This is a genomic window from uncultured Amnibacterium sp., from assembly GCF_964250715.1.
Lineage (GTDB): Bacteria > Actinomycetota > Actinomycetes > Actinomycetales > Microbacteriaceae > Amnibacterium.
The window spans coordinates 1-57,671 of record NZ_CAXUGX010000004.1; the positions used below are offsets into that span (position 1 = coordinate 1).

The 57,671-nt window shown below is 68.9% G+C and carries 51 protein-coding genes and 1 tRNA gene (1 of these 52 running past the window's edge); 15 read left to right on the forward strand and 37 right to left on the reverse strand.

Annotation, left to right across the window (positions count from 1 at the left end):
• From ACFE7H_RS05260 to ACFE7H_RS05275, 4 genes are all read right to left on the reverse strand, one after another.
• The coding region (locus ACFE7H_RS05260) for a hypothetical protein (protein WP_375400171.1) at positions 1 to 271 on the reverse strand (271 nt) is incomplete at its 3' end.
• A gap of 67 nt (positions 272 to 338) precedes the next feature.
• A complete protein-coding gene (locus ACFE7H_RS05265) occupies positions 339 to 803 on the reverse strand; it encodes a hypothetical protein (RefSeq protein WP_375400172.1) in 465 nt (154 codons plus the stop codon).
• A 389-nt stretch (positions 804 to 1,192) separates the two neighbouring features.
• On the reverse strand, positions 1,193 to 1,594 hold the full coding sequence (locus tag ACFE7H_RS05270) for a hypothetical protein (protein WP_375400173.1): 402 nt from the start codon (positions 1,592 to 1,594) through the stop codon (positions 1,193 to 1,195).
• Positions 1,595 to 1,904: 310 nt separating this feature from the next.
• Positions 1,905 to 3,503, reverse strand: a complete 1,599-nt coding sequence (locus ACFE7H_RS05275) for an ABC-F family ATP-binding cassette domain-containing protein (RefSeq protein WP_375400174.1) — start codon at positions 3,501 to 3,503, stop codon at positions 1,905 to 1,907.
• A 102-nt stretch (positions 3,504 to 3,605) separates the two neighbouring features.
• Here ACFE7H_RS05275 and ACFE7H_RS05280 point away from each other — a divergent pair, with 102 nt between their 5' ends.
• Positions 3,606 to 4,199: a biotin transporter BioY gene (locus ACFE7H_RS05280; RefSeq protein WP_375400175.1), complete on the forward strand. Its 594-nt coding sequence runs from the start codon at positions 3,606 to 3,608 to the stop codon at positions 4,197 to 4,199.
• Positions 4,200 to 4,365: 166 nt separating this feature from the next.
• Here the strand turns inward: ACFE7H_RS05280 and ACFE7H_RS05285 are convergent, their stop codons facing one another.
• The 5 genes from ACFE7H_RS05285 to sufB are packed head-to-tail and all read right to left on the reverse strand — an operon-like array spanning position 4,366 to position 8,477.
• Positions 4,366 to 4,698, reverse strand: coding sequence for a metal-sulfur cluster assembly factor (locus ACFE7H_RS05285; protein WP_375400176.1), 333 nt, complete (start codon positions 4,696 to 4,698; stop codon positions 4,366 to 4,368).
• Complete coding sequence (sufC, locus tag ACFE7H_RS05290) at positions 4,698 to 5,462, reverse strand: Fe-S cluster assembly ATPase SufC (protein ID WP_375400177.1); 765 nt, start codon at positions 5,460 to 5,462, stop codon at positions 4,698 to 4,700. Before sufC ends, ACFE7H_RS05285 begins: the two co-directional genes overlap by 1 nt.
• A 17-nt stretch (positions 5,463 to 5,479) precedes the next feature.
• A complete protein-coding gene (locus tag ACFE7H_RS05295) occupies positions 5,480 to 5,815 on the reverse strand; it encodes a non-heme iron oxygenase ferredoxin subunit (RefSeq protein WP_375400178.1) in 336 nt (111 codons plus the stop codon).
• Positions 5,812 to 7,044 (reverse strand): Fe-S cluster assembly protein SufD, encoded by a 1,233-nt coding sequence (sufD, locus tag ACFE7H_RS05300; RefSeq protein WP_375400179.1) that lies wholly within the window; start codon positions 7,042 to 7,044, stop codon positions 5,812 to 5,814. The genes ACFE7H_RS05295 and sufD overlap by 4 nt, the downstream gene beginning before the upstream one ends.
• A gap of 14 nt (positions 7,045 to 7,058) precedes the next feature.
• Entirely contained in the window at positions 7,059 to 8,477 is a 1,419-nt protein-coding gene (gene sufB / locus ACFE7H_RS05305) for a Fe-S cluster assembly protein SufB (protein ID WP_375400180.1), read from the reverse strand.
• Between the two features lie 309 nt (positions 8,478 to 8,786).
• Here sufB and ACFE7H_RS05310 point away from each other — a divergent pair, with 309 nt between their 5' ends.
• Positions 8,787 to 9,713, forward strand: coding sequence for a heme A synthase (locus ACFE7H_RS05310; RefSeq protein WP_375400181.1), 927 nt, complete (start codon positions 8,787 to 8,789; stop codon positions 9,711 to 9,713).
• Between the two features lie 173 nt (positions 9,714 to 9,886).
• Here ACFE7H_RS05310 and ACFE7H_RS05315 read toward each other — a convergent pair whose 3' ends face one another.
• Positions 9,887 to 10,828 carry a heme o synthase gene (locus tag ACFE7H_RS05315; protein ID WP_375400182.1) on the reverse strand — a complete coding sequence of 314 codons (942 nt, stop codon included), beginning with the start codon at positions 10,826 to 10,828 and terminating at the stop codon, positions 9,887 to 9,889.
• Between the two features lie 146 nt (positions 10,829 to 10,974).
• Between ACFE7H_RS05315 and tkt the strand changes: the two genes are divergently transcribed.
• From tkt to pgl, 5 genes are all read left to right on the forward strand, one after another.
• Complete coding sequence (gene tkt, locus ACFE7H_RS05320) at positions 10,975 to 13,086, forward strand: transketolase (protein ID WP_375400183.1); 2,112 nt, start codon at positions 10,975 to 10,977, stop codon at positions 13,084 to 13,086.
• 9 nt (positions 13,087 to 13,095) lie between these two features.
• Entirely contained in the window at positions 13,096 to 14,226 is a 1,131-nt protein-coding gene (gene tal / locus ACFE7H_RS05325) for a transaldolase (RefSeq protein ID WP_375400184.1), read from the forward strand.
• Positions 14,227 to 14,317: 91 nt separating this feature from the next.
• Positions 14,318 to 15,859 carry a glucose-6-phosphate dehydrogenase gene (zwf, locus tag ACFE7H_RS05330; protein WP_375400185.1) on the forward strand — a complete coding sequence of 514 codons (1,542 nt, stop codon included), beginning with the start codon at positions 14,318 to 14,320 and terminating at the stop codon, positions 15,857 to 15,859.
• A complete protein-coding gene (locus tag ACFE7H_RS05335) occupies positions 15,856 to 16,821 on the forward strand; it encodes a glucose-6-phosphate dehydrogenase assembly protein OpcA (RefSeq protein WP_375400186.1) in 966 nt (321 codons plus the stop codon). Before zwf ends, ACFE7H_RS05335 begins: the two co-directional genes overlap by 4 nt.
• A gap of 36 nt (positions 16,822 to 16,857) precedes the next feature.
• Positions 16,858 to 17,628, forward strand: coding sequence for a 6-phosphogluconolactonase (gene pgl / locus ACFE7H_RS05340; RefSeq protein WP_375400187.1), 771 nt, complete (start codon positions 16,858 to 16,860; stop codon positions 17,626 to 17,628).
• A 146-nt stretch (positions 17,629 to 17,774) separates the two neighbouring features.
• Here pgl and ACFE7H_RS05345 read toward each other — a convergent pair whose 3' ends face one another.
• The 10 genes from ACFE7H_RS05345 to uvrA all read right to left on the reverse strand — a co-directional run bounded on the left by ACFE7H_RS05345 (position 17,775) and on the right by uvrA (position 29,369).
• Positions 17,775 to 18,143 (reverse strand): RNA polymerase-binding protein RbpA, encoded by a 369-nt coding sequence (locus tag ACFE7H_RS05345; protein WP_375400188.1) that lies wholly within the window; start codon positions 18,141 to 18,143, stop codon positions 17,775 to 17,777.
• Positions 18,144 to 18,235: 92 nt separating this feature from the next.
• Entirely contained in the window at positions 18,236 to 18,484 is a 249-nt protein-coding gene (secG, locus tag ACFE7H_RS05350) for a preprotein translocase subunit SecG (protein ID WP_375400189.1), read from the reverse strand.
• Positions 18,485 to 18,592: 108 nt separating this feature from the next.
• On the reverse strand, positions 18,593 to 19,417 hold the full coding sequence (gene tpiA / locus ACFE7H_RS05355) for a triose-phosphate isomerase (protein WP_375400190.1): 825 nt from the start codon (positions 19,415 to 19,417) through the stop codon (positions 18,593 to 18,595).
• A complete protein-coding gene (locus ACFE7H_RS05360; protein WP_375400191.1) occupies positions 19,414 to 20,613 on the reverse strand; it encodes a phosphoglycerate kinase in 1,200 nt (399 codons plus the stop codon). Before ACFE7H_RS05360 ends, tpiA begins: the two co-directional genes overlap by 4 nt.
• 37 nt (positions 20,614 to 20,650) lie before the next feature.
• Entirely contained in the window at positions 20,651 to 21,655 is a 1,005-nt protein-coding gene (gene gap, locus ACFE7H_RS05365) for a type I glyceraldehyde-3-phosphate dehydrogenase (RefSeq protein ID WP_375400192.1), read from the reverse strand.
• A gap of 75 nt (positions 21,656 to 21,730) precedes the next feature.
• Positions 21,731 to 22,348, reverse strand: a complete 618-nt coding sequence (locus ACFE7H_RS05370) for a superoxide dismutase (RefSeq protein WP_375400193.1) — start codon at positions 22,346 to 22,348, stop codon at positions 21,731 to 21,733.
• 114 nt (positions 22,349 to 22,462) lie between these two features.
• Positions 22,463 to 23,440, reverse strand: a complete 978-nt coding sequence (whiA, locus tag ACFE7H_RS05375; RefSeq protein WP_375400194.1) for a DNA-binding protein WhiA — start codon at positions 23,438 to 23,440, stop codon at positions 22,463 to 22,465.
• A gap of 104 nt (positions 23,441 to 23,544) precedes the next feature.
• Positions 23,545 to 24,486 (reverse strand): RNase adapter RapZ, encoded by a 942-nt coding sequence (rapZ, locus tag ACFE7H_RS05380; RefSeq protein WP_375400367.1) that lies wholly within the window; start codon positions 24,484 to 24,486, stop codon positions 23,545 to 23,547.
• Between the two features lie 35 nt (positions 24,487 to 24,521).
• Positions 24,522 to 26,444 (reverse strand): excinuclease ABC subunit UvrC, encoded by a 1,923-nt coding sequence (uvrC, locus tag ACFE7H_RS05385; RefSeq protein ID WP_375400195.1) that lies wholly within the window; start codon positions 26,442 to 26,444, stop codon positions 24,522 to 24,524.
• A gap of 42 nt (positions 26,445 to 26,486) precedes the next feature.
• A complete protein-coding gene (uvrA, locus tag ACFE7H_RS05390) occupies positions 26,487 to 29,369 on the reverse strand; it encodes an excinuclease ABC subunit UvrA (protein WP_375400196.1) in 2,883 nt (960 codons plus the stop codon).
• A gap of 289 nt (positions 29,370 to 29,658) precedes the next feature.
• Between uvrA and ACFE7H_RS05395 the strand changes: the two genes are divergently transcribed.
• On the forward strand, positions 29,659 to 31,524 hold the full coding sequence (locus tag ACFE7H_RS05395) for a CDP-glycerol glycerophosphotransferase family protein (RefSeq protein WP_375400197.1): 1,866 nt from the start codon (positions 29,659 to 29,661) through the stop codon (positions 31,522 to 31,524).
• Positions 31,525 to 31,632: 108 nt separating this feature from the next.
• Here the strand turns inward: ACFE7H_RS05395 and ACFE7H_RS05400 are convergent, their stop codons facing one another.
• On the reverse strand, positions 31,633 to 32,934 hold the full coding sequence (locus tag ACFE7H_RS05400) for a glycosyl transferase (RefSeq protein WP_375400198.1): 1,302 nt from the start codon (positions 32,932 to 32,934) through the stop codon (positions 31,633 to 31,635).
• A 45-nt stretch (positions 32,935 to 32,979) separates the two neighbouring features.
• On the reverse strand, positions 32,980 to 35,046 hold the full coding sequence (gene uvrB / locus ACFE7H_RS05405; RefSeq protein WP_375400199.1) for an excinuclease ABC subunit UvrB: 2,067 nt from the start codon (positions 35,044 to 35,046) through the stop codon (positions 32,980 to 32,982).
• Positions 35,047 to 35,115: 69 nt separating this feature from the next.
• Here uvrB and ACFE7H_RS05410 point away from each other — a divergent pair, with 69 nt between their 5' ends.
• Complete coding sequence (locus ACFE7H_RS05410; RefSeq protein ID WP_375400200.1) at positions 35,116 to 36,231, forward strand: hypothetical protein; 1,116 nt, start codon at positions 35,116 to 35,118, stop codon at positions 36,229 to 36,231.
• Between the two features lie 251 nt (positions 36,232 to 36,482).
• Here the strand turns inward: ACFE7H_RS05410 and ACFE7H_RS05415 are convergent, their stop codons facing one another.
• From ACFE7H_RS05415 to ACFE7H_RS05425, 3 genes are all read right to left on the reverse strand, one after another.
• Positions 36,483 to 37,409, reverse strand: coding sequence for a hypothetical protein (locus tag ACFE7H_RS05415; protein WP_375400201.1), 927 nt, complete (start codon positions 37,407 to 37,409; stop codon positions 36,483 to 36,485).
• A 21-nt stretch (positions 37,410 to 37,430) separates the two neighbouring features.
• Positions 37,431 to 38,039, reverse strand: coding sequence for a glycoside hydrolase domain-containing protein (locus ACFE7H_RS05420; RefSeq protein WP_375400202.1), 609 nt, complete (start codon positions 38,037 to 38,039; stop codon positions 37,431 to 37,433).
• 583 nt (positions 38,040 to 38,622) lie between these two features.
• The gene (locus tag ACFE7H_RS05425; protein ID WP_375400203.1) at positions 38,623 to 39,855 is read right to left on the reverse strand and encodes a hypothetical protein; all 1,233 of its coding nucleotides are present in this window, start codon (positions 39,853 to 39,855) and stop codon (positions 38,623 to 38,625) included.
• 149 nt (positions 39,856 to 40,004) lie between these two features.
• Here ACFE7H_RS05425 and ACFE7H_RS05430 point away from each other — a divergent pair, with 149 nt between their 5' ends.
• The 3 genes from ACFE7H_RS05430 to ACFE7H_RS05440 all read left to right on the forward strand — a co-directional run bounded on the left by ACFE7H_RS05430 (position 40,005) and on the right by ACFE7H_RS05440 (position 41,943).
• Complete coding sequence (locus ACFE7H_RS05430) at positions 40,005 to 40,403, forward strand: antitoxin Xre/MbcA/ParS toxin-binding domain-containing protein (protein ID WP_375400204.1); 399 nt, start codon at positions 40,005 to 40,007, stop codon at positions 40,401 to 40,403.
• Positions 40,404 to 40,406: 3 nt separating this feature from the next.
• Positions 40,407 to 40,988: an RES family NAD+ phosphorylase gene (locus ACFE7H_RS05435; RefSeq protein ID WP_375400205.1), complete on the forward strand. Its 582-nt coding sequence runs from the start codon at positions 40,407 to 40,409 to the stop codon at positions 40,986 to 40,988.
• Positions 40,989 to 41,535: 547 nt separating this feature from the next.
• Positions 41,536 to 41,943 (forward strand): CU044_2847 family protein, encoded by a 408-nt coding sequence (locus ACFE7H_RS05440; protein WP_375400206.1) that lies wholly within the window; start codon positions 41,536 to 41,538, stop codon positions 41,941 to 41,943.
• 224 nt (positions 41,944 to 42,167) lie between these two features.
• On the opposite strand, the gene ACFE7H_RS05445 is transcribed toward ACFE7H_RS05440, so the two are convergent.
• Positions 42,168 to 42,896, reverse strand: coding sequence for a hypothetical protein (locus ACFE7H_RS05445; protein WP_375400207.1), 729 nt, complete (start codon positions 42,894 to 42,896; stop codon positions 42,168 to 42,170).
• A 597-nt stretch (positions 42,897 to 43,493) separates the two neighbouring features.
• Here ACFE7H_RS05445 and ACFE7H_RS05450 point away from each other — a divergent pair.
• The gene (locus ACFE7H_RS05450) at positions 43,494 to 44,060 is read left to right on the forward strand and encodes a hypothetical protein (protein ID WP_375400208.1); all 567 of its coding nucleotides are present in this window, start codon (positions 43,494 to 43,496) and stop codon (positions 44,058 to 44,060) included.
• Here ACFE7H_RS05450 and ACFE7H_RS05455 read toward each other — a convergent pair.
• From ACFE7H_RS05455 to polA, 7 genes are all read right to left on the reverse strand, one after another.
• Positions 44,014 to 44,982: a ferritin-like domain-containing protein gene (locus tag ACFE7H_RS05455; RefSeq protein ID WP_375400209.1), complete on the reverse strand. Its 969-nt coding sequence runs from the start codon at positions 44,980 to 44,982 to the stop codon at positions 44,014 to 44,016. The two genes, ACFE7H_RS05450 and ACFE7H_RS05455, sit on opposite strands and share 47 nt — an antisense overlap.
• 153 nt (positions 44,983 to 45,135) lie before the next feature.
• Positions 45,136 to 45,744, reverse strand: coding sequence for a dephospho-CoA kinase (gene coaE, locus ACFE7H_RS05460; protein ID WP_375400210.1), 609 nt, complete (start codon positions 45,742 to 45,744; stop codon positions 45,136 to 45,138).
• 19 nt (positions 45,745 to 45,763) lie between these two features.
• Complete coding sequence (gene rpsA, locus ACFE7H_RS05465; RefSeq protein ID WP_375400211.1) at positions 45,764 to 47,209, reverse strand: 30S ribosomal protein S1; 1,446 nt, start codon at positions 47,207 to 47,209, stop codon at positions 45,764 to 45,766.
• Between the two features lie 270 nt (positions 47,210 to 47,479).
• A complete protein-coding gene (locus ACFE7H_RS05470) occupies positions 47,480 to 49,144 on the reverse strand; it encodes a DUF885 domain-containing protein (RefSeq protein WP_375400212.1) in 1,665 nt (554 codons plus the stop codon).
• Between the two features lie 41 nt (positions 49,145 to 49,185).
• Complete coding sequence (locus ACFE7H_RS05475) at positions 49,186 to 49,545, reverse strand: HPr family phosphocarrier protein (RefSeq protein WP_375400213.1); 360 nt, start codon at positions 49,543 to 49,545, stop codon at positions 49,186 to 49,188.
• Positions 49,542 to 49,997: a PTS sugar transporter subunit IIA gene (locus tag ACFE7H_RS05480; protein ID WP_375400214.1), complete on the reverse strand. Its 456-nt coding sequence runs from the start codon at positions 49,995 to 49,997 to the stop codon at positions 49,542 to 49,544. Before ACFE7H_RS05480 ends, ACFE7H_RS05475 begins: the two co-directional genes overlap by 4 nt.
• A 43-nt stretch (positions 49,998 to 50,040) precedes the next feature.
• Complete coding sequence (gene polA, locus ACFE7H_RS05485; protein ID WP_375400215.1) at positions 50,041 to 52,719, reverse strand: DNA polymerase I; 2,679 nt, start codon at positions 52,717 to 52,719, stop codon at positions 50,041 to 50,043.
• Positions 52,720 to 52,796: 77 nt separating this feature from the next.
• Between polA and ACFE7H_RS05490 the strand changes: the two genes are divergently transcribed.
• Entirely contained in the window at positions 52,797 to 53,219 is a 423-nt protein-coding gene (locus tag ACFE7H_RS05490; RefSeq protein ID WP_375400216.1) for a PaaI family thioesterase, read from the forward strand.
• Positions 53,220 to 53,377: 158 nt separating this feature from the next.
• On the opposite strand, the gene ACFE7H_RS05495 is transcribed toward ACFE7H_RS05490, so the two are convergent.
• Complete coding sequence (locus ACFE7H_RS05495) at positions 53,378 to 53,980, reverse strand: ANTAR domain-containing response regulator (RefSeq protein ID WP_375400217.1); 603 nt, start codon at positions 53,978 to 53,980, stop codon at positions 53,378 to 53,380.
• 50 nt (positions 53,981 to 54,030) lie between these two features.
• Between ACFE7H_RS05495 and ACFE7H_RS05500 the strand changes: the two genes are divergently transcribed.
• Positions 54,031 to 54,111 (forward strand) — tRNA-Leu (locus ACFE7H_RS05500).
• 51 nt (positions 54,112 to 54,162) lie between these two features.
• Here ACFE7H_RS05500 and pyk read toward each other — a convergent pair.
• The 3 genes from pyk to gltB form a co-directional block, all read right to left on the reverse strand.
• Positions 54,163 to 55,611: a pyruvate kinase gene (gene pyk / locus ACFE7H_RS05505; RefSeq protein ID WP_375400218.1), complete on the reverse strand. Its 1,449-nt coding sequence runs from the start codon at positions 55,609 to 55,611 to the stop codon at positions 54,163 to 54,165.
• Between the two features lie 178 nt (positions 55,612 to 55,789).
• Positions 55,790 to 57,250, reverse strand: coding sequence for a glutamate synthase subunit beta (locus ACFE7H_RS05510; protein WP_375400219.1), 1,461 nt, complete (start codon positions 57,248 to 57,250; stop codon positions 55,790 to 55,792).
• Positions 57,243 to 57,671, reverse strand: the final stretch of a protein-coding gene (gene gltB / locus ACFE7H_RS05515) for a glutamate synthase large subunit (protein ID WP_375400220.1). It continues 4,149 nt past the right edge of the window; only the last 429 of its 4,578 coding nucleotides appear in the window; its start codon lies off the right edge, out of view; the stop codon is at positions 57,243 to 57,245. The genes ACFE7H_RS05510 and gltB overlap by 8 nt, the downstream gene beginning before the upstream one ends.

Sequence of the window (57,671 nt, forward strand, 5' to 3'; positions counted from 1 at the left end):
CGTGGATGGCGTCCATCGACAGCAGCAGCGCCTCGAACCGGCGGGCCTCCGACACGTGACTCCACCGCGTGGTCTTGCGCAGCCGGATCAGGGCCTCATCCGTCGCCGCCGCGGTCCCGAGCTCGATCGGCGGATCCAGCAGATCGTCGTCCGGGTCCGGCGGATCCCACGCCTCCAGCGGGAGGGACTGCAGGAACTCGTCATCGACATCCGGATCGAACCACTCATCGGGTCCCCCCGACGCCATGGCATCGAACCAACTATCGAACATGGCACTACTCAACACCACACCACCGACACTCCCAATCGACAGTGTCTTCGAGGAAAATGAGGGTCGGTCAGGGCGCAGCGGTGAGGACGGTGGATTCGGTGACCAGCAGCATCGGTACCGGCGGTGCCGGAGCGATGACCTCGCCCTGCACCGCGACCCAGTCACCACCCTCAACCCGGTACTCGGCGGTGTAGCCGACCCGAACCGACACCGTCGCCTTCCCCCGCTGCGCATACACGTGGCCGGTCGGGGTCGCGGTCAACTCCTCCTGACCGAGCGACGCCCACGACGCCCCCGGCGTCTGGGTCTGGGCGACTTCACCGTCGCCGTACTCCCACAAGTACTCCGTTGGCGTAAACCGCACCTGCACCGGCGTATCGAACAAGCGTCCGTCGACGGTTGCTGGCGCGACCACCACCCAGAAGTTCGCCGGCACCCCGACCACAGCCCACCCACGGGGCTCGGAATGCAGCACCCCCTGCACCGGAAGGAACCGCTCCACATCGTTCGCCGTCACCACCCGCGGGGCCATCGCCGGCACGACCACCGGCCTCTGAGGAATAACCTCTGGCGGCAAGAGCGGCAACGCTCGATCCTGCTGAAACAGGTACGGCAACGGCACAGCCCCGTACTCGGCTTTCAGATATCCCCTCAAGGTCTTCGGCGCCGGCGCCGGCGCTGGCCTCGGACACGGCGGTGTCGCCCCGCACGCGACGGACCGCTTCACGCCACTCTTCCCCGCCGAAGTCCGCCCGCCTTCCGCCCGAGAACGGGAAGCATGAAGGTCGAGATGATCCCCCTTCACCGTCGCGTGCGTATCCCCGCTCAAAGCGGAATCCAGAGTGTCACCCAACCAGCCGTCTGCTGCTCCTTTCGCACCGGCGCTCGCCTGGATCCCGAAAACCAGGAGTATGCCGATCGTCAGCAAACGGAATTGCCCGACCATGTCTCGTTCCGATCGATGATGAGTCGCTGCCCCTCGCGACGGAACGTCACAAGGACGGTTCTCTCAGCAGTAACAGCTCTGCTTTGAACTGAGTTGCCATGAGCGTCGACGAAACCAGCGTTCGAGGAATCCAGGCAGACATACGCACGAAGTTCGCCGGAAGCTGCGTCGACCATCTGAGGCGTGAAGTTACGAGCCTCATATTTCCCAACGGCGCGATAGTGACGGTTTGCAATTCGTTTGGCGCCTGCCGCATCACCGATGTACTCGACTTTACTCAGATATGGGGTGAGGCGCTCTGGACTCTTCCCCCCATCCCGAGCCACTTCGCTACTAACGTCCGTGTAGTCGCGAAAGACGTCTTCGGCTTGTCGCACGAAAGCTTCTCGACTCGGAGGTGCAGAAGTGGAAGATGAGGGCTCACCTGGGTTGCGGGAAATAGGTGTCGCGGGCTCGACAGAACTGCAGGCCGTGAGCAGGGCCGCCACGGCCAGCCCCAGACCGAGAGCCGCGCTGCCCGTGATCCCCCGTCGCATGCAGCCACGGTAGGACAGGGCGCGCAGCCTCAGCGAAGTTTCTCCACAAGCGAGTTGCCCACAGCCGCCAGCCATTCCCGACAGCGGGAGCTCGGCCGTTCATTCGGCCGACCGGACCACCCACGACACGCGCCGCAGCAGCGGCGGCGCGTCAACTCACGCTGATCAGGTCGAAGTAGTCGGGGTTCCAGTGGTCCTCGGTGCCGTCCGGCATGATCAGCACGCGCTCGGGGTTCAGGGCTTCCACGGCGCCCTCGTCGTGGCTGACGAGCACGACGGCTCCGGCGTACTCGGCGAGAGCGCCGAGTATTTCGTCGCGGCTGGCGGGGTCCAGATTGTTGGTGGGCTCGTCCAGCAGCAGCACATTGGCGGCGGAGACCACGAGCATGGCGAGCGCCAGGCGGGTCTTCTCGCCGCCGGAGAGCACGCCTGCGGGTTTCGCGGAGTCGTCGCCAGTGAACAGGAACGAGCCAAGCACCCGCCGCGCTTCAGTGGCGGAGAGCGCCGGGGCGGCGGACAGCATGTTCTCCAGCACGCTGCGGGCCACGTCGATGGTCTCGTGCTCCTGGGCGTAGTAGCCGATTCGCAGGCCGTGGCCGGGTTCGATCGCTCCGGTGTCGGGGGCGTCCACGCCGGCGAGGATGCGCAGCAGCGTGGTCTTCCCCGCGCCGTTCAGCCCGAGGACCACGACCTTGGAGCCGCGGTCGATCGCCAGGTCGACGGCGGAGAAGATCTCGAGCGACCCGTACGACTTGCTGAGGTCCCGCGCCATCAGCGGGGTGCGGCCGGACGGTGCGGGATCGGGGAAGCGCAGCTTGGCCACGCGCTCCACCTGGCGCACCTCCTCCAGGCCGGCCATCATCCGCTCGGCTCGGCGCACCATGTTCTGGGCGGCGACCGCCTTGGTCGCCTTGGCACCCATCTTCGCGGCCTGCAGCTGCAGCGCTCCGGCTTTCTTCTCGGTGTTCGTGCGTTCACGCTTGCGGCGCTGCTCGTCGCTCTCGCGCTGCTTCAGGTACGCGCGCCAGCCCATGTTGTAGATGTCCAGCACCTGGCGGTTGGCGTCCAGGTAGAAGACGCGGTTCACGACGTCGCCGACCAGGTCGACGTCGTGGCTGATCACGATCACGCCGCCCTTGTAGGTCTTCAGAAAGTCGCGCAGCCAGACGACGGAGTCGGCGTCCAGGTGGTTCGTCGGTTCGTCCAGGATCAGCGTGGAGGCGTCCGAGAACAGAATGCGGGCCAACTCGATCCGCCGCCGCTGGCCGCCGGACAACGTGGAGAGGGGCTGCTCCAGGATTCGGTCAGGCAGGTTCAGATTACTGGCGATGGCGGCGGCTTCGGCTTCGGCCGCGTACCCGCCACGGGCCAGGAACTCCTCCTCGATCACCGGATATCGGTTCAGGGCCTTCTCGGCGACGGCCGGGTCGGGATCGGCCATCCGCTCGGTCACCTCGGTCAGCTGCAGCATCACGGTGCCGAGTCCTCGGGCGTCCAGGATGCGGGTGCGGGCCAGTTGCTCCGGGTCGCCGGCGCGCGGATCCTGCGGCAGGTAGCCGATCTCGCCGCTGCGTTCGATGCGGCCGCCGGTGGGTTGCGCCTGCCCGGCGAGCGCCTTCGTCAGCGTCGTCTTGCCGGCGCCGTTGCGGCCGACCAGGCCGACCTTGTCGCCCGCGCCGACCCGGAATTCGACGTCGGACATCAGCAGGCGGGCGCCGACGGAGATCTCGAGGTCGTGCACGGCGAGCACAACACACCTCGGGTTCCTGATCGACGGGACGGATGGAACTGCCGTGAAAGCAGCCCTCTAGTGTAGGTGCCGACCACACGACCGCATTCCGTAAGGAGCCCGGTGTCGACCGCAGCCCTACCCATTTCCGGTGCCGTCCTGGCCGACCGACTGCTGCCCCGCCGCCTCGCGGTCGACGCCGCCCTCGTCGTGGGGGGTGCGGCGCTGACAGCCGTGCTGGCGCAGGTCGAGATCCCGCTCTGGCCGGTCCCTATCACCGGCCAGACCCTGGCCGTGCTGCTGACCGGCGCGACGCTCGGTGCTACCCGTGGAGCGGCATCCATGCTGCTGTACGCGGTGGCAGGGCTGGTACTGCCGATCTACTCGGACCATGCGTCGGGCTTCGCCGTGCTGCTGGGGCCGACGGGCGGCTACATCGTCGGGTTCATCCTGGCCGCGGCCTTCACGGGCTGGCTCGCGCAGCGGCAGGTGGAGCGCAGGCTGGTGCGGGGCCTGCTCGCCTTCGTCGCGGGGTCGGTGGTGGTGTTCATCGTGGGCGTGCCGTGGCTGGCCGTCGTGCTCCACCTATCGGCGCCGGAGGCGATCGCGGCGGGCTTCACGCCCTTCATCGTGGGCGGCATCGTCAAGGCGGCGATCGCGGCGGGCGTCCTCAGAGGCGCCTGGGCGCTGGTGGCACGAGCCGACCGCACCCACTGACCGAGCTCCGGCCAACGCGGCCCGCCCGGTCAGCCGACCTGCAGAACCGGAGGTCGGTCGACTTGTTCGGCCGACCGGAGCACCCACGACGTCTTCGACGTGTGTACACGTCGAAGACCGATAAGCACGGTCTCTGAATTTGCGGGTCGCTCCGCGACTCGCAAACTCAGATCTGGAAGCCGATGCTCCGCATCATCTCGCGACCGTCGTCGGTCATCTTCTCGGGGCCCCACGGCGGCATCCAGACCCAGTTGATGCGGAACCGCTCCACGTGGCCGTCGAGCGCCTGCGCGGTCTCGTCCTCGATGACGTCGGTCAGGGGGCAACCGGCGGAGGTGAGGGTCATGCTGATGACGAGCGCGTCGGTCTCGTCGTCCCAGTTCAGGTCGTAGATGAGTCCCAGGTCGACGATGTTCACGCCGAGCTCGGGGTCGACGACGTCTTTCAGCGCCTCGGAGATCTCGTCGAAGCGCTCCGGCGCCAGCGTTGCGGTAGCCATCAGACCACCGTAGCCGGGGTCAGGAAGCGGTCGTAGCCCTCGTCCTCGAGCCGGTCGGCCAGCTCGGGCCCGCCTTCCTCGGCGACGCGGCCGGCGACGAACACGTGCACGAAGTCGGGGCGGATGTACCGCAGGATGCGGGTGTAGTGCGTGATCAGCAGGACGCCCAGGCCAGTTGCCGCCTTGGCGCGATTCACACCCTCCGACACGATCTTCAGCGCGTCCACGTCCAGTCCGGAGTCGGTCTCGTCGAGCACCGCGAACTTCGGTTTCAGCAGTTCCAGCTGCAGGATCTCGTGGCGCTTCTTCTCGCCGCCGGAGAAGCCCTCGTTCACGTTGCGCTCGGCGAACACCTGGTCCATGCGCAGGGCGGTCATCGAATCGCGGACCTCCTTGACCCAGCCGCGCAGCGCGGGAGCCTTGCCGTCGACGGCGGTCTTGGCGGTGCGCAGGAAGTTGGAGACGGTGACGCCGGGGATCTCGACCGGGTACTGCATCGCGAGGAAGAGTCCGGCGCGCGCCCGCTCGTCGACGGTCATCGCCAGCACATCCCGCCCGTCGAACGTGATGGATCCCGACTCGACCGTGTACTTGGGGTGACCGGCGATCGTGTAGGCGAGGGTGGACTTGCCGGACCCGTTGGGGCCCATGACCGCGTGGGTCTCGCCCTCGGCGATCGACAGGTCGACGCCGCGCAGGATCTGCTTGACGCCCTGGTCGGTGGTGACGCTGACGTGCAGGTCGGCGATCTGAAGGGTGGACATGTGGTTCCTTCCGCCCGCTACGCGGGCAGCTCCCCGTCGGGGACGGGGGTCGGGTCGATGTAGACGTCGCCGCCGGTGACGGTGACGCGGAAGACGGGGACCGGCTGGTAGGCCGGCAGGGTGAGGGGGCGGCCGGTCGCCAGCGAGAACTTGGAGCCGTGCGCCCAGCACTCGAGGGTGTCATCCTCGACGAAGCCCTCGGCCAGCGAGATGTCGCCATGGGTGCAGGTGTCGCCGATGGCGTGCACGGTGCCGGTGGAGTCACGGACCACGGCGACGGCGGTGCCGTCGAGCACGACCCGCAGTGCCTGGTCGACGATCAGCTCGTCGACCGCGCAGACGCGCTCGCTCATCGTGTCGACCCGTCGCCCGCCAGTTCGGCCTCGATCGCCTCGTGCAGCCGGGCCTCCAGCTCAGGGACGCCGATCTGCTGCACGATCGCGGCGAGGAAGCCGCGCACGACCAACCGCCGGGCCTGCGACTCCGGGATGCCCCGCGCCTGCAGGTAGAAGAGCTGCTCATCGTCGAAGCGGCCGGTGGCGGAGGCGTGCCCCGCGCCGGCGATGTCGCCGGTCTCGATCTCGAGGTTCGGCACGCTGTCTGCTCTGGTGCCCTCGGTCAGCACCAGGTTGCGGTTCTGCTCGTACGAGTCGGTGCCGGTCGCGTCCGGGCCGATGAGCACGTCACCGATCCAGACGGTGTGGGCGCCGTCGCCCTGCAGCGCACCGCGATAGTTGACGCGGCCGCGCGTGTGGTCGCCCTTGTGGAACAGGAACACCTGCTGCTCCAGATGCTGGCCCGCATCCGCGAAGTAGAGCCCGAGCAGATCACCGTCGGCGCCCGGACCGGCCAGCGTCACGGAGGGATTGACCCGCACGATGCCGCCGCCGAGCGAGACGACGACATGCTTCAGCCGCGCGTCCCGGCCGACCGTCGCGAAGTGGCTGGCGACGTGATGCGAGTCGTCGTCCCACTCCTGCACGCTGACGAAGGTGAGCTGCGCGTTGTCGCCGACCAGGATCTCGATGTTCTCGGCGAGATCGGCGTAGCCGGTGTTCCGCAGCACGATGACGGCGGAGGCGTTCGGCGCTACGTCCACGATGGTGTGGAGTGCCGTCGGCTCGGCGGACACGTTGCGGTCGAGTTGCACGTGCACGGGGGTGTCGCCGTCGATGCGCAGCACCATCGCCCGCTCAAACGAGGACCAGGCGTTCGCGGCGGCGCGGTCCTCGGGAATGCCGGCCAGCCCGATCCGCGGATCGTCCCGACCGACGAACGAGACGACCGAGCCGGGTTCGGCGCCGTCGATCGCGGCGCTCCACTCCAGGCCATCGCCGGTCAACCGACCGTCGATCAGCGACTTCAGGTCGGCGATCGGCGTCAGTTTCCAAACCGCCTCGCGGCCGGTGACCTTCGGGAACGCCGTGACGTCGGTGGAACTGAACCGCTCGTTGCGCGTCTGGATCGGTTGGGTGCCGTGGGAGGTGGTTGCGTCAGCAATGATGCCCGGCCGCGTGCCGGTGCCGGTCACCACCTCGGCGGTCCGCCCATCGGGCGTTGCGAGTGTCTCTGTCTCCTTCATCGGGTGCGCGGCGTCTAGCCGACGCTGCCTTCCATGCCCATCTCGATGAGCTTGTTCAGCTCGAGGGCGTACTCCATGGGCAGTTCGCGGGCGATCGGCTCGATGAAGCCACGCACGATCATGGCCATCGCCTCGTCCTCGGGCATGCCGCGACTCATCAGATAGAAGAGCTGCTCCTCGCTGACCTTGGAGACGGTCGCCTCGTGGCCGAGCTGCACGTCGTCGACGCGGATGTCGATGGCCGGGTAGGTGTCGGAGCGCGAGATGGTGTCGACCAGCAGGGCATCGCAGCGCACGGTGTTGGCGGAGTGGTGCGCGTTGGCGTCCACCCGCACCTCGCCGCGGTAGCCGGCCCGTCCGCCGCCGCGCGCGATCGATTTGGAGACGATCGACGATTGCGTGTACGGCGCCATGTGGATCATCTTGGCGCCGGCGTCCTGGTGCTGGCCGGGGCCTGCGAAGGCGACGGACAGGGTCTCGCCGCGAGCGTGCTCGCCCACCAGATAGATGGAGGGGTACTTCATCGTCACCTTGGAGCCGATGTTGCCGTCGATCCACTCCATGGTGGCGCCCTCGTGGGCGATCGCCCGCTTGGTGACCAGGTTGTAGACGTTGTTCGACCAGTTCTGGATGGTCGTGTACCGCACGCGGGCGTTCTTCTTCACGACGATCTCGACGACGGCCGAGTGCAGCGAGTCGCTCTTGTAGATCGGCGCGGTGCAGCCCTCGATGTAGTGCACGTACGAGCCCTCATCCGCGATGATCAGCGTCCGCTCGAACTGCCCCATGTTCTCGGTGTTGATGCGGAAGTATGCCTGCAGAGGAATGTCGACGTGCACCCCCGGCGGCACATAGACGAAGGAGCCGCCGCTCCAGACCGCCGTGTTCAGCGCGGCGAACTTGTTGTCGCCGGCCGGAATGACGGTACCGAAGTACTCGGTGAAGAACTCGGGGTGCTCCTTCAACGCCGTGTCGGTGTCCATGAAGATGACACCCTTCGCCTCCAACTCCTCGGCGATCTGGTGGTACACGACCTCGGACTCGTACTGCGCGGCGACGCCGCCGACCAGCCGCTGCCGCTCCGCCTCGGGGATGCCCAGGCGCTCGTAAGTGGCGCGGATGTCCTCGGGCAGGTCCTCCCACGTCTGCGCCTGACGCTCGGTGGACTTGACGAAGTACTTGATGTTGTCGAAGTCGATGCCGGTCAGGTCGGCACCCCAGGTGGGCATCGGCTTGCGGCCGAACAGGGCCAGACCCTTCAGCCGGTTCTTGATCATCCAGTCGGGCTCGTTCTTGCGCCGGGAGATGTCGGTGACGACCGCTTCGGACAGCCCGCGCCTGGCGGATGCTCCGGCGACGTCGGAGTCGGCCCAGCCGAACTCGTACTGGCCGAGGCCTGCGAGCTCGGGTCGATCGATCAGGACATCCGACATACGGGTTCCTCTACTTCCATCGCACTGCTTCGGTGGTACCGCCGCGAACGGCCGGCACTCCTTGATCAACCGGCGCCGCTGCCGAGGCATTCCGCGCGGGTCGTTGCGCCGCCCGGCCTACCATTTCAACTACAGGCCATTCCAAGTGGAAGGCCAGCCCACGTGCAAGGCCGCTGGCGCCGGTCGCCGCCGGCGGGTGCCCGGCACAACCGCCGCGGCCCGAATCGACCGATGCGTTTCGACCCGTGATGCAGGCCGAGGCCGCCCCATGATCCTAGCCGCGGATACCGACACCGTCAGGAGCAGCCGATGACCGCCACCCGCGAGCGTCCGGGGGCGGTCGTGCCCGGCCCACCGCCTGGTTCTGCTCCCGCGCTGGTGCGGGCCGCAGCCCGGGTCTCGCTCACTGCCGAGATCCTGCTGGTGGGGACCGGCGGGCTGGTGCGGCTGACCGACTCGGGCCTCGGCTGCCCCACCTGGCCGCGATGCGGCACGCAGCTGACGACGACGCCGGAACTCGGCATCCACGGCGTGATCGAGTTCGGCAACCGGCTGCTGACGGTCGCCCTGGTGCTGATCGCCCTCGCCGCGGTCGTGGTCGCCGTTCGCACCTGGCGGCAGCGCCGTGACCTGACGCTGCTCGCGGTGCTGCAACTGCTGAGCATCCCGGCGCAGGCGGTGCTCGGCGGCATCACGGTGCTGACCCACCTGAATCCGTGGGTCGTGGGTGCCCATTTCGTGTTCTCGATGGTGCTCGTCGTGCTGATGACGGCGTTCGTGGTGCGTGCCCGCAGCGCCCCGGGGCTCCGCCGGCTCGTCGTCCCGCCGTGGTTCGCCGCCGCAACCGCGCTGATGGCCGTGCTGGTCGCGGTGACCGTCGGCCTCGGCGTGGTCACCACCGGCTCAGGCCCGCACGCCGGCGCGCAGTCCGCCGACCACGGCCGCAACGGCCTGGACCCCGTGGTGCTACAAGAGCTGCACAGCTACCCGGCCTACGCGCTCGTGCTCGTCAGCATCGTGCTGCTGGTCGCCGCGCTGCGGCTCGGCCTCACCCGTCGGGTGGTGATCGCGCTCGTCGCCGTGGAGGTGGCGCAGATCGTCATCGGCATCGTGCAGGCCCGGAACGGCCTGCCGCCCTACCTGGTCGGCATCCACGAACTGCTCTCCGCCTGCCTGGTCGCCGCGGCCAGTGCGGTCACATTCACCCTGCGGCGCCCCGTCGTCATCAGCCGCTGACGCGTGCCGGCGGCCGTGCCGCCGTCCCGTCAGCAGGTCGACGTCTCGTCAGCAGGTTGCCTGTCGACAGGCGACCTGCCGTCGGGACCTGGTCCTGCTATCGCGCTGAGTGCTCGCGCGCCCGCGGTGGGGCGGAGTGGGGCGGCTCAGTAGGGAGGCTCGGCGGAAAAGGCTCAGTGGAAGAGGAGGGGGTCGATGGCGATCGCCAGGAACAGCAGCGACAGGTAGCCGATGGAGGCGTGGAACACCCGCATGGGTACCGGCTCTCGGCCGGCGATCGCGTCCGCGTACAGGCGGTGCGTCTCGACGATGAACCAGATGCCCGAACCGAGCGCGACGATGCCGTAGACCGGACCGACGTGCGCGACGGGGATCAGCAGCAGCGAGCAGGCGACGGTCGCCCAGGCGTAGAGCACCGTCTGCAGGCCGACCTGACCCCGGCTGCGCACGACCGCGAGCATCGGCACCTGTGCGGCGGCGTAGTCGTCGCGGTACCGCATCGACAGGGGCCAGTAGTGCGGCGGCGTCCACAGGAACACGACGCCGAACAGCACGAAGGCGGCCGGAGCCAGGGTGCCGGTCTGCGCCGCCCAGCCGATCAGCACCGGGAAGCAGCCGGCGATGCCGCCCCAGATGATGTTCTGCTCCGTGCGCCGCTTGAGCCACAGGGTGTAGACGAACACGTAGAAGGCGATCGCCGTGACCGACAGCGCGGCGGCGAGCCAGGTGGTCGTCAGCAGGATCAGCGTGGACACCAGGGTGAGTACCGAGGCGAACACCAGCGCCTGTCGGGTGGTCAAGGCTCCGGTGACCAACGGACGATTTCGCGTGCGATGCATGACCCGGTCGATGTCGCGGTCGATCACGCAGTTGAACGCGCTGGCGGCGCCGGCCGACAACGACCCGCCGATCAGCGTGGCGACGACCGCCCAGGGGTTCGGCAGGCCATGGGCGGCGAGGATCATGACCGGCAGCGTCTCGACCAGCAGCAGCTCGACGACGCGCGGCTTCGTCAGCGACAGATACGCGCGCGCACGCTCGCTCGCACGAGCCCTGCGGGGTCGCGCTGCCGCGGCGCGCGGAGGGGATTGTTCACCCTGGAGTGCTGGAGTCACCGGTGGCAATTGTATGTGAATCGCAGGCGGGGCCTTCCCGCCCGAGAGGCACCGACGACACGATGTCGAGTGTCAGCATTCCTATACTCGAGTGGCGGCTGACGTACGGGTCGCTCACAATTTCACCGGAAGGTCGGTCGTATCTCGTGCCAGCGCTGAACTGGGAATCCATCGACCAGAAGGCCGTGGACACCACGCGTGTCCTCGCCGCCGACGCCGTGCAAAAGACCGGCAACGGGCATCCCGGGACGGCGATCAGCCTCGCCCCGCTGGCCTACCTGCTCTTCCAGAAGGTCATGCGCCGCGACCCGAGCGACAGCACCTGGATCGGCCGCGACCGGTTCATCCTGTCGGCCGGTCACTCCTCGCTCACGCAGTACATCCAGTTCTACCTGGGCGGCTACGGACTCGAACTGACGGACCTGCAGCAGTTGCGCACCTGGGGCTCCAAGACCCCGGGACACCCGGAGTACGGGCACACCGACGGCGTGGAGATCACGACCGGCCCGCTCGGCCAGGGCCTCGCCTCCTCCGTCGGCTTCGCCTATGCGAGCCGGTTCGAGCGCGGCCTGTTCGACCCCGACGCGGCGCCGGGCACCAGTCCCTTCGACCACTTCATCTACGTCGTGGCCAGTGACGGCGACATCGAGGAGGGCATCACCAACGAGGCCTCCTCGCTGGCCGGCTCGCAGCAGCTGGGCAACCTGATCCTGTTCTACGACAAGAACCAGATCTCGATCGAGGACGACACGAACATCGCCCTCTCCGAGGACACCGCGGCGCGCTACGAGGCGCTCGGCTGGCACGTGCAGGTGGTCGACTGGAAGAAGACCGGCGAGTACGTCGAAGACGTCGCCGAGTTGCACGACGCGATCGAGGCGGCCAAGGCGGTCATCGACAAGCCGTCGATCATCGTGCTCGAGACCATCATCGGCTGGCCCTCCCCCACTAAGCAGAACACCGGCAAGATCCACGGCTCGGCCATGGGCGAGGAGGAGGTCGCCGGGCTGAAGACGGTGCTCGGCTTCGACCCCGACAAGTCGTTCGACGTCGCCGACGACGTGATCGAGCACACCCGGCAGGCGATCGATCGCGGCCGTGCGGCCCACGAGCAGTGGCAGCAGGACTTCACGACGTGGGCGGAGGCGAACCCGGAGCGCAAGGCGCTGCTGGACCGCCTGCTCGACTTCCGGCTGCCCGACGACGCCTTCGCCGACGTGCCCGAGTTCCCGGCGGGCAAGGACGTCTCCACCCGAGTCGCCTCCGGCCAGATCATCAACGCGATCGCTCCGCATCTGCCGGAGTTCTGGGGCGGCTCGGCCGACCTCGCGGAGTCGAACAACACGGCGATCGAAGAAGCGGGATCGTTCCTGCCACCGGAACGCGCGACCAAGATGTGGAAGGCCGATCCGTACGGCCGTGTGCTGCACTTCGGCATCCGCGAACACGCGATGGGCGCGATCCTGAACGGCATCGTGCTGCACGGCAACACGCGCGCGTTCGGCGCCACGTTCCTGATCTTCAGCGAGTACATGCGGCCCGCCGTGCGACTGGCGGCCCTCATGAAGGCGCCGACGATCTACGTCTGGACGCACGACTCACTCGCACTCGGCGAGGACGGGCCGACCCACCAGCCGGTCGAGCAGCTGTGGGCGCTGCGGGCGATCCCTCAGCTCGACATCGTCCGCCCCGGCGACGCGAACGAGACCGCCGTCGCCTGGCAGACCGTGCTGGAGCGGCGCAAGGGTCCGGCGGGACTGGCGTTGACGCGGCAGAACATCCCGGTCTACGAGCGAGGCGACGGCCCGGCGACGGGCGATGTCTACGCATCGGCCGAAGGCGTGCGGCAGGGCGCGTACGTGTTCGCCGAGGCGCCCGGCGGAACCCCCGACGTGATCCTGATCGCGACGGGCTCCGAGCTGCAGATCGCCGTCGAGGCACGTCTGAAGCTGAAGGACGACGGTATCAACGCCCGGGTCGTCTCCGCACCGTGCCTGGAATGGTTCGAGGAGCAGTCGGCCGAGTACCGCGAATCGGTGCTGCCCGGCGAGGTGAAGGCGCGGGTCTCGGTCGAGGCCGGGATCGCCCTCGGCTGGCGCGGCTACATCGGCGACGCCGGCCGCAGCGTCTCGGTCGAGGAGTTCGGTGCCAGCGCCGACTACAAGACCCTGTTCGAGAAGTACGGGCTGACCACGGAACACGTGGTCGCCTCCGCCAAGGAATCCCTGGGTGCGCTGACCGGCGCATCCGTCGGCTAAGGAGAACGCATGACCAGCACAGCAACCCGCACCGGTACGGGAACCGAGGGCCTGTCGGCCGCCGGCGTCAGCATCTGGCTCGACGACCTGTCGCGCGAGCGCATCAAGGGCCACGGCCTGGAGCGGTTGATCGCGGAGCGCAACGTCGTCGGCGTGACCACCAACCCGACGATCTTCGCATCCGCGCTCGCCAAGGGCGAGGCGTACGACGAGCAGGTGCGCGAGATCGTAGCCGCCGGCAAGGACGTGCACGAGGCCGTCTTCGAGATCACCACCGCCGACGTGAGCAACGCCGCGGACATCTTCCACGACGTGTTCGAGGCGTCCAAGGGCTATGACGGCCGCGTTTCGATCGAGGTCTCGCCCGAGCTGGCCCACGACACCGACGCGACCAGCGCCGAGGCCGATCGCCTGTGGACGACCATCGGCAAGCCCAACGTGCTGATCAAGATCCCGGCGACCCTGGAGGGGCTGCCCGCGATCACGGCGACGATCGCGAAGGGAATCAGCGTGAATGTGACGCTGATCTTCAGCCTGGAGCGCTACCAGGCGGTGATCGACGCGTACCTCGCCGGGCTCGAGCAAGCCGACGCTGCCGGCATCGACCTCTCGACCATCCACTCCGTCGCGTCGTTCTTCGTCTCCCGCGTCGATGCCGAGGTCGACAAACGCCTCGACGCGATCGGGACCGACGAAGCGAAGGCCCTGAAGAGCAAGGCCGCGATCGCGAACGCACGGCTGGCCTACGAGCTGTTCGTCGCCCAGTTCGCCACGGAGCGGGCGATCGCGCTGCAGGAGAAGGGCGCGAACCGCCAGCGTCCCCTGTGGGCGTCGACCGGGACCAAGGACCCGAGCCTGCCCGACACGCTCTACGTCACCGAACTGGTGACGCACGGCGTCGTCAACACGATGCCCGAGAAGACCCTCGAGGCCACCTTCGACCACGGCGAGGTGCACGGCGACACCGTCGTCGGCAACTACGACGACGCGCGCGAGGTGCTGGGGGCCCTGAAGGCGCTGGGCATCGACATCGACGACGTGACCGACGTCCTCGAGACAGAGGGCGTGGAGAAGTTCATCGCCTCCTGGCACGAACTCACCGACACCGTGACGCAGGCCCTGCAGGCGGCCAAGGAGTGACGACCGGCCTCACGCCCGGCGGCGTCGTTCCGATGCCGCCGGGCGGGTCCCGTCGCGCCCGCCATCGCTGCTGCCGAAGGACGAGCTAGCCATGCCGCCGGTCAGCATCACTCCGGACTACAACCCGCTACGCCTGGCCGCGGACAGGCGCCTGAACCGCATCGCCGGGCCGAGCACCCTTGTGATCTTCGGCGTCACCGGCGACCTGGCGCGCAAGAAGCTGATGCCGGCCGTGTACGACCTGGCCAACCGCGGCCTGCTGCCGCCCGGCTTCGGCCTGGTCGGCTTCGCCCGCCGCGACTGGGCGGACCAGGACTTCAGCCGCATCGTGCACGACTCGGTGCAGCAGTACGCGCGCACCCCGTTCCATGAGGACGTCTGGCAGCAGCTGGCTCAGGGTGTCCGGTTCGTCAGCGGGACCTTCGACGACCCCGACTCCTTCACGCACCTGCGTCACACGTTGGAGACCCTCGACCGCGAGCGCGGGACGATGGGCAATCAGGCGTTCTACCTGTCGATCCCGCCCAAGTCGTTCCCGCAGGTCACCGAGCAGCTTCGCCGGTCGGGGCTCGCAGATCCCAAGCCGGGCGAGTGGCGCCGCGTCGTCATCGAGAAGCCCTTCGGCTCCGACCTGGCGAGCGCTCGGGCGCTGAACTCGGTGGTGGAGAGCGTGTTCCCACCCGACTCCGTGTTCCGCATCGACCATTACCTGGGCAAGGAGACCGTTCAGAACATCCTCGCGCTGCGGTTCGCCAATCAGCTCTATGAGCCGCTGTGGAACGCGAACTACGTCGACCACGTGCAGATCACGATGGCCGAGGACATCGGCGTCGGTGGTCGCGCCGGCTACTACGACGGTATCGGCGCCGCCCGTGACGTGATCCAGAACCACCTGCTGCAACTGCTCGCGCTGACCGCGATGGAGGAGCCCGTGTCGTTCGATGCGGCCAGCCTGCGGGCCGAGAAGGAGAAGGTGCTCTCGGCGGTGCGGATGCCGGCGGACTTCTCGCTCACGACCGCTCGCGGGCAGTACTCCTCCGGGTGGCAGGGCGGCGAGCACGTCGTCGGCTTCCTGGACGAGGAGGGGATGAATCCCGCCTCCACCACCGAGACCTTCGCAGCGGTCAAGCTGGACATCGGAACCCGACGGTGGGCGGGTGCGCCCTTCTACCTGCGCGCCGGCAAGCGCCTGGGCCGCCGGGTCACCGAGATCGCGGTGGTGTTCAAGCGCGCCCCGCACCAGCTGTTCGCCGAGAGCCAGACGTCCCTGCTGGGGCAGAACGCGCTCGTCATCCGCGTGCAGCCCGACGAGGGCGTGACGATCCGGTTCGGCTCCAAGGTGCCGGGTGCCGGCATGCAGGTGCGCGACGTCACCATGGACTTCGGCTACGGCCACGCCTTCACCGAGGCGAGCCCGGAGGCGTACGAGCGTCTGATCCTGGACGTGCTGCTCGGCGAGCCACCGTTGTTCCCCCGGCACGAGGAGGTGGAGTTGTCCTGGAAGATCCTGGACCCCATCGAGGAGTTCTGGGCCGCCTCCGGCCGACCCGACCCCTACCGTCCCGGTACCTGGGGACCCGACTCCGCGGACGCGCTGATGGCACGCGATGGCCGCACCTGGAGGCGCCCGTGATCGTCGACCTGCCCGATTCGAACGCATCCAAGATCCAGCGCTCGCTCGTCACCATCCGTGCCGAGGGCGGTGCTGTCGCCCTGGGCCGCGTGCTCACCCTGGTGATCGCGACGCAGCTCGGGCACGAGGAGGAGGCGATCGAGGCCGCGAACGACGCTTCCCGCGAGCACCCGATGCGCGTCATCGTCATCGCCCGCGACGCCAGTCAGAAGACGGCGGCGCCGCGGCTCGACGCCCAGATCCGGGTCGGCGGTGACGCGGGGGCGAGCGAGGTCGTCGTGCTCCGCGCCTACGGCGCCGCCGGGGCGGACGAGGAAGGCCTGATCACGGGCCTGCTGCTGCCGGACGCGCCGGTGGTCGCCTGGTGGCCCTTGACCGCGCCGGACGTGCCCTCCGACTCCCCCCTCGGACGAATCGCGCAGCGACGGATCACCGACGCCTCCGCGCAGGACGACCCGCAGGCGGCGGTCCACCACCTGGCCGCGACGTACCGTCCGGGCGACACGGACTTCGCCTGGACCCGCCTGACCCTGTGGCGGGCGGTGCTCGCGGCGGTGCTCGACCAGCCGCCATTCGAGCCGGTCACCGGGGTGGAGGTCAGCGGAGCCGCCGACTCCCCATCGACCCGGCTGCTCGCCGCCTGGCTGAGCCTGCAGCTGCAGGTCCCGGTCAGCACCACGCTCTCGAACCGTTCCACCGGATCCAGCGGCATCCACAGCGTGAGCCTGCAGCGTGCCGGCGGAGCGATCGACCTGGAGCGGGTGGTGCCGAACGTCGCCACCCTGTCGCAGCCAGGGCAGCCCGTGCACGAGGTCTCACTCCCTCGCAGGAGTCTGCGAGACTGCCTTGCGGAAGAACTGCGACGCCTCGACCCCGACGACCTGTACGGGGCAGTGCTGCGCGAGGGCCTCGCCCAGCTGCCGGACCCGACCGGCCGCGGGCTGGTCGCCGCCGCATCGTGACGCCGCACGAGTCGTGACGCCTGACGAGGAGATCGAATGACGAACGAGCGGCGTGTGCTCGTGCACCCGGACGGGGCATCGCTCGTCGGAGCCGTTGCCGCCCGCTTCTTGACGAAGCTGGTGGACCTGCTCGACGAGTTCGACGAGGTCAACGTCGTCCTGACCGGCGGCACCGTGGGCGGGGCCGTGCAGCGCGCGGTCGCATCCTCCTCCATGCGCGACAGCATCGACTGGACCCGCGTGCACTTCTGGTGGGGCGACGAACGATTCCTGCCGAAGCAGGATCCGGAGCGCAACGAGACGCAGGCGCGCGAAGCGCTGCTCAGCCTGATCCCCACGCCCGAGTCCCACATTCATCCCTACCCGGCGTCCGACGAGATCGCCGACCTGGATCGCGCTGCCGACGCCTATGCGACGGTGCTCGCCGAGCACGCGCCCGCGGGCAAGACCGTGCCGCGCTTCGACATCGTGTTCCTGGGCGTCGGCCCGGACGGGCACATCGCGTCCCTGTTCCCGGAACGGGACGGATACCACTCCGGGACGAAGACCGTCGTCGGAGTCGTGGACGCGCCGAAGCCGCCGCCGCTGCGGCTCAGCCTGACGCTGCCGGCGCTGAACAGCGCCGACCGGATCTGGATGGTACTTGCCGGAGCCGAGAAGGCTTCGGCGCTGGGGCTGGCCCTCGCCGGCGCGTCGGAGGACGAGGTGCCCGTCGCCGGGGTGCAGGGCCGCAAGCGCACCGTCTTCTTCGTCGACCAGGAGGCGGCGGCGCAGGTGCCGAGCAACTTGATCGTCTCCAGCTACTGACCCTGCGGTTCCAATCGACCTGCTGTGTCGACAGCAGGACCAGGTCTCGACAGCAGGTCCCTGGTCGACCAGGAGCCTGCGATAAGGACGGTGTCCTGCTGACGTGCTCTGGCTGTCGGCGGTTTGCGGCGGTCAGGGCGAGGGGGTCAGGCCTCGGCGGCGACCTTGCCTCGGCGGACGCGCAGTTGGTGCAGGGCGTCTTCCAGCAGTTGGGCCGCCTCCTCCTCGGTACGTCGCTCTTTCACGTACGCGAGGTGGGTCTTGTACGGCTCGGTCTTGGAGACCGCGGGCGGGTTGGCCTGGTCCCGGCCGGCTGGAAGGCCGCTGGATGGGGAGTCGATGGTGACGGGGATCTCGTCGGCCGGGAGGTTGGCGGCGAAGTACCGCACCGTCTCGTTGCCGAGCGCGTCCCAGTAGCTGATCGCCACGCGGTCGGCGTGGTGGCCGTGGTCCTGCTCGCCCATCGGGCCCGCACCGACGCGGGAACCGCGAATCGCACTGCCGCCAGACGCCATGGTGTCTCTCTTCCGTGGTGGTGGTGGTGAGGGCTCAGGAGCCCGTGAATAAGTGGTGAGGGCTCAGGAGCCCGTGGATAGGTACCGAGGGCTCAGGAGCCCGTGAACTTCGTGATGAGGCCGAGGACGATGACCGCTGCGATCCAGATCACGCCGAGGATCACGGTGATGCGGTTCAGGTTGCGTTCCGCGACCCCGGAGGAGCCGAGGCTGGATGTGACGCCGCCGCCGAACATGTCGGACAGTCCGCCGCCTCGACCGCGGTGCAACAGGATCAGCAGGGTGAGCAGCAGCGACGTGATGCCGAGCACCACCTGCAGCACGACCTGAAGGATCGCCATGACGGTCTCCCTCCACGATCGACAAGGCTTTCATGATCGACAACTCCGATACAGCGAGTTGTCAGCCGGGACAAGTATAGCGGTCGTCCCGCGCGGGTCGACCGTCGGTCAGCGCGTCACGTGCTTCGGGAAGCGCACGATGTCCGCGAATCCGGCGGCGTCGAGGCTGGCACCACCCACGAGCGCCCCATCCACGTCGGCCTGGCGCATGAAGTCCGCGATGTTGTCCCGCTTCACCGACCCGCCGTACAAAATGCGGGTGCGGTCCGCCGCTTCGGCGCCGAGCACCTCGCCGAGCGCCACGCGCAGGGCGGTACACACCTCTTGCGCCTGCTCGGGGGTCGCCGCCTGGCCGGAGCCGATCGCCCACACCGGCTCATAGGCCACGACCAGGTCGGCGTCGGCGGGTACACCGTCGAGCGCCGCCCGCAACTGGGCGACCGGCACCGCGCTCGCACCCTGCTGCTCACGGTCCTCGGCCGTCTCGCCGACGCAGAGCACCGGTACCAGCGCACTGTCGAGCGCGGCACGCACCTTCGCGCCGACTACCTGGTCCGTCTCGGCGTGCAGACTTCGACGCTCGGAGTGACCCACGATCACGTAGGTCGCGTCGAGGGCCTTCAGCAGCGGTCCGGAGATATCGCCCGTGTAGGCGCCGGAGGCGTGCGGCGAGAGGTCCTGAGCCCCGAACCGCAGGGGCAGCCGATCGGCGCTGATCAGGGTCTGCACGCTGCGCAGGTCGGTGAACGGCGGGAAGACGGCCACCTCCACGATCCGCTCGTCGTAGCCGTGATCCTGCAGGGTCCAGGCCAGCTTCTGCACCAGCGCGATCGCCTGCAGGTGGTCGAGGTTCATCTTCCAGTTGCCCGCGATGAGCGGCAGTCGTCCGGTCTGCGGAGCGGCGTCGCGGCGGGCCGACCTGGGCGCCTTCATGCGGCCCAGCCCAACACGGACAGGCCGGGCAGGGTCTTGCCCTCGAGGAACTCCAGGCTGGCGCCGCCGCCGGTGGAGATGTGCCCGAACTGGTCGTCCCGGAATCCGAGGGCGCGGACGGCCGCGGCCGAGTCGCCGCCGCCGACGACGGAGAGCCCGCCGACCTCGGTGAGGGCCTGCGCGACCGCCCGCGTGCCCGCCGCGAACGCCGGGAACTCGAACACGCCCATCGGCCCGTTCCAGAACACGGTGGTGGAGTCGCGCACTCGCTCGGCGAACGCGGCCGCGGTCTGCGGGCCGATGTCCAGACCGATCGCGGACGGGCCGAACGACGACGACTCGATCCCGTCAGCGGCCACGGTCTCGTGGGGCGCATCGGCGGCGAACTCGGCGGCCACAACGATGTCGGTCGGCAGCACGAGCTGGACGCCGTGCTGCTGCGCGCGCTCCAGATAGCCGCGCACCGTGTCGATCTGGTCCTGCTCGAGCAGGCTGCGGCCGACGGCGTGGCCCTGCGCGGCGAGGAACGTGAAGAGCATGCCGCCGCCGATCAGCAGCGAATCGACCCGGGGCAGCAGGTGGTCGATGACCCCCAGCTTGTCGCTGACCTTCGAGCCGCCGAGTATCACGGTGTACGGGCGCTCGACGGTGTCGGTGCAGCGTTGCAGCACGGTCAGCTCGTCCGCGATCAACGTACCCGCTGCGCTCGGCAGCATCTGCGCGAGTTCGACCACGCTCGCCTGCTCGCGGTGCACGACGCCGAACCCGTCGGAGACGAACGCGTCGGCGAAGCGGGCCAGCTCGGCGGCGTAGGCACGTCGGCCGTCACCGTCCTTCGTCGTCTCGCGCGGGTCGAACCGCAGGTTCTCGAGCACGGTCACGTCAGCGTCACCGAGGTCGGTTTCCCCGGCCGGCGCGCCGCTGAACGCGACGGGGCGCCCGAGCAGCTCGCCCAACCGGCGGGCGACCGGGCCCAGGGAGTACTGCTCGTCGGGATGCCCGTCGGGCCGACCCAGATGCGAGAGCACGCGCACTCGGGCACCGGAGTCCAGCAGGCGGGTGAGGGTCGGCACCGACGCACGGATCCGCCCGTCGTCCGTGATGGCGCCGTCGCGCAGCGGCACGTTCAGGTCGCAGCGGACGACCACGGTGCGGCCGTCGAGCGGGCCGAGGGAATCGAGGGTGCGAAGGGTCATCCTGCGCGTCGCGCCTACTCGCCGTACCTGGCGCCGGTCAGAGCCGGGCGGCCACGTAGTCGGTCAGGTCGACGAGGCGGTTGGAGTAGCCCCACTCGTTGTCGTACCAGGACGAGAGCTTGACCTGGTTGCCGATGACGCGCGTGAGGTCGGCGTCGAACAGTGACGAGTGCGGGTCGCCGGCGACGTCGGCGGACACGATCGGGTCCTCCACGTACTTCAGGATGCCCTTCAGCGGGCCGTCGGCCGCTTCGCGGTATGCGGCCTTGACCTCGTCGACGGTGACCGTGCGTCCCGACGTCACGGTCAGGTCGGTGATGGAGCCGACCGGGACCGGGACGCGCAGCGCGAAGCCGTCGAGCTTGCCCTTCAGCTCCGGCAGCACGAGCCCGATGGCTTTGGCGGCGCCCGTGGAGGTGGGGATGATGCTGAGCGCGGCGGCACGGGCACGACGCAGGTCGCTGTGGGGCCCGTCCTGCAGGTTCTGGTCCGCCGTGTAGGCGTGCACGGTGGTCATCAGGCCGTTCTCGATGCCGAACGCGTCGTTGAAGACCTTGGCGAGCGGTGCCAGGCAGTTGGTCGTGCAGGAGGCGTTGGACAGGATGTGCATCGACGCCGGGTCGTACGAGCCCTCGTTGACGCCCATCACGAACGTGCCGTCCTCGCCGCTGGCCGGCGCAGAGATGATGACCTTCTTGGCACCCGCGGTGATGTGCTTGCGCGCATCGTCTGCCTTGGTGAACCGACCCGTCGACTCGATGACGATGTCGACACCCAGGTCGCCCCAGCCGAGCGCGGCCGGGTCGCGCTGCTCCAGCACCTGCACGGCCTTGCCGTTCACGACGATGGTGTCGCCCTCGACCGAGACGGTCTGGGACAGCGGGCCGGCGACCGAATCGTACTTCAGCAGGTGGGCGAGCGCCCGATTGTCGGTCAGGTCGTTGACGGCCACGATTTCGAGGTCGCTGCCCTTGGCCAGCGCGGCACGAAAGTAGTTGCGGCCGATGCGGCCGAATCCGTTGATGCCGATCTTGACGGTCACGAAGAGCCTTCCGATTCGGGTGCGCGCATGTCGGCGCGCCGGGGTTCCGGCCGGTGACGGCAGGGCTTCGCCAGCCTAGGGCAGGAGCAAACCGGACTGCTCAGCCGCCGCGAAGCGGGCCGCGACGTCGTCCCAGGCGACGATGTTCCAGAAGGCCTTGACGTAGTCGGCACGGACGTTCTTGTAGTCGAGGTAGTACGCGTGCTCCCACACGTCGAGCAGCAGCAGCGGCACGCTGCCGACCGGGAAGTCCTGCTGCTGGTCGTGGAACTGCACGATGATCGGCCGGCGGCCGATGGAGTCGTAGACGAGCGCCGCCCAGCCGGACCCCTGCACGCCCATGGCCGCAGCCGTGAAGTGCGCCGTGAACGCGTCGAACGAGCCGAAGAACTCGTCGATCGCGGCGGCGAGCTCGCCGGTGGGCTTGTCGCCGCCGTCGGGTGAGAGGTTCTTCCAGAACACCGAGTGGTTCACGTGGCCGCCCAGATTGAAGACCAGATCGCGTTCGAGCTTGTTGATGTTCGCGAAGCTGCCGGTCGCGCGCGCCTCGGTCAGTGCGTCGAGCGTGGCGTTGGCGCCGGTGACGTACGCCTGGTGGTGCTTGCCATGGTGCAGCTCCATGATCTGCGCACTGATGTGCGGAGCGAGGGCCCCGTAGTCGTAGCCGAGTTCGGGCAGGGTGTAGACGGGCATGGCGGGCCTCCGGTCGAACAGTGGGTTGGCGGTTCGATCCTAGAACCGGCCGGTGACGCCGACCTGATCGCCCGACCCGGGCAGCGTTCGACCGGCCCCCGCTGGCAGTGCGGTTCAGGCGTCGAGGTCGATGGGCAGGTCGGCGTCGGTGCCGGGCACGCCGGTCTCGACCGCACGCTTGTCGGCGAGGGCCAGCAGGCGGCGGATGCGGCCGGCGACGGCATCCTTGGTCATCGGCGGGTCGGCGTGGTGGCCGAGCTCGTCGAGGCTCGCGTCTCGGTGCGCGAGGCGCAGCTGGCCGGCGTACTTGAGGTGTTTGGGCGTGCCGTCGCCGAGGATCTCGAGCGCGCGTTCGACCCGGGCGCACGCGGCCACGGCGGCCTGGGCGCTGCGCCGCAGGTTGGCGTCGTCGAAGTTGACGAGGCGGTTGGTGTTGGCGCGGATCTCGCGGCGCTGCCGCAGGTCCTCCCAGTTCTGCACGCTCTCGCGGGCACCCATGTGGTTCAGCATGTCGCTGATCGCCTCGCCGTCGCGGATGACGACCCGGTGCACCCCACGCACCTCGCGGGCCTTCGCGGCCACCTCGAGCCGGCCGGCCGCGCCGACCAGCGCCATCGCCGTCTCATTGCCGGGGCAGGTGACTTCCAGGGCCGCCGAGCGACCCGGATCGGTGAGCGAGCCGTGGGCCAGGAACGCACCACGCCAGACGGCCTCGATCTCGTCGGGCGACCCGGTCGTCAGCCGGTTGGGCAACCCCCGGATGGGCCGGCGGCGGGCATCGAGCAGGCCGGTCTGCCGCGCAAGGGTCTCGCCCCCGTCGACGACCCGGACCAGGAAGTGATGGTTACGTCGGACCCCGGAGGCGGACAGCACCGTCATCTCACTGCGGACGCCGTAGAGCTCCGCCAGGTCGCGGCGGACCCGCTTGGCGAGCTGGGGCGTGTCGAGCTCCGACTCCACCGCGATCCGACCCGAGATCAGGTGCAGACCGCCCGAGAACCGAAGGATCGTGGCCAGTTCCGCCGCCCGGACCGCCGTTCTGCCGACCTCGACCCGGGTCAGCTCGTCCTTCACCTCAGCCGTCAGCACCAATGCTCGCGTCCCCGTCCTCAACCCGTCATGCGCCGCTGGCGCCGCCCTCGGTGACCCAGTGTCGCACCCGTGGGGGGCGTTCAGCACACCCCCTCATCAGACCCCTATTCCCGGCCGAGGTCCCGGTGTTTGACCCGCACGGCGACCCCCGGCTGCGACTCCAGCAACCCCGCCAGACGCTCCACCAGGGCGACCGAGCGGTGCTTGCCGCCGGTGCAGCCGACGGCGATGGTGGCGTGGCTCTTGTTCTCGCGCTGATAGCCGGCCAGCACCGGCGCCAGCGCACCGGCGTAGCGCTCGACGAACTCACCGGCTCCCGGCTGGCTGAGCACGTAGTCGCTGACGCGCTGGTCGCGGCCCGTCATGGGCCGCAGCTCCGGCACCCAGAACGGGTTGGGCAGGAAGCGGGCGTCCGCCACCATGTCGGCGTCGGTCGGCACGCCGTACTTGAAGCCGAAGCTCGTCAGCGTGATGCGCACCCCCGGGGTCTCGTCGTCGGCGAACAGCTCGTTGATGGCCGAGGCGAGCTGATGGATGTTCAGCTCGGAGGTGTCGATGATGATGTCGCTCTGCTCCCGCACCTCCAGGGTCAGCTCCCGCTCCGCGGCGATGCCGTCGAGCAGCGTGCCGCCCTCCTGCAGCGGATGGGGACGGCGCACCTGCTCGAAGCGGCGGACCAGGGACGCGTCGTTCGCCTCCAGGAACAGCAGGCGGAACTGCGGCCGGTCGCCGGTGTCGAGTTCGGAGAACACCGCTCCCCCGCGCACGTCGACGACGACCGCGATGCGGTTCAGCCGGTCGCCGGAGTGGCCGGCCAACTCCAGCAGCGGGCGCAGCATCTGCGGCGGCAGGTTGTCGACGACGTACCAGCCGAGGTCTTCCAGGGCGTTGCCGACCGTGGTGCGGCCGGCCCCGGACATGCCCGTGACGACCAGGACCGACGGTGCCCCGCCCGTGGGAGCCTCCGCGGTCGGTATCTGTGCCGTCGCCGTTGCCGCTTCCGCTGTCAACGCTGCGGCGACGCTCGCTGCGGTGGCGTCCGTCATGGCGGGCAGCCCTCTCCCCGTCTCGTCCGGTGCGGTCATGACGAGCTTAGTGAGGCGCTTTCGGTGTCGGCGGCGAGGCGGTCGAGCACCGCCGCGGCCAGGACCGTGCCGAAGCCCGGGACCCCGGCTATGTCGTCGACCGTGGCGCGCTTCAGCCGGGCGACGGATCCGAAGTGCTTCAGCAGCACCCGCACCCGCGCCTCGCCGAGCCCCGGGACCTGCGCCAACTGCGAGGAGATGTCGCGCTTGCGACGGATGCGCTGGTGGGTGATCGCGAAGCGGTGTGCTTCGTCGCGCAGCCGCTGCAGCAGGAAGAGCGCATCGCTGTTGCGCGGCAGGATGACCGGGAAATCCGCGTCGGGCAACCAGATCTCCTCCAGCCGCTTCGCGAGGCCGCAAACCGCGATGCCCTCGATGCCGGAGTCGGCGATCGCCCGCGCAGCGGCCTGCACCTGGGGTTGACCGCCGTCGACGACGAGCAGGTTCGGCCGGTACGAGAACCGCTCGCCCTGCTGCACGTCGGTGCCGTCCCGCTCCTTGAGGTAGGCGAGGCGGCGGCGCAGCACCTGGTACATCGAGTCGGTGTCGTCGGTGGTGGAGGCGACGTTGAAGCGCCGGTACTGATCCTTGCGCGGCAGGCCGTCCTCGAACACGACCATGGAGGCGACCACGTTCGTGCCCGCCAGGTGCGACACGTCGAAGCACTCGATTCGGAGCGGCGACTCGGCCAACTCCAATGCCTGCTGGATGTCGGCGATCGCCTGGCTGCGCGCGGTGAAGTCGGCGCTGCGGCGCGTCTTGTAGAGCATGAGGGCGTGCGCGGCGTTGCGGCCGGCGGTCTCGGCGAGCGCCGCCTTCTCGCCGCGCTCGGCGACGTGCAGGACGACCCGGCCGGCGCCCCGCAGCCCGTCCGACTCCCGCCCGGCCGTGCGCCGGTCCGTCAGCCAGGTCTCCAGCAGGGCCGCGTCCTCGGGTCGGACGGGGACGAGCACCTCCCGCGGCGGGTAGGCGTCGTCCTCGTACGCGCTCAGCACCACTCGCTCCACCAGCTCGCCGAGCGGCACGTCGAGCTCCTTGTCGACGACCCAGCTGCGGGTACCGCGGATGCGGCCGGCGCGCACGATGAACTGCTGCACGCTGGCGGCGAGCTCGTCGTCGGCGATGCCGAAGACGTCCGCATCCACGTCCTCGCGCAGCACGACGGCGGTCTTGGAGAGCGCCGCCTCCATCGCGCCGAGCGCGTCGCGGTAACGCGCCGCCGCCTCGTAGTTCTGTGCCGCCGCCGCCTCGCGCATGCGGTGCGTCAGGTCGACGCGGTAGCGGGCGTCGCCGCCGGCCATGAACGCCACCATGTCGTCGGCGATCTCTCGGTGCGCTGCGACCGGGATGCGTCCGACGCACGGTGCCGTGCACTTGCCGATGTCGCCGAGCAGGCACGGCCGGCCGGTCAGCTCGGCACGTCGGTAGGTGGTGTCCGAGCAGCTGCGCATCGGGAAGACCTTGAGCATCAGGTCGAGCGTCTCGCGGATGGCCCACACCTTGGTGTACGGCCCGAAGTACTTGGCGCCGCGCAGCCGTCGGTTGCGGGTGACCAGCACCCGCGGCACCTCCTCGCCCAGCGTGACGGCCAGGTACGGGTACGACTTGTCGTCCCGGAACTGCACGTTGAAGGGCGGGGCGTACTCCTTGATCCAGCTGTACTCCAGCTGCAGGGCCTCGAACTCGGTGCCGACGACGGTCCATTCCACGCTCGCCGCGGTGGTCACCATGCGGCGGGTGCGCTCGTGCAGGGTGTGCAGCGGAGCGAAGTAGTTGGTCAGCCGCTGCCGCAGGCTCTTGGCCTTGCCGACATACAGCACCCGCCCGGACGCGTCACGGAACCGGTACACACCGGGGCTCGTGGGGATCTCGCCCGCGGCGGGCCGGTAGGCGACCGTGTCGGTGCGTCCTCGGTCCATGTGTCCTGGGTCCGCACGCGTGTGATTCGGCATGCGGTACCCCTACGCCGATGCGGCGAGGGCCGGCTGCAGCACGTCGCGCAGGAAGCGGCCGGTGTGGCTGCCCTCGACGCGGGCGATCTGCTCGGGTGTGCCCTCCGCCAACACGGTGCCGCCGCCGGCGCCGCCCTCGGGCCCCAGGTCGATCACCCAGTCCGCGGACTTGATCACGTCGAGGTTGTGCTCGATCACGAGCACGCTGTTGCCCTTGTCGACGAGGCCGTTCAGCACCAGCAGCAGCTTGTGCACGTCCTCGAAGTGCAGGCCGGTCGTCGGCTCGTCGAGTACGTAGACCGTGCGGCCGTTGGAGCGGCGCTGCAGCTCGGTGGCGAGCTTGACGCGCTGGGCCTCGCCGCCCGACAGGGTGGTCGCGCTCTGGCCGAGCCGCACATAGCCGAGGCCCACGTCGACCAGGGTCTTCAGGAACCGGTGGATCGCCGAGATCGGTTCGAAGAACTGCGCCGCCTCCGCGATCGGCATGTCGAGCACCTCGGCGATGTTCCTGCTCTTGTAATGCACGGTCAGCGTGTCGCGGTTGTAGCGAGCGCCGTGACACACCTCGCAGACGACGTAGACGTCGGGCAGGAAGTTCATCTCGATCTTTATCGTCCCGTCGCCCTGGCAGTGCTCGCAGCGCCCGCCCTTGACGTTGAAGCTGAAGCGGCCCGGCAGGTAGCCGCGCATCTTCGCCTCCGCCGTCTCGCTGAACAGGGTGCGGATGCGGTCGAAGACGCCGGTGTAGGTGGCCGGGTTGGACCGAGGTGTGCGGCCGATCGGCCCCTGGTCGACGTGCACGACCTTGTCGAGGTGCTCGAGCCCGGTGACCCGCCGGTGTCGGCCGGGCACCTTGCGCGCCCCGTTCAGGCGGTTCGCCAGCACCCGGTAGAGCACGTCGTTGACCAGCGAGCTCTTGCCGGAGCCGCTGACGCCGGTGACCGCGGTCAGCACGCCGAGCGGGAACGAGGCGGTGACGTTGCGCAGGTTGTTGGCCTGCGCGCCGACGACCTGCAGCTGGCGCGACGGGTCGACGGGGCGGCGCTCGCGGGGTACCTCGATCGCACGGCGTCCCGCCAGGTAGTCGCCGGTGACCGACGACTCGTCCGCGACCAGCGAGGCATAGTCGCCGGAGTGCACGACGCGACCGCCGTTGACTCCGGCACCGGGCCCGATGTCGACGATCCAGTCCGCGGCGCGGATGGTGTCCTCGTCGTGCTCGACCACGATCAGGGTGTTGCCGAGGTCGCGCAGCTTCAGCAGCGTGTCGATCAGCCGCCGGTTGTCGCGCTGATGCAGGCCGATGGACGGCTCGTCGAGCACGTACAGCACCCCGGTGAGGCCGGAGCCGATCTGCGTGGCGAGCCGGATGCGCTGCGCCTCGCCGCCGGACAGCGTTCCCGCCGCGCGCGACAGTGAGAGGTACGTGAGTCCCACCTCGGTGAGGAACTCCAGCCGCGCCTGGATCTCGCGCAGGATCTGCGCCGCGATCTTGGCCTGCCGGGGCGTCAGCTGCACCGTGTGCATGAACTCGGCGGCCTGGGCCAGCGAGAGCGCTGCGATGTCGGCGATGCTGCTGCCGCCGACGAGCACCGCGAGCACTTCGGGCTTCAGCCGCTTGCCCCCGCACACGGGACAGGGCACCTCGCGCAGATATTCGGCCCAGCGCGCCCGCTGCACATCGGTCTCGGCCTGCAGCCAATTGCGCTCGAGGTACGGAATGACGCCCTCGAAGCCCTGCGTGTAGGACATCTCGCGGCCGTAGCGGTTCTTCCACTTGACCCGCACCTCGAAGTCGTTGCCGTGCAGCACGGCCTGCTGCACCTCGTCCGGCAGCGCCTCCCAGGCGGAGTCGAGAGAGAAGTCCAGGTCGCGCGCCAGCGCGTTCAGCATGCGCTCGTAGTACGTGAACAGCTGCTTGCCCTGATTGCTCCACGGGATGATGACGCCCTCGCGGATGGAGAGCGACGGGTCGCCGAGCAGCAGGTCGGCGTCGACCGACATCTTCGTGCCGATGCCGGAGCACTCCGGGCACGCGCCGAACGGGGCGTTGAACGAGAAGGTGCGCGGCTCGATCTCGGCCAGCTGCAGCGGATGGTTGTTCGGGCAGGAGAGCTTCTCGGAGAACCCGCGCCAGGCCTCGGGCCCCGTGAGATCGACGAAGTTGACCTGCACCTGGCCGTCGGTGAGCGACAGCGCAGTCTCCACGGAGTCGGTCAGCCGGGTGAGCAGGTCGGGTGCCGCGACGAGACGGTCGACGACCACGGCGATGTCGTGCTTGTACGACTTCTTCAGCGTGGGCGGCGACGCGAGCTGCACGGTCTCACCGTCGACGACCGCCCGCGAGTAGCCCTTGGCCGACAACTCCTTGAAGAGGTCGACGAACTCGCCCTTCTTCTGCTGGACGACCGGGCTGACGATCTGGTACCGGGTGCCGGCCGGCAGCTCCATCAGCTGATCGGCGATCTGCTGCACCGTCTGGCTGGCGATCACCTGGCCGCAGACCGGGCAGTGCGGCACACCGATGCGGGCCCACAGCAGTCGCATGTAGTCCCAGATCTCGGTGATCGTGCCGACCGTGGACCGAGGATTGCGGTTGGTCGACTTCTGGTCGATGGACACCGCCGGCGACAGGCCCTCGATGAAGTCGACGTCGGGCCGGTCGACCTGGCCGAGGAACTGGCGCGCGTACGCGGACAGTGACTCCACGTAGCGGCGCTGCCCCTCCGCGAAGATCGTGTCGAAGGCGAGCGAGGACTTGCCGCTGCCCGAAAGCCCCGTGAACACGACCATGGAATCGCGCGGAATGTCGATGGAGACGTCCTGCAGGTTGTGCACCCGCGCGCCCCGGACACTGAGCGTCGGCGCGTTCCCCACCCGTGTGATCGGCACCGGAAGATTCTACGGACGGCCCTCCGACAGCCGGTGCGTGGCCGCTACCCGTGAGCCCCGCCGAGGGTGCGATCGGTTCGGGGTGTGACGACACGCTGCAGGCGGCTACAGTCCGGGCGATGACGAGGCAGAGCACATTCGACACAGGGCGTGTCGCGCCGACCTCCCGACATCCGGTCACGATCCGATTACGCTCCGAGGTCTGGACAAGCCACCGTCGTCCCCGCATCGGGACGCGCGGCGAACCGAGCAGATGACCCGCGGGGTGGGTCGCACGGCGGGAGCAGCAATGACCTTGATGAGTGACCGGATGCTGCAGGTTAGTGACGTCGGCGAGGCGACCGCTCCCGTCGCGCCCGAGGGCACCGCCGTCGATGAGATGACGGCGGTCGACCTCTCCACTCCGTCGAACGGCACCGAGGCGGCGCCCGGCGCCGCCGTCGCCGGTCGGGCCGCGACGGACACCGTCTCGCCGCTGCAGTGGCTCTCCGGCGCCGGCGCCACCCGGCCGATCGCCGACGCGCTCGGCGTCGCCGCGGTCGCGGTGGCCATCGCGAGCCCGTCTGCACGCGCCCTGCCGCTGGTCCTGGCCGGCGTCGCGGTCGTCCTGCCGCTGCTCGGCCCCGCGACCCTGCGCGAACTGGTGCACCTGCGCGGGGCGCCGGGCACGCAGACCGTCGGCCGCACCTCGCTGGTGCTGCTCAGCCTGCTCTTCGTGACGACGCGAAGCTGGCCGCTGTGGGTGGCGACGGCGTTGATCGCCGCCGCCGTGCTCGTGGAGCCGTTCGTCAACCGGCTTGCGCGAACAGCGATCCCCTATGCCGCGAACGTGCCCGGCATCCGGGTGCGCAACCGCGCGCTGCTGGCGGAGGAACGCATGTTCGTGATCAACCTGACTGCGCCGATCGCGCTGCTGGCCCTCGTCTCGGTCGGTGTCGGGGCCGGTTGGTTGCTGATCCCGGCGATCGCGGCGGCGGCTGCCACGACCCTGGCGGCGATCGACGCGGCGCTGCGCATCCACGCCCGGCGCAAAGCCGAACTGCTGCTCGGCACGGCGCTCGCGGAGTGCGGTCCGCGATTCGCCCTGCACTGGGACGCCCCTCCGGGCACCGACTACCAGGTGACGATGTGGCTGCCGTTCCTGGAGCGCATCGGTGAACCGTTCATGATCGTGGTGCGCAACCCGCGTACCTTCGCCGAGATCACCGCGCTGACCGATGCGCCGGTTCTGGTGCGGCGCGATCCTCGCGACCTCGACCTGATCGTCGTGCCGTCGCTCACCACGGTCTTCTACGTGAACAACGCGGCCCGGAACACGCACTTCGTGCGCTTCCCGGGTCTGGCGCATGTGCAGTTGAACCATGGCGAGAGCGACAAGGCGCCGAGCTACAGCCCGGTGTTCCGAATGTACGACCGCGACTTCGTGGCCGGTCAGGCGGCGATCGACCGCTTCGCCCGCAACGGCGTCGACGTGTCGCCGGATCTGTTCACCGTCGTGGGCCGGCCGCAGGTGGAGTCGGTCGACATCCGCACGACCACGAGTCTCGAGCCGACGGCGCTCTATGCGCCCACCTGGGGAGGCGCGAACACCGACTCCGACTACTGCTCGCTGCCGATCGGCGTCGCCGTCGTCACCGCCCTGATCGAGCGCGGGTACACGGTGGTCTACCGCCCGCACCCGTACACGCGGCGGAACCGCGAGCACGCTCGCGAGTCGGATCGCATCGCGGCCCTGCTCGCTGCCGACGTCAAGGAGTCGGGGCGCGCGCACCGGTACGGGGCGGCGGCCAGCCGGACGATGAGCCTGACCGACTGCTTCAACGCCGCGGACATCCTCATCTCCGACGTGTCGAGCGTCGTCCCGGACTTCCTGTACTCCGAGAAGCCGTTCGCGATCGCGGCGATGCAGGGCGAATCCCGCGACGAGTTCGCCCGGGACTTTCCCGTCGCCGAAGCGGGGTACGTGATCGACCAGTTCGCCACGAACCTGGACGAGGTGCTGGATGCGATCACGGGACGCGACCCGTTGGCCGCGCGGCGGACGGAACTGAAGTCCTACTTCCTCGGCGACTTCGATCCGCAGCACTACGCCGACGTGTTCCTGACCGAGGCACGCGGCATCGTCCAGCGAACGCGGGTGCCCGCCGGCGCCTGAGCGCGCCGCCCCACCCCGCCCCTCCTGTGCAACTATGGGACTGCTGTGCAGAACCCTGCGCGGACGCCGGTCCACTGGCCGGCTTGCAGGAGCGAGCCGGGCGGGCGGTCAGACGCCGGTTGCGCCGGCGGCGAGCAGGCGACCGCGCAACTCGTCGCGCTCGGCGGTGAGGGCGGCGCAGACGCTGACGAAGCGTTCGGTGACGCGGTCGGGCCAGTACGGCGACAGGTAGTACGCGACAAGATCGCGCCGCACGTCGAGCCCGGCGTCCGAGTCCAGTTCCGCTCGCAGCAGCGCGGCGACCCGCGGCACGTCGGCCGCCGAGAGCCGGGTCACGGCGCCGAGCATGCCGGAGTCCGCGGACACCGCCTGCTCCCCCGCCGGCTCGGTGACCACCAACGGCTTCAGGGACGGCAACCACGCCGTCGCCACCGCGGACACGTCGCAGATCAGCAGTCCGGCCCGCTCGAAGGAGGCGTCGAGGCTCTCGTCGTCCGGGAGGACCACCCGGTGGCCCGCCGCCGGATCCTCGGCCGCCGCGTGGGCGATGCGTGCGGTGATACCCGCGTCGGCGCCGGCGTAGGCGGCGGAGGAGACGCCGATGAGCGGGTGCGGTCGGTAGACGACGCGGAACCGATCGTCGGCGAGCAGGGCATCCACGAGGGCCTCACCGTGGCTCAGTACCGAGCTGTACGCGACCGACGGCTGCGCACCCTCCCAGGTCGGCGCGTACAGCACCGTCGTCCGGGGGTCCGCGGCACCGCCACCGGTCGCGCCGACGTCCGCCGACGACGGGGCGGTCGTGCGCGGCGCGGCCAGCATGAGGGGTTGCCCGACGACGATGCAGCGGGCGTCGGCATCGAATCGCATCAGTCGTCGCGCGGCACGATCGACCGCGGCCTGCCCGGGTGCGAGCACGACGTCGTAGGCCTTCAGCTGGTTGGAGGCGGAGACGCCCTTGTCGCTGTCACCGTGCCCGATGTAGGCGTGCAGCAGGGACGAGAAGCGGAGCGCCTCGAAGTTGCGCGCGACGTGACTGACGTAGAGCGCCAGCTTCACGTCGCTGCGCGCGAGGACGCCGTCGAGGGTGCCGTACCGGGCGACGGTCAGGACCGGGATCGGACTGTGGTCACGCAGGTGCCGGGCGACCCGTGAGTCCTGGCACACGATGACCACCCGCAGCGCGGCGTGCAGGGCCTCGAAGGTGGGCAGCCAGGGATCGATCTGGTAGAGCGTGTCGATGGCGCCGGGGAAGTAGACCATCACCGCAGCATCGGTGCTGGCTCCGCCCAGCCGGTCGTCGTCGCCCAACCGATCGACCACGGTGCGCGGAAACAGGCGCGACCCGCGCACCGACCGCAGCACCCGGGTCTGCGTGCGCCGCCGCAGTTCGAGGAGCAGTCGGCGCACGGCCCTACGGTACTGATGCAGGCCCGGAGAAGCGGCCCGGCCCGCCTACGGAACCAGGTGGCCGGCCTTGCTCATCTGACGGAGCTCGCCTTTCAGTTCGGATACCTCGTCGCGCAGGCGTGCGGCGAGTTCGAACTTGAGCTCGTTCGCGGCCTGCAGCATCTGCTGGTTCAGGTCGGCGATCAGCGATTCGAGCTCGGTCGCTCCCGCGCCGGCCAGGCCCTCGCGGCGCAGCGGAACGGGCGACTGCTTGCCGCGATCGCGTCCGGCGAGCATCTGGGCGGTGTCGGCCGCCTCGCGGGCCAGCACGTCGGTGATGTCCGCGATGCGCTTGCGCAGCGGGGTGGGATCGATGCCGTGCTCGGTGTTGTAGGCGACCTGCTTCTCGCGTCGCCGGTTGGTCTCGTCGATCGCGTTGTGCATCGAGGGGGTGATCACATCGGCGTACATGTGCACCTGGCCGGAGACGTTGCGCGCGGCGCGGCCGATGGTCTGCACCAACGAGGTGGAGGAGCGCAGGAAGCCCTCCTTGTCGGCGTCGAGGATCGCCACGAGCGATACTTCGGGCAGGTCGAGCCCCTCGCGCAGCAGGTTGATGCCGATGAGCACGTCGTACACGCCCTGGCGCAGCTCGGTGAGCAGCTCCACGCGGCGCAACGTGTCGACGTCGGAGTGCAGATACCGCACGCGCACCCCGGCCTCGGCCAGGTAGTCGGTCAGGTCCTCGGCGCTCTTCTTGGTGAGCGTCGTGACCAGCACACGCTCGTTCCGCTCGGATCGCTGCCGGATCTGCTCCAGCAGGTCGTCGACGCGGCCCTTGGACGGCTTGACGACGATCTCGGGATCGATCAGCCCGGTGGGCCGGATGATCTGCTCGACGACACCGTCCGCCATGCCCAGCTCGTAGCGTCCCGGGGTGGCCGACAGGTAGACGGTCTGGCCGACGCGGGCTGAGAACTCGTCCCAGGTGAGCGGCCGGTTGTCCATGGCGGACGGCAGCCGGAAGCCGTGCTCGACGAGGACCCGCTTGCGGGACGCATCGCCCTCGTACATCGCACCGATCTGCGGCACGGTGACGTGCGACTCGTCGATGACGGTCAGGAAGTCCTCGGGGAAGAAGTCGAGCAGGCAGTGCGGCGGGTCGCCCGGCATGCGGCCGTCGATGTGGCGGGAGTAGTTCTCGATGCCGGAGCAGAAGCCGATCTGCTCCATCATCTCCAGGTCGAACGAGGTGCGCATGCGCAGGCGCTGCTCCTCGAGCAGCTTGTTGTCGCGCTTCAGTTCGCCGAGCCGGTCGTGCAGCTCCGTCTGGATGGTGCCGATCGCGCGCTGCATCGTGGCCGGGCTGGCCGCGTAGTGGGTGGCCGGGAAGATGGACACGGCGTCGAGCTGCTTGATCACCTCGCCGGTGAGCGGGTGCAGCGAGTAGAGCGCCTCGATCTCGTCGCCGAACATCTCGACGCGCACGGCGTGCTCCTCGTACATCGGGATGATCTCGATGGTGTCGCCGCGCACGCGGAAGCGGCCGCGCGACAAGTCGACGTCGTTGCGCTGGTACTGCATGGCGATGAACCCGCGCACCAGGGCGTCGCGGTGGATCTTCTGGCCGACCTGCAGGGCGACCATCGCCTCCAGGTACTCCTCCGCGGCGCCCAGACCGTAGATGCACGAGACCGTGGACACCACGATCACGTCGCGCCGGCTGAGCAGGGAGTTGGTGGTGGAGTGCCGCAGCCGCTCGACCTCGGAGTTGATGGACGAGTCCTTCTCGATGAAGGTATCCGTCTGCGGCACGTAGGCCTCGGGCTGGTAGTAGTCGTAGTACGAGACGAAGTACTCGACGGCGTTGTCGGGCATCAGCTCGCGGAACTCGTTGACCAGCTGCGCAGCGAGGGTCTTGTTGTGCGCCAGCACGAGCGTGGGCCGCTGGACCGCCTCGATCAGCCAGGCGGTGGTGGCCGACTTGCCGGTGCCGGTGGCGCCGAGCAGCACGATGTCGGGCTCGCCTGCCCGGACGCGCTGAGACAACTGTGCGATGGCGGTGGGCTGATCACCGCTGGGGGTGTACTCGCTGATCACCCGGAACGGCCGGACCGCACGTGTGGGCTGCATGCGATAAGGGTAGGCGGGGGGTACGACACCGCCTGCCCGATCAGCGGTGGGCGAAAACGACCGGCGTCGTTGAACAAGGACGTCCTGACCCAGGCCGAGGTCCTCGTCGCGCTGGGAATGACGGGACCGCGGGACGTCGCTGCGATCGACGAATGGGTGCGACTTCATGCTGATGAGGCCGAGGCGCGGCAGGTGAAGCAGACCCTCGCCGCCCTCCCGGTCGGCACGGCGTGGGTGTGGTCGCCGGAGTGGCTCGGCGTGCTCCGCCAGGTCGCCATCCGTCGACGTCGCACCTTCGACTCTTCCGCGACCCCGAAGGTCGGTCAGGTTGTGCTTACCCCTGTGCAGCGCCCGTCGCTGGACCTCTCCGCTCTCGCCGCCCTTATCGAGGAGACCGACGACAGCCAGGAAATTGATGCACGAGCAGCGCAGCGTCGATTGGAGGCCGAACGCACCGCACATGCCGCGACTCGCCTGCAGTTGCAGCGCGCGGCAGCCGACCTCGCCGACGCTCGGCAGCAACTTCTCGAGCCGCGAGCACCGGCATGGCTCGAGCCCGAGCTGCTCCGACTCCTCGACCGCGTCCACGCCGCCGAGACCCCGCTGCGCGCGGGAAGTCTCGAGCCGCGATCCGAGCCCGTGGTCGTCGCGCCGCCCACCGTCGCGGCTCGCCCCGCGTCGGACGTCGAGGGCGGGATGCGGCTGCCGAAGGCGCAGCGGGCGATCCTCAGCGTGTTGGCCCAGCACGGCACACAGACGGTGCAGCAAGTGGCGCTGCTGGTGGGCTACGACGCGTCCGGCGGCGGGTTCAACAACGCGCTCGGCGCGCTCCGCACCGCCGCGTGTGTCACCGGACCCAAGACCGCCCTGCAGATCACCGAGACGGGTAGAACTGCACTCGGACCGATCGAGTCTCTTCCGAGCGGGCCGGCATTGATTGATTACTGGACCGGCCGAGTCGGCAAAGCGGAGCGCCTGATACTCACCGCGCTGATCGACTCCTGGCCCGACGCCCTCGACCGTCACCACCTCGCCGCCGCGACCGGATATGCCGCAACTAGCGGCGGGTTCAACAACGCGCTTGGTCGTCTCCGCTCCCTCGAGCTCATCAGCGGCGACCGCACCGGCCGGATGGCAGACCCATCACTCGGGTCGGCGCGAGACCAAGCCGCGCAGCACGCCTAGTCCAAAGCCCTGGTGTGCTGACGGCGGAGGATCCGCCGGGTGACCGCGATCACTGACGGCAGCACCCCGTCACGATGCTTGCACCGAAAGGCAAAGGAAATTGACTGCGCCTGTCACTGCTCCAAACCGGCACCTCTCCGGCCGCCGCTGATCAGCAGTTGGCACGAAAGGTACTCGCTGCGTGCGGCGGGCCCGGTGCCTCTCGCGACTAATCTAGCGGCGACACGGACGTATGAGAGACTGCGCATGCGTCAGAGTCGGATGGCTGCACTAGGCCCGTCTGTTAGTGACCAAGCGATGGCAGTCAGGCCGGTTCCATCACGCTGCGATGGAACCACCATCTCGAAGTCCGCACTGCTGCCCGGAGCTAAAGACTCCGACGTCTGGCAGTTTAGGACAGTCGCCAATTGACTCTCACTGGAAGTGTAGTGAAGCGATTGCTCGATGGTGGGGCAATGGTCAAATGTGAACGACGCGGTAGACTGGTTAGAAAGTCTCACGATGTAGTGGAACTCATCTCCCTGCACCGGCTCGGCAGGAATGACGATAGCGGCTCGCAGTGAGCTCAATTGTCCTGTCCCGTCGTCCTGCGGTGATGTGCTCGTCACGGGCACAGCTTGTAGTTCCCCACACTTTTGAATTGCGCTTGGTACCACGGTGGTCGCGGAGAGGCCCGTACCGTCATCAGTACGAAGATCGCCCGAGACATCTTTAGAAGCTTCCACAATCGTGCCGTCGCACACCGCCGGAGTCGAATATGCAATTGTGGTGCTGGAGTTTGCCGGCACGACGACCGACGCTGCATCGTCGGTTGTAACTAGTTCGGCGCGAGCCCCGGAGCTCAGGGTCACGGAAGACGTGTCGAAGGTGCAAGCTGCATCCGAAGAGTTTTCGACCTTGACCGGAACCTGCACTCGCTGCATCGCTCCGCCGACGTCTCCAGCAGAGATTTGTACGTCTGCCGATGTGCAGTCCTTTGGGGCATCCACAGAGGCTGCCGGGTACGCCTTCCATGCCGCGTGGTGAGGAGAGACTTTTTGGAGCGAAGTCCGGGCCGAGTCAAGTTGAGCAGAGTGCTGAAAGGAGTTAAGTCCAATCACGATACCCATTGCGAGGACCGCGACAGGCAAGGCAATGAGCAGCTGTGTGCGGTCTCGGCGTGTCTGAAACGTAGCCATCTTCAAAGTCTTTCTCAGCGGTCAGGGGACGTTGTTGGTCAAAATAGGGGCGTCGACAGCGTCGGGGTCGTACTGCACGGACGTATTTACGCCGCTTGGTTGAGCTGTCCTATTCTGGTCGTACTGATGCAGACGCTGGTCGTGGGTCCACTCTGTCGTTCGAGTTCCACTGGTGTCGACGGCATCTGGCGCCGCAGAATTTTTACCGTTATAGTCCGCAATCCAGACAGCGTCCGGCGGGTTATCGATACCCGCGAAAGGAATGCCGCCCGGCTGCGTCGCATTAATGTAAAGGCCTGCCTTGTGACCTTTTGCGTGTAGCTCATGAACGTATCCGTTGACAAAGGCTTTTGGCGCCGCAGTGCATGAGCTCGAGTTGCTGAAAGGCTCCAGGTCGATGTATGCGAGTTTTGCGCCAGTGAAGCCGTCACTGGTTTCAGTGTCGATTACGTGATCTGCTATGGTCACGCCCTGATCGTACGCGGTCGATGTAGAAGAGGACATCGGATCGCTCTGCCCAGAGCATGGAGCCTGCAAACTGTCATAAACTGGAACAACGCCCCAGTTGTGGTTGAGGTTAGAGAAAAAGGACTTGTTTGGGTGATAGCACGGTCCGTGAGTGCCGCCCATGTATAGGCCTAGATTGTAGTCATTGGTCGCGGCGTACCATTGATTTCATGTGGTACTGCTGTACGAACCGCAAGCATCAATGCCATGTCCTGTACTGACCACTGCGCTCGCAGCTGCTGTAGGCGCGTGCGTACCTGGGATACCTACGAGCAGCGCACCTGCGAGGGCACCTGCGGCGATCGCACTCAGGATCACTCGGTGGCCCGCGCGAGGAGCTTCACGTCTCATGGATAGAAGGTACGAACGCAGTCTGCGACGTGCAAGACCCTGACGTGAAAATACTGATGAACCGGGTACTTCTCGCGTGCCGCGGCAGGCCATGCGCTTGGCATCCAGCGGTACCGGTCGTGAGGGCGTGTTGCGGCGTCGTCCGCAGAGGAAGCAGCCTTTTTCTCGCCGCCGAGAAGGTCAACCGCTGCGCCACGGCTCAGCTCCGCCTCGAGGGCACGATGGTGGCTGAGATCGTCAATGGCGAAGACCCCGCGGAAGGTCCTATACCGGCACCGTCTGCCACGACCGCTGGCGCTGGCGCCGGCGCCGGTCACCGCAGCGGGCGTGGTGCCGCAGCAGTATCCCTGACGGACTATGCCGCGCGGCGATTGGTCTGGTCTCGCAGTTGCGCGGTGACCTGCTGCAGGTGCTCGAAGGTCGCGACCGGCAGCTGAGCGGGGACCCCGGCCGCGGCGAGGACCTCGTTGGCCGTCGACGCCAGCAGCCGGGCACGATCGGCCATCCCCGACACCCGGTTCAGCCGCCACGCCGCCTGAGGCGGCATGGCGGCCAGCTCGCGCAGCTCCCGCGCGCGCTGCCGGACGGCATGGGGGCGCCAGTTGCCGAGCATGCTGTCGACCCCCTCCGGACAGCAGCTGGCAAGCGGGTCGCAAACCAGGGAGCCCTGCAGAAACGTGTTGGACAGCAGCGCCTGCCCGGTCTTGCGCTGCACACTGCGGCCGAACTGGGTGAAGTAGGTGTACGCCTGCTGAGTCGGCGTGCCTCGCCGGTCCTGAGGTCGGTGCGAGGCGGCGAACTGGCGGTAGTTCAGCGTTTCACGAGATCCCATACCCGTCTCGTAGCCGGTTGCGCCCGCGGCGCACTGCGCGAGCCCGTACAGGCCTGAGCGCCAGCCGATGACCGGGGTCTGGTCGGCCGCGTGCTTGGTGGCGGTCAACAGGTAGGACAGCGAGGCAAGGCTGGAGTGGGCGGGATCGTTCCAGGAGAACGAGAGCGCGACCGCTTCGGTCTGCAAGGCGCGGGTCGCCGCAAGTTGCCGATCGAGACCGGCACGCCAGGAGCGCTGCGGCCCGTAGCCGGGCAGACCGATCGCCAGCACCGGAATCACGGGTAGCCCGATGGACTCCCGGTTCAGGAACTCGGCGGTACGGCCGAGCAGCTCGATGTTCGCCAACGCCCAAGCATCCTCGGGCCGCTCAGAGTAGAGGTAGGGCGGAATTAGGTGGGTGGCGCCGTGCTCCCGCTGGAAGTTGATCGTCTCCTCCACCAGCCCGTCGATCACGCGCGGCTGACGAAGGTCCGCCGGCGTGAGTGCCGCCGCGGTCGCGAAGGGGAGCCGGGCCCAGCTGTCGGAGAGGGGCTGCTCGCTCTGCAGCAGCGGCGTGAGCGGGTCGATGAGGTAGGTCGCGCCCGCCGCTGCGGTGATCCGGGTCAGCGCCTTCATCCGTTCCCGCGCGACCTGCGCGTCAGCGACGACGGCGCCTACCGGACCCGGACCGACTCGACTTAGCCCAGCCCCCTCGGGGGCGAGCAGCTGCTCGACCACCAGATGGTCCTGGCGTCCCACGCGTACCAGCAGATCCATTGCGACCTCCTCGCTCGCCGCGCACCGTAGCACGCATCGCGCTACGCATCCACCTATGCATTGCAGCATGTGCTCAGCGCGCGTATGGTGGACTGCGGTCGACCGCGATTTGCTCAGGCACAGCAGTCGTCGATCGCCAGGAGGAACAGATGCCCACCACTGCCGCCCGAGCAGTCGACCCCGAGGGGCGCAACGACGCACGCCCGGAACGGGGTGCTGCGCTGCTCTACACGCGTGTGGTCGAGGAAGCCCGCCGCGTGCTCACCGCTCAAGAACTCGCCGAGGTCACCGGCGTCAAGCTCCGAGCCGTCCAGAACTGGGCCAGCGGCAACGCCCGGCCCGAAGGCATCCAACGCAGCCGGCTACTGGAGACCCAGTACGTCATCGAACAACTCGGAGACGTCTACGACACCGAGGGCATCGAGATCTGGATGCACCGCCCCAACCGACGCCTCGAGCATCGCCGGCCCGTCGACGCCCTCCGCCAGGGCGACTTCGAAAACGTGCTCCGACTCGTCGACGACCTGGCCGGCGGGCCAAGGAGATAGCCCATGGCCGACCCGGAGCGGACGCTCACCGAACGAGTGGCATCCATCGCACCCGTCCAAGTCCGTGACGTCTACTTCCGGCACGCGGCACCCAACCGCGACGCGTTCGCTGGCGGAGGCGGTGGCCGCTGGGCCCGCCACTTCCCCGTCATCTACCTCGGGCAACCCACCGACAGCGTCGTGATCGAGGCCTACCGACACCTTGTGGACGACCAGGGCGTGCCGGCCGAGAACATCCGGCCCCGGGTGCTCTATACCGTCCCGGTCGAGGTTGAGCGGATCCTGGATCTCACCGTGTTCGCGAACCGCGATGCCGTTGGGCTCACCAGCGCGGACCTGACCAGTGACGTCGACGACTACGACGCCTGCCAGCTCGTCGCCGCGGCCGCGCACCAGCTGCGCTGGCACGGGGTCCTCGCCCCCGCCGCGGAAGGGACCGGGACCACCCTGGCCCTATTCCGCGACCGCCTCTCCGTCGTCGAGCTGCCCAAGCCGACTAGCCAACGGATCTGGCAGCGGCTACCGAAGGACCCCCGTCGCCTGCATCTCGTTCAGGACCCCGAGGAGCAGTCCCGCGGCGCCTGAGCGGCTTGTCGAGGTACAGGCGCCGCTACAAAACGCCGAGCCGGGGGAAAATCGAAGGACGAGCTGTCTGACAACCCACGCCCGCGCGAAGAGCAAGGCCAAGCGGTCCGAGACACAGTCGAGAGACACATGCGTGCGGCGTAGCGACTGCCATCCACATTCCGCCGTGCTGTGTGCCGCATCTCATTGGTTGTGAGATAGTTAAGGGGCAAGACCTAGCCATCGGTCGTCGCCTCGACCTTTGGGTGCACTCTTCCGCCCTGTCAGAGGGGGATCCCTAGAAGCGCCCCCACGACACGGCCACCACTATTAGCGTTCATCATCGATATGTCATCCCGAACCGCGGTTGTCACGGTCACAATAGAGCCATCATCTGCTGTCCAAATTTCTAATGAGCGCACCTCAGTTTTTTCGATGCCGATCCACGGGCCATCGTATTGTTGAATTGCCGTGGGCCTTCTACAACGAACGCTCCTGAGCTATAGTTGGGCGGAGGCAGCAATGACGCTGTGCCATCTCGCGCGCACTCGAAAGTAAGGAGTCAACGATGACTGCAATTGGTAGGTACCTGACAGAGGACGGCAGCGTCCTACTCGTCGAGCTAGATAGCACTGACGATGCGGCACTGCCGACCGCAGTATTTCCGGTTGATTCATCAGGAACTGACTTCACGTCATACTTTGTTGGGCCGCGTGGCGGAGCAACTTCTGAACCAGTGTCCGGCGGCGGGAATCCCGACCCAGCCTTCGGGAAATTCGAGGACGCCCTCCAGTCAATCGCGCACCTGACCACGAAAGCTCGCCAGGTCCTCACGCCAGACGAGGTCGCAGTGCAACTATCTTTCAAGCTTTCCGGGACCGTTGGATGGTTTGTGGCAAAGTCTTCCGCCGAGGGCGCCGTCCAGTTGACCGTTACTTGGAAGAGTCCTGCGGCGCCATTACCCGCCAAAGACTAGTTCTGGGCAGTTTTTGTCGCGTCGCCTCAGGTTAGTCGCTTCTGCCGCCGTAACGACAATCACGAGGTCTGGACGGTGCAATCGCGCCGGGGCCTCAGAATCCCTAAGTGAAGCCGAGGGAGGATAAGTAGCTGAACTGCTTCGGCGGGGCGGAAGAAACCTGAACTTGTCATGCGTCCGTTCGGACCGACCAGGTCACCTCGAGGTTAGTGGCATGCGACCGATCAAGGGCGGCTTTCGGGTGGCTTGGGGGAGCGGACGCGGGGATCAAGTCGAAGTCGGGAGGCGGGCTGGGTGAGGAGCCCTTCCGCCTCCTCGGCGAACGCCTCGACGTCGTCGATGGACTTCGCCCAGACGACCCATCGCAGATAGGCGATGTCGTCGACGCGGCGGAGGCAGTCCAGGACCCCGGCGGCGAGCTGGCCGCCGGTGACGGTCTTCTGCCCGTTCAAACCCCACAGCACCCACTCGGTCGTAAGGAGACTCTGCTCCTCTCGCCGGGCCCGACCGGAAAAAGCCCGCTCGACGCTGCGCACCAGCCGGTCGTGCACGAACGGCGCCTTGGTGCCTCGGCCGGCATGCCTATCGACCTGCTGGACCACCCAGTCCGGGCGCGGTGCATCGACGCCGAGAGGATGCCAGACGGCCTCCTCCGCCTCACGCCGTATCGGGTGAACGCGGGAAATCCGGAAACGTTCCTGCAGCCAATCGAGTACCGCGTCGGCGCTGTCCCAACCGGGTCGGTCGTGATCGAGGCGCCCTCTGGTAGCAAGGGCGAAGAGCACACAGGCGATCGGATCGCGCAGCCGTAGCTGTTCCTCGGCCTGCTCCGCGATGAAGCGGTCTCGGATCCAGGTCAGGGCTCCGCGATGCGCTGCGGTCTCCTCCGCCGTCAGCGGCTGCGCGATTTCGGGTAGCCGTCGCTCGAGCTCCGCGATCGTTGCGCTCTCCACTTCGCGGAGGGTCGCAGTAGGAAGGCGGCCGAGGGTGTACCGCTCGAGGTCACGGCCCAGTCGCGCTCGATCGAAAAGGGCTTCAGCCAGCCGATCGTCGCTGAACCTGACCGCGACCCGCTCGACGCTCTCGCGCGGCGGCGTCTCCAGAGTAGTGAAGCGGTGGTTCGGGTGCACCGTGCACAAGCGCGTCCGCGAGACGGCGTGACCCCCATCAACTTCTCGGGTTCGCACGACGGTGGTGTTCTCCCCGCATCGCACACACAGCATCGGGACTCCTCTGTCCGGCGTAGGCCCCAATTCTGCCGTGCTTCTTAGCCGGCAGCGCTACTCGTGCAGTCGCTATGGCATGGGCGGTGCCATCTGCCGGAGAAGCGGTCGGGCTCTTGCCTGCGCGAGGTGTATCTGTCCGGGTAGAGCTTGCGCCAGGTGCGTCTGTCGGTCATCCTCGACCTCCCAGCATCGCGCGGGCCATCCACCCCTGAACTACGCGAAGTCCTCCGTCTCACCGAAGAGAAGAAGGTCACGATGTCAACCATCGCCACTCCCCATCCGCCTGATCGGACCCGAACGCGACGCCCCCGCCGCGACAGTGGTGTGATCGCCATCATCGCCGCGCTGATCACAGCCGGCGGCGTCATCGCCGCCGCCTGGATCGGCGCGACACGGGACGCCTCCGCGACCGGACCGTCTCGCTCGTCTTCCAGCCCAGCCTCGTCTTCCAGCCCAGCGATCGCGCTGCCTGCAGCAGTGGTGGTCGACCCGGAGGAGGGCTCGGTCATCAGTGACTGGCCGACGAAGTCGCTCGTGCGCGGCACCCTCGACCGAGCGTTGGAACCCGGTCACACCCTCTGGTTCGCCACCAAAGCGAACGAGGAGCAGGGTTCCCACCCGGCCCGGCAGCCTTGCCAGGTCGTGGGGCTGACCTTCACCTGCTCGGTGCTGTACCTCGGCCGTCAGGACGAGCACGGCAAAGCCTTTCGCCTGGAACTCTGGGATGCCGACGCGACCGCGACCGGTCAGCTGCGGACCTACGCCGGCCGCGCTGCGGACGCTGCGGGGCCGGCGGCGAACCGCCGACCCCACAGGCCGTGTTGTGCAGTGAGCGAGAGACCGATCAGGCCTTCGCGTCGCTCGCGACGAACCCGTCGCCGTTCACGTTGACACCGTTCGGGAAGAACCCGCCCTTGCTGACGGACGGCTTCGTGGTGTTCAGGTAGACGATGTTCAGCACGGCACCCGGGGTGCGGCTGAACGCGATGCTGTCCTTGTCGGTCGGCTGGATGTTGGTCGCTTTGCCGATGCGGATGCTCTGGTCGTTCGCCGTGTTGTCGTCCAGCAGGTCGCGGGCGTCCGACAGCTTCTTCACGACGTCGAACAAGCCGTCGTTGTCCTCGGCCGCGCGGAACAGCGAACTGCGGATCTGCCCCGCGTGGTAGGCCTCGACCGCGAGGATGCCGGCGGCGGCCTCCAGGTAGCCCTTGTTCGAGATCAGCGGAGCGGCGCCCTTGTACGCGGTCACCCCGACGTCCTCGAACAGGAAGGCGCCGAGCAGGAAGTTCGTCTCGTTCGCGAACGGGTCGAACGTGCCCGTCGGGCCGACCACACCGGCGGCGCGAGCGGCCCCGGTGAAGGCGTCCGTGAAGTTGATCGTCGGACGGGTGACCGCCGCGGACGCGAGGTTGGTGCGCAGGAAGTTGACGTGCTGGTGCTCGTCGTGCGCGATCTCGTGGGCGAACCGGTAGATGGTGCTGCCCTTCTTCCAGGGCACCCGGTGGCCGCCGATGACGCCGCCGAACTTGCCGACGCCGGCCAGGTCGGCCTTCGCCAGACCCTTGCCGTTCACGGCGTGCAGATAGAACTCCGCTTCGAGGTACTCGAGGTTGAGTGCGAAGTTCAGGATGGCGCCGTCGTCGACGGTCGCGGCATCGGCCGCTGAACCACCGACCATTGTTGCCGCGGCCGCACCGGCGCCCGCCAGGCCGACCATGGCGAACAGCTTGCGCCGGTCGACCTCGGTCGTCGCGCTGCGGCGAACCGCATCGGCGATGAATTTCTTCTCGTACAAAACAGGTTCTCCTGCCATCAAGCGGTCGGACGTGGGGAGAGCCTTCGGGCCGACACCGTCGTCCACGCGATCGATTCGCCGCGGTGATCAGAAGCTATGTTCTGCGCCGCCGCTGCCGTCGTTGCGACACGCCGCGACATTCGAGTAGGGGTTGAACCTCACCCGCTCGGGTCAGTCCGTCGCCGGTCGGACGGCGAGCCGGGCCGCCAGCGCGTCGGTCTGCGCGAGCGTGTGCTCGATGGAGCCGCCCGTGTCGATCAGGTCGGTGGCGAAGGCACGCCGCTCGTCGTCGTCGAGTTGCGCCCGCACGCGGGCCTGCGCATCGTCGCGGGTCATCCCCCGCAGCGCGACGAGTCGTTCGATGCGGAGCGCCGCGGGCGCGTCGGCGACCACCACACGATCGAACTCCCCCACGCCACGGGCGTCGATCAGAGGCACGTCGTAGACCACCATCGCGGCCGGATCCGCGGACAGCGCCTGCGCGAAGCGCTGCTGCGACGCCTGGATGACAGCGGGGTGGACGATGCCGTTCAAACGCTCACGAGCAGCCGGATCGGCGAACACGACGCGGCCGAGCGCCGCCCTGTCGAGCGTGCCGTCGGCGGCGAACACCTGCGGCCCGAACGTCTCGCGGACCGCCGCGAGCCCCGGCGACCCGGCCGCCACCGCCTCGCGAGCCAACAGATCCGCGTCGACGACGACGGCCCCGGCCTGCGCGAGCCGTGCCGCGACGGTCGACTTGCCGGAGGCGATCCCCCCGGTCACGGCGATCAGCGGCATGCCCGCGCAACCGGTCCGCTCAGCGGCTGGTGAGCCGCTCGCGCAGGGCGGCCAGCGACTCGTCGTCGGCGAGGGTGCCCGCCGAGGCCGACTCCGCGTCGGCCGCGAAGGTGCCGGTGCCGGCCGCGACCGCGTCGTCGGTCTGCTGCTTGAGGATCTGCGCCTTGTGCGCCTCCCAGCGCGCCTGGGCCGCCGCGTACTCCTGCTCCCACTTGTCGCGCTGCTCCTCGAAGCCCTCGCGCCACTCGTTGGTCTCGGGGTCGAACCCGTCGGGGTACTTGTAGTTCCCCTGGTCGTCGTACTCGGTGATCATGCCGTACAGCGCGGGGTCGAACTCAGTGCCCTCGGGGTCGACTCCCTCGTTGGCCTGCTTGAGCGACAGCGAGATACGGCGGCGCTCCAGGTCGATGTCGATGATCTTGACGAAGACCTCCTCGCCCACCGAGACGACCTGCTCGGCCAACTCGACGTGGCGGCTGGAGAGCTCCGAGATGTGCACGAGACCCTCGATGCCGTCGGCGACGCGCACGAACGCACCGAACGGCACCAGCTTGGTGACCTTGCCCGGCGCGACCTGCCCGATGGCGTGGGTGCGGGCGAAGATCTGCCACGGGTCTTCCTGCGTCGCCTTCAGGGACAAGGAGACGCGCTCGCGGTCCAGGTCGACCTCGAGCACCTCGACGGTGACCTCCTGGCCGACCTCGACGACCTCGCTGGCGTGCTCGATGTGCTTCCAGCTGAGTTCGGAGACGTGCACCAGCCCGTCCACGCCGCCCAGGTCGACGAAGGCGCCGAAGTTGACGATGGAGGAGACCTGGCCCTTGCGGACCTGACCCTTGTGCAGGTTGTTGAGGAACGTGGTGCGGCTCTCGGACTGCGTCTGCTCGAGCAGCGCGCGGCGGGACAGCACGACGTTGTTGCGGTTCTTGTCGAGCTCGAGGATCTTGGCCTCGATGCTCTGCCCCAGGTACGGGGTCAGGTCGCGGACGCGACGCAGTTCGATCAGCGAGGCGGGCAGGAAGCCGCGCAGACCGATGTCGACGATCAGGCCGCCCTTGACGACTTCGATGACGGTGCCGGTGACGACGCCGTCCTCCTCCTTGATGCGCTCCACGTCGCCCCACGCGCGCTCGTACTGCGCGCGCTTCTTGGAGAGGATCAGCCGCCCCTCCTTGTCCTCCTTCTGCAGGACCAGGGCTTCGACCGTGTCGCCGACGGCGACGACCTCGTTGGGGTCGACGTCGTGCTTGATGGACAGCTCGCGCGAGGGGATGACGCCCTCGGTCTTGTAACCGACGTCGAGGAGCACCTCGTCGCGGTCGATCTTGACGACCTGACCCTCGATGAGGTCGCCGTCGTTGAAGAACTTGAGGGTCTTCTCGACCGCGGCCAGGAAGTCTTCTGCGGATCCGATGTCGTTGATCGCGATCTGCTTGGGGGCCGAGGCGGTCGGTGTCAATGTCATGGAGGAGATGAGACGGTTTCTGCTCAGGCCGTTCCGTGAGCGCTGAAGTGCGCCTCCACGGAACAGCGGTGGATGAAGGTGTCCGCCCGGATGGGCGACAGCGGGCCGCCCGAGGCGACCCGGGCGGGAACTCGACACTGCAGCGCGAGCCCCGCGTGCCGGCGGCGTGCCGACGACTGACAAGCCTACCGCGCTGGATGCGCGGTCGTCACCTGGGAAGCGGCCGTCACCCGCTGTGCGGTGGTTCGGCCGACGTGGCGATCGTGGCGGTCAGCCGGCGAGCAGGGCGGTGCGGAGGGTCTCCAGTCCGACGCCGCCGATGGCGAGCGCGTGGCCGTGGAAGGCCCGCGCATCCCAGGCGGCGCCCTCCCTCGCGCGCACCTCGTCGCGCAGTTGCTCCCAGATGCGCTGCCCGACCTTGTAGGACGGCGCCTGGCCGGGCCAGCCGAGGTAACGGTTCACCTCGAACCGCAGGAACGCGTCGTCCATGTGCACGTGCTCCCGCATCGTGGCGAGCGCCCGCTCGGCGTTCCACGTGCCGCCGTCGGGGTGCGGCTTACGCAGGTGCACGCCGATGTCGATGACCACCCGGGCGGCGCGCATCCGCTGGCCGTCCAGCATGCCCAGGCGGTCGCCCGGATCGTCGAGGAAGCCGAGGTCGGCCATCAGCCGTTCGGCGTACAGCGCCCAGCCCTCGCCGTGGCCCGAGACGAAGGTGCTGCGCCGCCAGCTGTTCAGCTGCGCGCGGTTGGCGATGGCGACGCCGTTCTGCAGGTGGTGGCCGGGGACGCCCTCGTGGTACACGGTGGTCGTCTCGCGCCAGGTGCCGAAACGGCTGACGCCCGCGGGGACCGACCACCACATGCGGCCGGGACGGGCGAAGTCGTCGCTCGGCGGCGTGTAGTAGATGACGCCGGAGGTGGTGGGCGCGATCCGGCACTCCAGGCGGCGGACCTGGTCGGGGATGTCGAAGTGGGTGCCGGCGAGCGCCGTCACTGCGGCGTCGCTGAGGGACTGCATCCAGTCGCGCAGCTCGTCGGTGCTGCCGAGCGTGCGCGCCGGGTCGGCGTCCAGGGCGGCGATGGCCTCGTCGACGCCGCCGCCTGGAACGATGGTGGCCGCGACGACGCGCTGCTCCTCCGTGACGCGCGCCAGCTCCTCCAGTCCCCACTCGTACGTCTCGTCCAGGTCGACCGTGGCTCCGAGGAACCCGCGGGACGCGAGCGTGTACCGCTCGCGTCCGACCGCGTCATGGGTGCGGGCGACGGGGGCGAGCTGCTCGCGGAGGAACGCCGCGGTCGCCGAGTAGGCCGCCCGGGCCTGACCGGAGGCGCGCTGCAACTCGTGGGCGAGGGACTGCGGCACCACGGGTGCATCCGCCCCGCGCCCGGCGAGCGCGTCGAAGTAGCCGCCGTCGGCGGCGGCCTCGTCGGCCTCGTCCGCGGCGAGCGACACCTGGCGGATCGCGGGGACCCGGCCGCGCTCGATGCCGAGGCGCAGCGTCTGCAGGTAGCCCGCCATGGCCGCCGGTACCGCAGCCATCCGGGCGGCCACGACCGCCCACTGCTGCTCGGTGTCGGTCGGCTCCAGGTCGAAGATGTCCCGCACGTTCTGCACGGGCGACTCGATCACCGCCACGTTGCCCAGCGACTCCCCCGCCTCATGGCGTTCGACGTGCAACTCCAACTCCCGGGTCAGGTCGAGTTTCGTCACCTGATCGACGGCGTCGGTTGGCGCGGCGGCGCGGACGGCCTGCAGCGCCTGCCGGGCTGCCGCGGCCCGGGCGGCGTCGCCGTCGGGCGAGAGGTCGCCGTACCGGCCCTCGAAGCCGCTGCGGCCGAGCCACACCGCCAGCTCCGGTGCCAGGGCGACGGAGGTGTCGACCCATCGCTCGGCGACGGCATCCAGTTCGGTCGGTCTGCGCTCGGCTGTCACCCGAAGCAGCCTAAAGACCGCTGCCTACTGCTGAGCTCTGCCTACTGCTGGTCGAGGTCGCTGGCGAGGAGCGCGGCCAGCCCGTCGAGCGCCGCTGCGGCCCCGTCGCCGGACGCGGACAGGATGACCGTGTCGCCGTGCGAGATGTTGAGCAGCAGCAGGCCGAGGATGCTGGCCGCGTTCACCGTGCGCCCGGCCGCGGTCGTCAACGCCACCGGCATCCCGGTGTCCTCGGCGGCCTGACTGAACAGGGACGCCGGCCGGGCGTGCAGCCCCACGCTGGAGCCGACGGTCACGACGCGACGCTCGGCACCCTGATCCGGGCCCCCATCCGGAACCTGATCCGGACCCTGATGTGCACCGGTCGGGTCGGTCGCCGGGTCACGCATCGCGTCGCTCATCGGTCGGTCCCGGTGCCGCCGAGCAGGGCGGTCACGTCGGCCGGTGACTCGGCCGCGCGCAGCCGCTGCGCCTTGGCTGGGTCGAGCAGCAGTTCCGCGAGCTGCGACAGCAGCGCGACGTGGCCACCGTGCGTGGCGGCGATACCGACGCACACCCGCACGTCCTCGTCCTGCCAGCGGACCCCGTCGGGGAACCGCAGCACCACCAGTGCATCGCGCAGCACCGCGTCCTTGCCGGCGAGGGTGCCGTGCGGGATCGCGACGCCCTCACCGACGTAGGTGGAGACGGCCTGCTCACGCTCGACCATCGCGTCGACGTACCAGCCCTCGACCGCGCCGGCCGCAACCAGCGCCTCCCCGCATTGGCGGACCGCATCGAACCGGTCCACCGCGGTCGCATCCAGCCGGATCGACGAGTCGGGAAGGAGGGCGGCGAGGACGGAATCGGCCATCAGTGCTCGTCCATGCGGTTCTCGTGATCGGTGCGCGTCGACATCAGTGCGCAGCCGCATCCCAGTCGTGGCCGACGCCGACCTGCACGTCGAGCGGCACACGCAGGTGCGCGGCCGACCCCATCCGGTCGGTGACGATGGCGCTGAGCGCATCCTGCTCGCCGTCGGCGACCTCGAACACGAGCTCGTCGTGCACCTGCAGCAGCATGCGGCTACGCAGCCCCTGGGCGCGCAGGTCGGCGTCGATGCGGTTCATCGCGATCTTCAGGATGTCCGCGGCGGTGCCCTGGATCGGCGCGTTCAACGCCGCACGCTCCGCGTTGTCGCGCAGCACCCGGTTGGGGCTGGTCAGGTCGGGGAAGGGGCGGCGCCGGCCGAAGATGGTCTCGGTGTACCCGTCCTCCCGCGCCTGCTCGACGACGTTGCGCAGGTAGTCGCGCACGCCGCCGAACCGCTCGAAGTAGCCGGCCATCAGGTCGCGCGCCTCGGCGGTCTCGATGCGCAACTGCTTGGACAGGCCGAACGCGCTGAGGCCGTAGGCGAGCCCGTAGGACATCGCCTTGACCTTGGTGCGCATGAACGGCGTCACCTCGGACGGGTCGACGCCGAATACGCGGGAGCCGACGAACCGGTGCAGGTCCTCACCCGAGACGAACGCCTCGATCAGCCCGGCGTCCTCGGACAGGTGCGCCATGATGCGCATCTCGATCTGGGAGTAGTCGGCCGTCAGCAGCGTCGGGTACTGCGCCCCGGCCACGAAGGCACCGCGGATGCGCCGCCCCTCCTCCGCCCGGATGGGGATGTTCTGCAGGTTCGGATCGTTGGACGAGATGCGGCCGGTCGTGGTGCCGGTCTGCACGTAGGTGGTGTGGATGCGACCGTCGGGGGCGATGCCGCGTTGCAGGGTCTCGATCATCTGCCGCAGCTTGGATGCGTCGCGGTGCTGCAGCAGCACGTCGAGGAACGGGTGCGGATTCTTCGCCTGCAGATCCGACAGCGAGTCGGCGTCGGTGGAGTACCCCGTCTTGGTGGACCGGGTCTTCGGCATGCCCAGCTCGCCGAAGAGCACCTCCTGCAACTGCTTGGGCGAACCCAGGTTGAAGTCGTGGCCGACGATGGCGTACGCCTCTTCCGCCAGTTCCAGGATGCGGGTGGAGAGCTCGGTGTTCAGCGCGTCGAGCGCGATCGCATCGACGGCGACGCCCGCGGTCTCCATCGCGGCCAAGGTGATCAGGGTGGGCAGCTCGATGTTGATGAGCACGCCGAGGGTGCGGGGATCCAGGGCCTCGCGAAGCACGTGGGCGGCCCGCAGCGCGTACCAGGCGTGGGTGGGTGCGGGGCCCGCTCCGCCGACGTCCTGCACCAGCTGGTTGGGGTCGCCCTCGGGCAGGCGCTCCTGCAGGTAGAAGTCGACGACCTGGGCCAGGGTCTTCTCGGTGCCGCCGGGCCGCAGCAGCCACGCGGCCAGCAGAGTGTCGAAGACGACCCCGTGCAGCGCCAGGCCGGACGATGCGAGCGCCTTCAACTGGGTCTTGGCGTCGTGCAGCACCTTGGGGGCGTCGGAGGCGAGCCATGCCTCGATCGGCGCGTAGTCGGCACGGCCGGGCTGCCAGGGCAGGTCGACCGACTCGGTCGGCGACGCGACGCCGATGCCGACGACGCGGCCGCCCTGCACCTCGGTGGCGACGGCGAGCCCCTCGGGGTTGGCCTTCTGCACGCGCTGCAGCCACCGCTCCAGTTCCTCGTCCAGCAACTGCTGGGGTGCGGGTGCCTGCGGGCCCTCGTCGGCGGCGGTCGGCGCGGCGCCGGAGACCCCGCCGCCCTCGAGCTTGAGCACGCGGTCCAGCAGCGTGCGGAACTGCAGGCGGGTGAAGACGGCGCGCACCGCCTCCTCGTCGATCGGTCCTCGGGTCAGGTCGCCGGGGCCGACCGGCAGCTCGACGTCGGTGAGCAGGCGATTGAGGCGGCGGTTGCGCTCGGCCCTGCCGCGCTGCTCGCGCAGGTTGCCGCCGACGACGCCCTTGATCTGGTCGGCGTGCTCCAGGATCGCCTCCAGCGAGCCGAACTGGTGCAGCCACTTCACCGCGGTCTTCTCGCCCACCTTGTCGATGCCCGGCAGGTTGTCGCTGGTCTCGCCGACGAGCGCGGCGATCTCGGGGTACTGGTACGGCTCGATGTCGTAGCGATCGCGCACTTTCGCGGGGTCGTAGCGGGTCAGCTCGCTGACCCCGCGGACGGACGGGTAGAGCAGCGTGACGTCGTCGTTGACGAGCTGGATGGTGTCGCGGTCGCCGGAGACCACGAGCACCCGGTAGCCCTGCTCGCGGCCCTGCACACTGAGGGTGGCCAGGATGTCGTCGGCCTCGAAGTCCTCCTTGGACACCGTCGGGATGTTCATCGCCTTCAGCGCCTGCTGCAGCAGCGGTATCTGGCCCTTGAACTCCGGAGGCGTCTCGTTGCGGGTGCCCTTGTACTCGGGGTAGTCGCGGTTGCGGAACGAGAACCGCGAGATGTCGAAGGCGACCGCCAGGTGGCTGGGCTTCTCCTGCTGCAGCAGGAGCAGCAGCATGGAGAGGAAGCCGTGGATGGCGTTGGTGTGCTGCCCGTCGGCCGTCGTGAAGCTGTCGACCGGCAGCGCGTAGAAGGCGCGGAACGCCAGCGAGTGGCCGTCGACCACCAGCAGGGTGGGCTTGGCGGAGGTCGATGCGCCCGGATCCGCCACCCCCTCAGCGTACCGACGGCCGCCGACGCTCCCGCCTGGGCGCCGAAGCCGGTGGAGTCGGATGGGAGGATCGTCCCGTGCGGTATCCCGAGAACCTCGATCCGGAACTGGTGGAGCGTCTCGTGTCGAGCGGCGGTGGCGCGCTCGCCGAGAAGATGGGGATCGAGGTGCTGGAGCTGGGCGCCGAGCACTCCGTCGCCCGCATGCCGGTGCAGGGGAACACCCAGGTGATCGGCCTGCTGCACGGCGGCGCGCACGTGGTGCTGGGCGAGTCGCTCGGCTCGCTCTCGTCGGCGGTGCACGCCGGCCCGGGACGCTACGTGGTGGGGATCGAGATCAACGCGACCCACTCCCGGTCGGCGCGGACCGGCTTCGTCACCGGCACCTGCGATGCGCTCTCGCTCGGTCGCACCCTGTGCACGCACGAGATCGTGATGCGCGACGACGAGGGCCGCCGCCTCTCGACGGTCCGCATGACGAACCTGCTCCGCGACGCCTGACGCGCCCCGCGCGTCTTCTCGTCCTGCTCCCTCCGCCTCCGCCGAGGAATTCAGGACATTTCGAGGAATGAAGGCGCGACGCGCGCGGACCTGCCTGCGTTGCTCGGGATCACCTGAATTCCTCGGCGCATGGAGGGAGTGCGGCGGAGGGGCGGCGGCTACTTCTTCGGGGTGGCGAGCTGCTCGATGATCGCCTGGGCGACGTCGTGCATGGTCAGGCGGCGGTCCATGGACGCCTTCTGGATCCAGCGGAACGCCTCCGGCTCCGACAGGCCCATCTTCTCGTTGAGCAGGCCCTTGGCGCGGTCGACCAGCTTGCGGGTCTCGAAGCGCTCCACGAGGTCGGCCACCTCGCCCTCGAGGGCGATGACCTGCGCGTAGCGCGCGAGCGCGATCTCGATCGCCGGCAGCAGGTCGTTCGGGGTGAACGGCTTGACGACGTACGCCATCGCGCCGGCCTCGGTGGCCCGTTCGACGAGCTCCTTCTGGCTGAACGCGGTCAGCAGCACGACCGGCGCGATCTGCTTCTTCGTCAGCCGTGCAGCGGCCTCGATGCCGTCGAGCTTCGGCATGCGCACGTCCATGATGACGAGGTCGGGACGCAGGTCCGTTGCGAGTGCCACCGCGGTCTCGCCGTCCCCGGCCTCGCCGACCACGTCGAACCCGTTGTCGCGCAGGATCTCGACGATGTCCAGGCGGATCAGGGACTCGTCCTCCGCCACGACGACCCTGCGGGGCGCCGTCGACCCGTTCTCGTCCACGTTGTGAGCCTAGGGTATGGAGACCGGAGCCCACGCGGCGCCGGTGCCCGGCCGGTGTGGCGGAATGGCAGACGCGGAGCACTCAAAATGCTTTGCCGCAAGGCGTGTGGGTTCGAGTCCCACCACCGGTACGAACACGTGACGTTCGGCAGCAATCCCCCCGCGGGCGCCTGCAGCCGTGCCTACAGCAGGACCTCGTAGCCAGGGGCGGCGCCGCCCACCGCGTCGCCCATCACGTGCACGCGCATGTCGTTGGTGGAACCGGCGATTCCGGGAGGAGATCCGGCGATCACGACGACCTTCTCACCGCGCTTGGCGCGGTCGATGCCGAGCAGCACCTCGTCCACCTGCCGGATCAGCTCGTCCGTCGTGGTCACGCGCGGCACCAGGAATGTTTCGACGCCCCAGCTGAGGGCCAGGCGGGAGCGGATGCCGGGCTCGGGCGTGAAGGCGAGGATCGGGATCTGCGACCGCAGCCGCGCCATGCGGCGCACGGAGTCGCCCGACTCGGTGAAGACGCAGAGGAACTTGGCGCCGACGAAGTCGGCGACCTCGGCCGCCGCCAGGGTGATGGCCCCGCCCTGCGTGCGCGGCTTGGTGCCGAGCGGCCGGATGCGGTCCAGCCCGTGGTCCTCGGTGGAGGAGACGATGCGCGCCATGGTCTTGACGGTGACGGTGGGGTACTCCCCCACGCTGGTCTCGCCGGAGAGCATCACGGCGTCCGCGCCGTCGAGCACGGCGTTCGCGACGTCGGAGGTCTCGGCCCGGGTCGGCACCGGCGAGGAGATCATCGACTCCAGCATCTGGGTGGCCACGATGACGGGTTTGGCCAGGCGCCGCGAGATCTCGCACGCCTCCTTCTGCACGATCGGCACCGCCTCGAGCGGCAGCTCGACGCCCAGGTCGCCGCGAGCCACCATCACGCCGTCGAAGGTGTCGATGATCGCCTCGAGGTTGTCCACCGCCTGGGGCTTCTCGATCTTGGCGATGACGGGGATCCTGCGCCCCTCCTCCGCCATGATCTCGTGCACCCGCACGATGTCGTCGGCGCTGCGCACGAACGACAGCGCGATCAGGTCGGCGCCGAGCCTGAGGCCCCACCGCAAATCGGCCTCGTCCTTGTCACTGAGCGCCGGCACGGTCACCGCGACGCCCGGCAGGTTGATGCCCTTGTTGTTGGAGACGGTCCCGGCGACCATGACCTTGGTCGTGACCCGCACCCCGTCGGTCGAGACGACCTCCACCCGCACCTTGCCGTCGTCGATCAACAACGGGTCACCCGGATGGACGTCGCCCGGCAGCCCTTTGAAGGTCGTGCCGCACAGGTCCTTGGTGCCCAGCACGTCCTCGGTGGTGATGGTGAAGGTGTCGCCCTCGGCCAGTTCGTGTGGGCCGTCCGCGAAGCGACCGAGGCGGATCTTCGGTCCCTGCAGGTCGACCAGCACGGCGACCGCGCGTCCGGAGTCGTCGGCGGCGCGCCGCACGTTCTCGTAGACGGACTTGTGCACCTCGTAACTGCCGTGGCTGAGGTTCATGCGGGCGACGTCGACGCCGGCGTCGATGATGGCGCGGATGTTCGCGTAGCTGGAGGTCGCGGGCCCGAGCGTGGCGACGATCTTGGCGCGTCTCATGGTGCAGCTCTCTTTCGACGGCTCCCGGGAAATATCCCCAGGCGAGGCTAGCGGTGCGGGTCCGGCGGCAGCGACCGGCGGGGCGGGGTCCCCGGGGCCCAACGGCGGCGGGAGCCGGCGGTGGGCAGTGGCGCCGACAGCCGCTCGGTGGTGGTCGACCGTCCGTGCCGGCTGATCGTCAGTGCAGGGCGATCGCCCTGTCGGTGGGTCGCACCGGTGCGGGCAGGTCGGTGCGGCCTTCAAGGAAGGCGTCGACGGCGGCGGCGGCGGAGCGGCCCTCCGCGATCGCCCAGACGATCAGGGACTGGCCGCGCCCCGCGTCGCCCGCGACGAAGACGCCGGAGGCGTCGGTGGCGAAGGACTCGTCGCGCCGCACGGAGCCGTGATCATCGAAGTGGAGACCGATCTGGTCGGTCAGCAGACGCTGCTCCGGCCCGGTGAAGCCCAGTGCGAGCAGCACGAGGTCGGCGGGCAGCACCCGCTCGGTACCGGTCTTCGGCACCCGGTGGCCGTCGACGTACTCGGTCTCTGCGACCCGCAGGCCGGAGACCCGGCCGGCATCGTCGCTCAGGAACTCGACGGTCGACGCCAGGTACTCGCGGCGACCGCCCTCCTCGTGCGCGGAGTTGATCTCGAAGACGGTCGGCACCATCGGCCAGGGCTGGGAGTCGCTGCGGGTCAGCGGTGGCTGCCGGCCGATCGCCAGGTTGGTCACGCTGGCGGCGCCCTGCCGGTGCGCGGTGCCGATGCAGTCCGCTCCGGTGTCTCCGCCACCGATCACGACGACGTGGCGGTCTTCCGCGGTGATCTGGCCGGGCACCTCGTCGCCGGCGGTCGCCTTGTTGGACTGCACCAGGTACTCCATCGCGGTGTGCACGCCGTCCAGGTCGCGGCCGGGCACGGGCAGGTCGCGGGGCTCGGGTGCGCCGACCGCGACCACGACCGCGTCGTAACGGGCGCGCAGGTCGTCCCAGGTGATGTCGACGCCGATCTGGACGCCGGCGCGGAAGCGGGTGCCCTCGGCCTTCATCTGGGACAGGCGCGCGTCGAGGTGGTGCTTCTCCATCTTGAACTCGGGGATCCCGTAGCGGAGCAGCCCACCGATGCGGTCGTCCCGCTCGAAGACCGCCACGGTGTGGCCCGCGCGCGTCAACTGCTGCGCGGCGGCCAGACCGGCGGGGCCCGATCCGACGACTGCGACGGTCTTGCCGGTCAGGCGCTGCGGCGGGTGGGGCTCGACCCACCCCTTGGCGAACGCCTCGTCGATGATCGAGACCTCGACCTGCTTGATGGTGACCGCCGGCTGGTTGATGCCCAACACGCACGACGACTCGCAGGGCGCCGGGCAGAGCCGGCCGGTGAACTCCGGGAAGTTGTTCGTGGCGTGCAGCCGCTCGATGGCGGACCTGCCCTCACCGCGGTAGACGAAGTCGTTCCACTCCGGGATCAGGTTGCCGAGCGGGCACCCGTGATGGCAGAAGGGGATGCCGCAGTCCATGCAGCGGCCGGCCTGCCGCCGCAGTTCTCCGGACTCCTGCTGCTCGTAGACCTCGCGCCAGTCCATCAACCGCACGCTGACGGGCCGCCGGGGCGGCAGCTCCCGCTCGCGCGTCTTGAGAAAGCCCTTGGGGTCAGCCACCGGTCGCCGCCAGGATGCGGGTCCAGACCACGTCGCCGTCGGGGTCGAGGCCCTCGTCGGCCGCCTGGGCGCGGGTCTGCAGGACCGCCGCGTAGTTGCGCGGCAGCACCTTGACGAACCGTGCCAGCGTCGCGTCGAAGTCGGCCAGGTACGACTCGGCCAGGGTGGAACCCGTCAGCGTCACGTGCCGCTCCAGCAGGTCGCGCAGGATCTCGGCGTCGGCGCTGTCCATGGGCAGCAGGTCCAGCTCCTCGGCCTGCAGTGCGGCGGGGTTGACCGAGACCGGCTGGAGCGCGTGCACATAGGCGGTGCCGCCGGACATGCCGGCGCCGAGGTTGCGGCCGGTAGCGCCGAGGATCACGGCGAGGCCGCCCGTCATGTACTCCAGGGCGTGGTCGCCGACGCCCTCGACGACGGCGGT

Coding starts and splice junctions, on each gene's coding strand:
- ACFE7H_RS05285 (WP_375400176.1), bottom strand. CDS start 4,698: ATGGCTACCGCAACGCTGGCGCCGGAGCGCTTCGACGAGATCTCCGAG.
- ACFE7H_RS05415 (WP_375400201.1), bottom strand. CDS start 37,409: ATGGCTACGTTTCAGACACGCCGAGACCGCACACAGCTGCTCATTGCC.
- tal (WP_375400184.1), top strand. CDS start 13,096: ATGACCAGCACAGCAACCCGCACCGGTACGGGAACCGAGGGCCTGTCG.
- zwf (WP_375400185.1), top strand. CDS start 14,318: ATGCCGCCGGTCAGCATCACTCCGGACTACAACCCGCTACGCCTGGCC.
- ACFE7H_RS05265 (WP_375400172.1), bottom strand. CDS start 803: ATGGCCCCGCGGGTGGTGACGGCGAACGATGTGGAGCGGTTCCTTCCG.
- ACFE7H_RS05430 (WP_375400204.1), top strand. CDS start 40,005: ATGCCCACCACTGCCGCCCGAGCAGTCGACCCCGAGGGGCGCAACGAC.
- secG (WP_375400189.1), bottom strand. CDS start 18,484: ATGGCGATCCTTCAGGTCGTGCTGCAGGTGGTGCTCGGCATCACGTCG.
- sufD (WP_375400179.1), bottom strand. CDS start 7,044: ATGAAGGAGACAGAGACACTCGCAACGCCCGATGGGCGGACCGCCGAG.
- ACFE7H_RS05370 (WP_375400193.1), bottom strand. CDS start 22,348: ATGCCCGTCTACACCCTGCCCGAACTCGGCTACGACTACGGGGCCCTC.
- ACFE7H_RS05480 (WP_375400214.1), bottom strand. CDS start 49,997: ATGGCCGATTCCGTCCTCGCCGCCCTCCTTCCCGACTCGTCGATCCGG.
- coaE (WP_375400210.1), bottom strand. CDS start 45,744: ATGCCGCTGATCGCCGTGACCGGGGGGATCGCCTCCGGCAAGTCGACC.
- pgl (WP_375400187.1), top strand. CDS start 16,858: ATGACGAACGAGCGGCGTGTGCTCGTGCACCCGGACGGGGCATCGCTC.
- sufC (WP_375400177.1), bottom strand. CDS start 5,462: ATGTCCACCCTTCAGATCGCCGACCTGCACGTCAGCGTCACCACCGAC.
- ACFE7H_RS05360 (WP_375400191.1), bottom strand. CDS start 20,613: ATGACCCTTCGCACCCTCGATTCCCTCGGCCCGCTCGACGGCCGCACC.
- tpiA (WP_375400190.1), bottom strand. CDS start 19,417: ATGAAGGCGCCCAGGTCGGCCCGCCGCGACGCCGCTCCGCAGACCGGA.
- ACFE7H_RS05420 (WP_375400202.1), bottom strand. CDS start 38,039: ATGGGCGGCACTCACGGACCGTGCTATCACCCAAACAAGTCCTTTTTC.
- ACFE7H_RS05475 (WP_375400213.1), bottom strand. CDS start 49,545: ATGAGCGACGCGATGCGTGACCCGGCGACCGACCCGACCGGTGCACAT.
- ACFE7H_RS05435 (WP_375400205.1), top strand. CDS start 40,407: ATGGCCGACCCGGAGCGGACGCTCACCGAACGAGTGGCATCCATCGCA.
- ACFE7H_RS05345 (WP_375400188.1), bottom strand. CDS start 18,143: ATGGCGTCTGGCGGCAGTGCGATTCGCGGTTCCCGCGTCGGTGCGGGC.
- ACFE7H_RS05455 (WP_375400209.1), bottom strand. CDS start 44,982: ATGGCAGGAGAACCTGTTTTGTACGAGAAGAAATTCATCGCCGATGCG.
- uvrC (WP_375400195.1), bottom strand. CDS start 26,444: ATGGACCGAGGACGCACCGACACGGTCGCCTACCGGCCCGCCGCGGGC.
- pyk (WP_375400218.1), bottom strand. CDS start 55,611: ATGAGACGCGCCAAGATCGTCGCCACGCTCGGGCCCGCGACCTCCAGC.
- rapZ (WP_375400367.1), bottom strand. CDS start 24,486: ATGACGGACGCCACCGCAGCGAGCGTCGCCGCAGCGTTGACAGCGGAA.
- uvrB (WP_375400199.1), bottom strand. CDS start 35,046: ATGCAGCCCACACGTGCGGTCCGGCCGTTCCGGGTGATCAGCGAGTAC.
- ACFE7H_RS05395 (WP_375400197.1), top strand. CDS start 29,659: ATGACCTTGATGAGTGACCGGATGCTGCAGGTTAGTGACGTCGGCGAG.
- ACFE7H_RS05310 (WP_375400181.1), top strand. CDS start 8,787: ATGACCGCCACCCGCGAGCGTCCGGGGGCGGTCGTGCCCGGCCCACCG.
- ACFE7H_RS05440 (WP_375400206.1), top strand. CDS start 41,536: ATGACTGCAATTGGTAGGTACCTGACAGAGGACGGCAGCGTCCTACTC.
- ACFE7H_RS05295 (WP_375400178.1), bottom strand. CDS start 5,815: ATGAGCGAGCGCGTCTGCGCGGTCGACGAGCTGATCGTCGACCAGGCA.
- sufB (WP_375400180.1), bottom strand. CDS start 8,477: ATGTCGGATGTCCTGATCGATCGACCCGAGCTCGCAGGCCTCGGCCAG.
- rpsA (WP_375400211.1), bottom strand. CDS start 47,209: ATGACATTGACACCGACCGCCTCGGCCCCCAAGCAGATCGCGATCAAC.
- ACFE7H_RS05425 (WP_375400203.1), bottom strand. CDS start 39,855: ATGGATCTGCTGGTACGCGTGGGACGCCAGGACCATCTGGTGGTCGAG.